The organism is Caulobacter sp. GW821-FHT05F04 (assembly GCF_059419665.1).
In genome coordinates, this window is the sequence record NZ_JBWKSF010000004.1 from 390,817 (window position 1) to 447,445 (window position 56,629).

The following is a 56,629-nucleotide window of genomic DNA, read 5'->3' on the forward strand; positions in this document are numbered from 1 at the left end:
TACTCGCCCATGTGCGCCTGGTCGAACGCGATCACCACCACCGGCCCGCGCGCCGCGCCGCCCGGCTCGCGTCCGGCCGCCCGCAGCGCCGCCGCCAGGCGGGTGACGCCGAACGAGAAGCCCGTCGCCGGGGTCACCGCGCCGGTGAACCGCGCCACCAGGTCGTCATAGCGCCCGCCGCCGCCGATCGAGCCGAACGAGACCTTGTTCCCCTTCTCGTCCGTGGTCTGCAGCAGCAGCTCGGCCTCGAACACCGCGCCGGTGTAGTATTCCAGCCCCCGGACGATCGACGGATCGATGAAGGCCTGGTCGTCGGCGATGCCGAGGCTGGTCAGGGCCGCGTCGATCCGCGACAGCTCAGCCAAGCCCTCGTCGCCCTCGGCCGAGCCGCCGATCACCTTGGCGATATTGTCCAGGGTCGCCGAACGGCCCCCGGTGGCTCCAGAGACCCCGGCCGACACGAAGTCCAGCACCGAGTCGATCGCCTTGCCCTTCAGCCCCGCGCCCTTGGTGAAGTCGCCGCTCTCGTCCAGGCGCCCCTCGCCCAGCAGCAGCCGGACCCCGTCCACGCCAAGACGATCCAGCTTGTCGACCGCGCGCAGCACGGCCAGCTTCTGGCCGGCGCTTTCCGCCCCCGCCGAGGTCAGCAGGCCGTTCAGGAGCTTGCGATTGTTGATCTTCAGCACCGCCGCCCCGCGCGGCAGGCCGGCCGCCTCCAGCCCCTCGACCGCCATGGCGATGATCTCGGCGTCGGCCTCCGGACGGGCCGAGCCCACCGTGTCGGCGTCGCACTGGATGAACTGGCGGAAGCGCCCCGGCCCCGGCTTCTCGTTGCGCCACACCGGCCCGAAGGCGTAGCGGCGGAACGGCTTGGGCAGGGTCTCCCAGTTCTGCGCCGCGAACCGGGCCAGCGGCGCGGTCAGGTCGTAGCGCAGCGCCATCCACTGGTCGTCGTCGTCCTGCAGCGCGAACACGCCCTCGTTGGGCCGGTCGCTGTCGGGCAGGAACTTGCCCAGGGCGTCGGCATATTCGAACGCCCCGGTGTCCAGGGCCTCGAAGCCGTAGCGCTCATAGACCGCCGACACCGCCTCCAGGATCGCCCGCTCGGCCCGCAGGTCGCGGGCGCGCTTGTCGGCGAAGCCGCGTGGCGCGCGGGCTTCGGGGCGGAAGTCTTGCGGGGTGTTCACAGAGTCGTCGGTCATCGTCGGTCCTTAGATCTTCAAGGCTTCGACGGATGGCGCTTTAGCCAAGCCCCATCCGCTAGGCGGGGCTCTGGCTGGGTCGCTCGGCTTAGAGCGCGCGGACCCGGCCGATCCCGCGAGGCGAGTTCGGATGGTGGTGGCAGCCGTGGTGGTGCGGCAGGCGGGTCATCGGGCGGGGGTGTAGCGGATGAGGGGCGGCGGGGGAAGGGGGGCACGGTGATTGATCTGACACCAAAAGCGCCAAAATACTCGCCCTCTCAACCATCAGCTGATAGCCTAGCCGCCTTCATGCGAAAGTGAGCATTGAAGGCGTAGAGATATTTCCACCGCTATCGGCAAGAAAAGAAAATGCTCCCCTTCACGAAGCTCAACGTCGGATTTGCAAACGCCGAGAACTACAGGAAGCGTGAGAATAAGGAACTTTTGTCAAAGTATTTTGTGAGAGACGAGTTTCTTGAAAAAATCCTAGATCACAACGTCTACTTCCTTATTGGAGAAAAGGGCACCGGCAAGACTGCATATTCAACATACCTCAGGAATAATTTTTACAAAAGGAAGCACGCTTTTACATATGACGTGCGACAAACCGAATACCAGAAATTTCTTGAACTAAAGAGACTTGGACACCTGCCACTAAGTCAGTATTCCGAGGTTTGGCGCACCCTACTCCTAATCCTGTCAGCCACAAGCATACTTCACAGCTCCGGCACGCCCGATTTCCTAAAACGATTTACAAAATTGAATGGCCTGAAAAAGGCGATCGATGAGTTTTACAATCACGCCTTCGCGCCAGAGATTGTGAAGATCATTAATTTTGTTGAATCTTCAGAAATCTCTACGTCATTGATCGCCAAGCACCTGGGAAACGAGGCAGGGGCCAAATCAAATGTAAAGTCAGAAAAAAAGGACTCGAGCACCACCTTTCAGACGAACTTATTGAGCATAAGACATTCATTTGAAAATGCGCTGGAAGCGGCAAAGATAGATGATGATCACATCATCTTTATAGATGGCATAGACGTTCGCCCGTCAGACATTGCCTACAACGACTATTTTGAGTGCGTTCAAGGCCTGATAGAGGCCGTTTGGACTCTCAACAACGATTTTCTTGCGAATATCAGAGACTCTAAAGGACGTATTCGCGTCGTCCTATTAGTTCGACCTGATATTTTCCTCCGTACGGGACTTCATAACCTTAATACAAAAATTCGCGACAATGCCGTTTTTCTAAACTGGGCCACCACCTATAAGGACTACCGTACATCATCGCTTTTCCGCGTTGCCGATAGGCTTTTAGCGGCACAACAAAGCGAGCCGCCCGCAGCAGGTGCCGCGTGGGACCATTACTTCCCTTTTTACGCCGAAAACGTGAAATCATCTGAAGTAAATGGAGAATCTCAGACAAATTCATTTTTGGCATTTTTAAGATTCAGTTACTATCGTCCGCGCGACATTAGCGCAATGATCAGCACTATGAAGGATATACTCTCGCGACGCGGCGAAGTTAAATACGTCACCGCCACCGATTTCAGCGACCCGTCCTTCAGAGATTCGCACGCCGACTATCTTCTTGGAGAAATCAGAGACCAGTTACTATTTTACTATTCTCAAGAAGAATTCGATCTATTCTTGCAGTTTTTTTCCCACCTGAACGGGAAGCGCAAATTCTCATACAAGCAATTTGTGGAAGCTTTGGGATCTTTCGTCTCAAGTTGCGAGGCAGATGGAAAGCAGCTTCCGCAATTCTTCGATTCCGCAGATGTCTTTTTGCAATTTCTATATGAGCAAAACGTCATCTGTTACATTGAATCTGATGAAGATGAAGAGCGGAGCGAGCCTTTTATTCGGTGGTGCTTCAGAGAGAGAACGCCATCGAACCTCTCACCCAAGGTTCGATCACATGTCGACTACGAGATATTCTATGGCCTCACCAAAGCCTTGAACGTAGGTCGACCAATTAGAATTAAGCGTGAAAGGTCTTCCCGGGAAATCGGCAGCATAATAAGGCTGAACACGAGCGGTGGCTTCGGATTTATCCGGGGCGGAGCACATCAGTCCGAGTATTACTTTAAGTACGATCAAATAAAGTTTGACCACAGCAGGCTTCGCATTGGTGATAAAGTTTCTTACGAAGTAAAGGTAAAATACGGCCGAGCTCGAGCAGAAACGATCCAGCGCGAACGTTAGGTAAAATCTTTACCCCTCCCCGCATCTCACGGCGAGACGATCGCGGGGCTGGAATTGGGGGTAGGGGGGGCGCGCTGCGGGGCACTGCCCCCCTCCACCGGCGTTCGCCGGTCCCCCTCCCCCAAGAGGGGGAGGAGCGCGGAGACTTCCGGCGGCTTTCCGCGTCCGTCGCCAGCCGACCTTGGTCGGGGCGAGCCTTTCATCTCTTGGAGGCTGCAGCGTGCAGGGCTGTAGGGGTTGGTCAAGGACCGCCTCCGGCGGCCGCGCGCGGCGACGCGGAGCGTCGTCCTTGAGCAACCCCTACAGCCCTGCGATCGTCTCGCCGTGAGATGTAAGGATGGCTCCGACCTCGGGGGTCGGATGGCGGCGAGGGGCGCCTGACGGAAACCCTCTCTCCCTCTTTACTCAACAATTCTTGTCATCCCGGCCGCAGCGAAGCGGAGGGCCGGGACCCAGGGGCAACCGCATCGCGCCGGCCCCTGGGTCCCGGACAGCCTCTACGAGGCTTCCGGGATGACAAGGGGTGGGGATTGAGCGCGCTGTATCCCCGGCGTTCGCGGAACCGAACCCTGCGAAATCAACGACTTCTCACTTTTACGCGCCGCTGAATGATCCGCGTTGAATCCGCCGCGATACTCAGAGCTGTCCCCGTCGCGGGGGAGGGCGTTTGGATCCGGCCCAATACGGCGGCGGGGGTAGGTTGAGCGGGGCCGCTGGCGGTTCCTGGAGGCTCGAAGGTCGCCCCGTCCGTACTCTTTAGGCGGATCGGCTGGCGAACGGGCGGTCTCCGGGGCCAAAGCCATCAGCGGAGCGACAGGGCGGTGATCGTATAAGCCGCCTATCGTGGATCGTCGGGGTCGAGACGGATGTAGCCGATCGACTTGGTCCGCGCCCGTCCGGGGGTAAACGGGGACCCGAGCAGACAACGCTCACGCCTCCCGACCTCACGGGCAAGAACAGCCTGGCGGAGCGGTCAGCGAGCCGAAACAAAAACAAACCCTACGGTCTCCGGGTTCGCCCGGCCGCTCCGTCGCCTCCCCACACGCCTTCAGCGGCCGCGCCGCGTGAAGCCGATCCCCCTTGCCCCCCACCTGACCGCCGCGCGGTCGTCCGCCCCCGCAAGGGGCGGAGCAGCAAGAGACAGGAGAACCGCATGCCCAAGTCCAAGCCCCCGCGTCGCAAGCGCCCCCGTCACGTCGTCTCGCGCACCCGGACGCTGCTCGACTTCTATGACGACCTGGAGCGGATCACGGCCCAGGCCGAGCGCGAGGCCGAAGCGCTGGCCGACAAGGTCCCGCCGGCGGAGCTGGCGATCATGCGGGCGACCTGCGCCGAGAACCGGCGGATCTTCGCCGAGGGCCGGGCCGAGCTGCTGGCCCCCAGCCGCACGCCGGTGCTGGATCGCCTGGCGACCGAGGCGCGCCAACGCGCCAAGTAATCGCTGTTCAGTCTCGATCCGCCCCGGTCCTGTAAATGATTTCTTAAGTCGAGCGCGGGCCGCGGCCAGATTTATCCACATGAGCCGCCGGTATAGAAAGATGAACGCCCTGTAATATAACCGCGAAGTAACGCACCTTTCGGTCTTGTAACTTGAGATGAAGACCCTACGCCGTCACAGCTTCCCGTACCGAGGGGAACGTTGATGACCAAGACCATGCTGATGGCCACCGCGGCCATGCTGTGCATCGCCAGCGCGGCTCACGCCGGCGACGCCGACAAGGCGCCGGCCGCTCCGATTCCCGCCGGCCAGGAGGCGGCCCTGGCCCCCGTGCCGACTGGCCCGACCGACAAGGCCCCGCTGGATGACGCGGCCCAGCGCGGGGTGCTGGTGTTCCAGCCGGAGTTCTTCGCCGCCCAGCGTCCGAACACCGCCCAGGACATGGTCAACCGGGTGCCGGGCTTCATCATCAACGACGGCGCCGGGACGCGCGGCTTCGAGGGCGCGGTCGGCAACGTCCTGATCAACGGCGACCGTCCGGCGTCGAAGAACGACACCAGCTCCAACGTGCTGGGCCGCATCCCGGCCAACCGGGTCGAGCGCATCGAGCTGATCCGCGGCGGCGCCCCGGGCGTCGACATGCAGGGCTATTCGGTGATCGTGAACGTGATCCTGAAGAAGGGCGTCAGCCGGCAGTCGATCCTGACCTGGAACGCCATGCTGTTCGACGGCGGCCAGGACCTCTACGGCGGCACCTACCAGTTCACCGCCACCAATGGCGACAAGACCTGGAGCGTGACGCTCAGCGACAGCATGAGCAGCAGCGACAGCAACGGTCCGGGGACGAACGTTCGCCACGATGGGACCGGCAAGCTGATCCGCGACGAGAAATACCTGAACGACGGCTATGGCGGCGGGCGCGGCGTTCGCGGCAACCTGTCGACCCCGTTCAAGGGCGGCAAGCTGGAAGCCACGGCGCGCTTCGGCGTCAACGACTGGCAGCAGTGGCAGCAGCTGAGCTCGCCCGTCGCCCTGCGCCGCAGCGACTATGCCGAGGAGAGCCACACCACCGAGCTGGGCCTGACCTACACCCGCCCCCTGGCGCCGAAGTGGGCCCTGGAGACGCGGGCGATGTACTCGTTCGAGAATTTCGACAACGCCTCGACCAGCGACGAGACCCTGAACGGCGCGGCCAGCCCGCAGCAGCGCTTCACCGCCGACGGCGACGACTCCGAGTCGATCCTGCGCGGCCTGCTGCGCCACGACTTCTCCAAGGCCATCACGATCGAGGCCGGGGCCGAAGTCGCCTACAACATGCTGGACGTGAAGCAGGCCTATTCGGTCGGCGGCGTGGGCGTTCCCTTGCCCTCGGCCTCGGTCAAGGTCGAGGAGCTGCGCGGCGAGGCCTTCACCAAGGCCACCTGGCGCGTGAACCCCAAGCTGACGCTGGAGGGCGGCCTGCGGCTGGAGAAGTCGACGATCAAGCAGTCGGGCGACGCCAGCAACGAGAAGAGCTTCTTCTACGCCAAGCCGCGCTTCCTGGCGACCTGGACGCCGGTGGCCAACAACCAGCTGCGCGTGCGGTTCGAGCGCGAGCTGGGCCAGCTGGACTTCGAGGACTTCGCCGCCTCGTCGGACCTGGAGGACGAGACCGTCTATGGCGGCAATGTCGACCTCAAGCCCGAGCAGCGCTGGATCAGCGAGATCGGCTACGAGCGCCGCTTCTGGGGCGAGGGCGTCATCTCGATCACCTATCGCCACGACGAGATCATCGGCGTGATCGACCGCCTGCCGCTGCCGGACAACCTGTCGGCCACCGGCAATATCGGCGACGGCACGCTGGACCGCCTGTCGCTGAACATCGTGGCGCCGACCGACAAGCTGGGTATCAAGGGCGGCCGCTTCACGTTCAAGAACGACTGGAACGAGACCCATGTGAAGGATCCGACGACCGGCAAGGATCGTCCGATCACCAAGGTGCGCCCGACCCAGGCCAATATCGGCTTCCAGCAGGACCTGCCCAGGCATCGCATCCAGTGGGGGATCAACTGGCTGCCGCTGCTGGGCCAGGGCACCTACGACGTCGACCAGACCAACGTGTGGCGCGGCTCGAACTACTACGAGGCCTTCACCGAATACAAGCCGACCCCGACCCTGGCGATCCGCGCCCAGCTGAACATCTGGGACGACTACACCATCCGCCGCACGGTGTTCGCCAACCGCGCGCCGGAACGGGCCGTGGCCTATGTCGAGGACCGCGCCATCAACCCGCGGACCTTCGTCAGCCTGCGGGTGCGCAAGACGTTCTAGCGGCGGCTACTTCTTCAGCCGCCGGATCAAGGCCGTGGTCGACGGGTCATGCTGGCCCGTCGTTCCGCTCTCCAGCTCGGGCAGGATGCGGTTCGCCATCACCTTGCCCAGCTCGACGCCCCACTGGTCGAAGCTGTTGATCCCCCAGATCACGCCTTCGACGAAGGTCTTGTGCTCATAGAGGGCGATCAGGGCGCCGAAGGTCTGGGGCGTCAGGCGCTCCAGCAGCAGCAGGGTCGAGGGCCGGTTGCCGGCGAAGGTGCGCTGCGGGGCCAGGGTGGCGATCTGCGCCTCCGGCACGCCCTTGGCCGTGAGCTCGGCGACGACATCCTCCGTGGTCCGACCGACCATGAAGGCCTCGGCCTGGGCCAGCAGGTTCGACAGCAGCTTCTCGTGCATCCCGGCCGGACCCTCGTCGGACCGGGCGACGCCGATCAGCTCCATCGGCGTGATGTCCGTGCCCTGGTGCATGCACTGGAAATAGGCGTGCTGGACGTTGGTCCCCTCGTCGCCGAACACCACCGTGGCCGTGCCGCGCTTGGCGGGCTGGCCATCGGGACCGACCGACTTGCCGTTCGATTCCATCTCCAGCTGCTGCAGGAACGACGCCAGGCGGCGCAGGCGGTGCGAATAGGGCACGACCGAACGGGCCCGGCGGTCCAGACCATTGCGATTGAAGATCTGAGCCAGGGCCACCAGCACCGGGGCGTTCTTGTCCAGCGGCGCGGAACGGAAGTGCGCGTCCATGGCCGCGCCGCCATCCAGGAAGCCCTGGAACGCGTCCCACCCCGCCGCGACGGCCACCGACAGGCTGACCGACGACCACAGCGAATAGCGGCCGCCGACCCAGTCCCAGAAGCCGAACACCCGCTCGTCCGGCACGCCGAAGGCGGCGGTCTTGTCCAAGGCGGTCGAGATGGCGGCCAGGTGCTGATTGGCGCCGTCCTCTCCCAGGGCGGCGGCCAGCCAGGCGCGCGCGGCCCCGGCGTTGGCCAGGGTCTCCTGCGTCGTGAAGGTCTTGGAGACGACGATGACCAGGGTCTCCTCGGGGTCCATGTCGGCCGTGGTCAGGGCGAATTCGGCGCCGTCGACATTGGCGATGAACCGCAGGTCGATCTGGGTCTTCACGGGTCGCAGGGCGTCCCACAGCAGGCGCGGGCCGAGGTCCGACCCGCCGATGCCGATATGCAGGATCGCCTTGAACGGCTTGCCGGTCGCGCCCTTGATCTCACCCGAACGGATGGCGTCGGCGAAGGCCTTCATCCGCTGGCGGACGGCCTCGACCTCGGCCATCACCGGCTGGCCCAGGGCCTTGAAGTCGGAGTCGGCCGGAGCCCGCAAGGCGGTGTGCAGCACGGCGCGCCCCTCGGACGAATTGATCGCCTCGCCGCCGAACATCCGGGTCCGTGCGCCTTCGACATCGGCGGCGTGGGCCAGGTCGAGGGCGGCCTCCAGCCCGGCCTCGTCCCAGGCCTGTTTCGAGAGATCCAGGTGCAGGCCCGCGACGTCCAGGGTCAGCAGATCCAGACGGTCAGGCTCGGCCGCGAAGAAGTCGACGATGCGCTGTTCGCCCGCGGCCTTGGCGGCGGTTTCCAGGCGGGTCCAGGCGGCGTCGAGATCGGCCATCGGTAGTCCTCTGAATCTTGGTAAATCGCTGTTTACGAAACCGGGCTTATCAAACACCTGCCGCCACGTCATGGCAGACCAATGACGTTTTTTGCGGGAGTCCCCCATGTCCTGTGACGCCGTCGCCTTTTCCGCCATGCTCTGGATGGCTTCGTTCAATCCCGGATCGGTCACAGGCCCCGCGCCGGCCGTCGTGCAACAGCCGCTCATTCCGCAATCGGTCGCCGGCGAGCCGCTGTTCCTCGACATCGTCAAGCGCGCCAGGCAGCTGAAGGCCGAGACGGAAGGCTACCGCAAGGCGCTGGCCAAGGCCGACCCAACCGGCGCGGCGACGAAGCTGAAGAGCTTCGATGCGTTCTCCACCCGGATCGGCGACCTCTCGGCGCTGGACATGAAGGGCCACGTGACCCTGAAGGAGCGCGGCGCGGTCGACGATCTCAAGTGCATCCTGCGCGGCATCAGCCAGGACCTGCCCGAGAAGCTCGCCGCCGTCGGCGCGGCCACGACGATCAAGGCCCAGGACCTGGCCCTGCGCGACATGGCCTATCTGCTGAACGACAATGTCGAAGTGATCACCGCGCCGCCCCAACCGGCGGCCTAAGGCCGAAACTTCGCCATGGTCGCTTGATACCTGACCGCCGGGCGCTCAGAAGATCGCCCTGACCCTTCCTGCTCTCCCCGGCTCGATGTCCCGCACCAAGACCCTCGCCGCCGTCGTCGGCTCCGGCCTGCTCCTCGCCGCCTGCGCCAGCGAGACGAACACCACCGTCTTCGTGCCGGTCGTCGCGCCGGTGCTTCCCAGTTCGCTGACGCCGCAGCCGATCATGCTGTTCAACCAGACCAAGGACGGCCGCAAGCTGTTCACCCTGGACGCCGAGTTCCCCTATTGCGACGTCGAGACCGGCAAGGTGATCGTGGTGCCGCGCTGGTACGTGACCGACTTCGCCAGCGTGCCCTGGTACGGCCAGGGCTTCGTTGATCCCCAAGGTCCGACGGCCCGCGCCGCCATCGTCCACGACTGGCTCTACACGATCGGCGAGCCGGGCAAGCGCGAGGAGGCCGACCAGATCTTCCTGCGGGCGATGCTGAAATACGGCGTCACGCCCTTCCAGGCCAATCTCGCCTATCAGGCCGTGCGGCTGGGCGGCGAAAAGGGCTACGGCCTGCCGACCGACTGGCGCTTCGTCGACCCCAAGCGCCAGGAGTTCACTCAAGCCCCGCCGTTCGCCAAGCCGCGCACCGGCATGGTCCGCTACCTGCCCAAGTGCCAGGGCTTCGGCGCCCTGATCCAGACCGGCTGGCGGGCCTATCCGGTCAAGGTCAACGCCCCGGTGATCCCGCCGCCGCTGGTCGTGACCAAGACCCCGCTGGACAAGGTCAAGGACAGGCTGCCCTTCGGCAACGACAAGAAGAAGTAACTAGGCCCCCGCCTTCTCGATCGCCTCGATGACCATCCCCTCGGTCAGCAGCTGAGGCAGAATGACCGGCGCGCCGCCGCCCTTCGGATAGACCACGTAGAGCGGCACGCCGACCCGGTCGAACTCGGCCAGGGCCTTGGCGATGACCGGGTCACGATTGGTCCAGTCGGCCTTCAGATAGACCGCGTTCCGGGCCTTGAAGGCCTCGGCGACCTTCGAACCCGAGAGAGCGACCTTTTCGTTGACCTGACAGGTCACGCACCAGGCGGCGGTGAAGTCGACCAGGATCGGCCGGCCCTCGGCCTGCAGCGCCTTCACCTTCTCCGGCGACCAGGCTTCCGCGGTCAGGCCAGGCCCCGAGGGCGCGGCCTCACCGGCCACGGCGGCGCTCGGCGGCTGGGCGGCCAGGGCGCCGGAAGCGGCCAGGGCGATGGCGCCGGCCACCACCAGCAGAGCGATCACGGTCGAGACGGCCCCGCCCTTGCCCGCCGCGCGGCGGTTCTGAGCGACGCCGTGGAGCCAGGCGCCGAAGGCGGCCAGGACGCCGGCGGCCAGCAGTTGGCCCAGGGCGATCGGACCCGATTGCTGGGCGAACACCCAGGCCAGCCACAGGGCCGCGCCGTACATCGGGAAGGCCAGGCCCTTCTTAAGCACGTCCATCCAGGCGCCGGGACGCGGCAGCAGCTTCAGGAGGCCAGGGATGAAGGCCACCGCCACGAACGGGGCGGCGAAGCCGAGGGCCAGGGCCAGGAACACCGCCAGCGCCACGACCGGCGGCTGGGTCAGGGCGTAGCCCAGGGCGCCGGCCATGAACGGCGCGGTGCAGGGCGCGGCCACGACGACAGCCAGGGCGCCGGTGAAAAACGCCCCGGTCGCGCCGCCCTGGGCCGAAGCGCCCGAGCCGACGTTCTGCACCGAGGTCCCGATCTCGAAGACGCCCGACATGTTCAGGGCGACCAGAAGCATCAGCAGGCTCAAGCCCGCGATGACCAGCGGCGACTGCAGCTGGAAGCCCCAGCCCACCGCCGCGCCGCCAGCGCGCACCACTAGCAACAGGCCGGCCAGAGCCATGAAGGTCGAGACGACGCCCAGCAGGAACACCAGCCCCTGCAGGCGGGCCTTGCCAACGTCGTGGGCGTGGCCGGCCAGGCTGGCCGCCTTCATCGACAGCACCGGGAAAACGCATGGCATCAGGTTCAGGATCAGCCCGCCGACGAAGGCGAACAGCAGGGCGCCCGCCAGACCGCCCGAGGTCTTGCCGTCCCCGGCGGCCTTCTCGGCGGGCGGCGGCCCCATCCCCGCGGCGGTCGCGGGCGGCTCGCCCGGCGTCGCGGTGATCTCCCAGGCCCCGGCCTTGGTCGCGATGACGCCGGCCACCTCGGCCGGCGCGGTCCCGCCGCCGACGAAGTCGTAGCCCGGCTTCAGCGACAGGGTCAGGCCCTCGGGGCCGCGATCGACGACCTGGTCGGCGGCGTGCTCGATGACCTTGGGCGAATAGGGGAAGAAATAGGCGCCAGCCATGTCGGCGCCCTTCAGGGCTTCCCCGGTGACGGCCAGCTTCAGGGCCTGGCCGTCCAGCTTGAACACCGCCTTCAGACCGGCCGGCTTGGGCGCCTTGGCCAGGACGTCACCGACGACCGTCCCCCACTTGGGATCGGCGGCTGGCGCGGCCACGACCGGCAGCAGCAGGGAGAGCTTGGCCTCCTCCGGCACGCAGACCTGTTCGCAGACCAGGTAGAAGACGTCGGCGGTCAGGCTGATCGTGGTCCCGACCTGGGCGTCCGCCGCCGCGGTGATCGGCACGGGGATGAAGACCTCGCCCTCGTAGGCGTAGTCGAGCAGCGGACCCAGCCTGGCGGTCTTCGGCGTCGGCCAGACCATGTCCCCGGCCTTCCAGCCGGCGGGCAGGGTCCAGGTGATCTTGGTGGCCTCGCCCGCGTCGCCTGGATTGCGCCAATAGGTGTGCCAGCCGGGAATGATCTTCTGGCGCAGGGCTACATAGACCGTGCCGCCCGGCGCGATGCCGGTCTCCTGGGCGACCAGCTCGGACTGGATATGCCCGGAATTGACCACCGGCCCGGCCAGCGCGGCGCCGGCCCCGACAGCAAAAGCAAGGAGACTCGCGGCCAGCAGGGCCTGCAGGGCGAGGACGGCTCTCTTGAGGAACATGCGCGGGTCCGGAGGACGAAAAGTCAGCGGACGAACACATGGCCCGGCCGCCCGCTCTCGACAATGGTGAAGACGCGACGGACAGTCGAGAGAGCCTGTCCATTTCGAGTGATTCACCCGAAATGGATAAACAGGCTCGTTCTTTTGGCTCAGAGAATGGCCTCCGCCATTCTCTGTGGAATCAACTGGAGCCGCCCATGCCCGCCGCGTTCGACGACATCGAGATCGGCCAGGTCGTGAACCTGGGCTCGCGGGCCGTGGACGGCAAGGCGCTGGACGCCTTCATCGCCGCCTTCACCCCCGGCTGGCCGGTCGAGAACGGCGCCCCGGACGGCATGGTCTTCGCCATCTGGACACGCCTCGATGGCGAGGCCAGCGCCGCCTGGCCCCAGACCAAGCGCCTGGGCGTCGACGCGCTGCGCTGGATGCGCAACCCGCCCGTCGGCGAGTTGCTGCGCGGCCGCATGACCGTGATGGGCAAGGACCCGGTCGGCGAGGGCAAGGGCATCGTCATCGCCCAGCACGACCTGCTCGACGAGGCCGGCCGCCTGGTCTTTTCCTGCCTGACCCGCAGCATCTTCGCGCGGTAGAGCAATTTCCGACGAAGTGGATACCGGTTCGTCGTCAGAAAATGCGTCAAAACAAGATGCTAGAGCATCACCGATCCAGTTGGATCGGTGATGCTCTAGCCGCGGCCAAGAAAAAGGGCGGCGAAGCCGAAGCCCCGCCGCCCTCTTGTCTTCAGCGCTCGCCGAACCTTAGTTCAGGTTCGCGGCGGCGGCGGTCTCGGCTTCGGCCTGACGCATCATGGTCTTGTTGACCAGACGGTCCCAGCCGAGCAGCGACACCAGGTGCGCGTAGATCTGGGCCAGGGCGCCGTTTTCCTGCAGTTCCTTGAGCTTGGCGGCCGGGAGGGCGTTCAGCTTCTCTTCCGAAACGCCGTAGTACTCGGCGACGGTAACCGGTTCGCCAGCGGCGGCGCCGGTTTCGTCCTGCGGCTGGAAGGTGGCCTTCTTCAGTTCGAACAGGTCCAGTTCCTTCAGCAGGGCGACGAACGAATCGGTGCGGCGACGCTCCAGCTCGAAGTCGTCGCAGAACTTGATGCACTGCTGGGTGTATTCGGTCGGCTCGCCCTTGGCGTCGAACAGCGGGGTCTGGCCTTGCTCGCTCAGCAGCTCCGAGCCGCGGTCGATGCAGACGATCAGGCGGTCCTGGCCGTCGTCATTGGCCAGCACGAACGGATAGCGACGGATATAGGCCGGGATGTAGACGTTCGGCTCGACCGAACCGTCGGCGCCGATGAACAGGTTCTCGGCGTTGTTCAGGCCCATCACGGCCAGCGGCACGCGATCTTCGCCGGCGAAGATCACCGGGAAGGTCAGGGCGGCCGGACCGAATTCCGAGACCGTCAGCGGCACGGCGGTGCCGGCGGCGGCGAAGGCGTACGGCTTTTCCTTGTGGACCAGGGCCAGCTTGGCGTGCTGTTCGCGGTTCAACGGCTCCGGCGAATTGTAGAACAGGACGTTGCCGGAGATCTGGCCGGCGGACTGGTTCGTTTCCATGAAGAGCTCTGCGACAAAATAAGAAACGGACGCTCGAACGCTTCAAGACGACCGCAAAGGGTCCGGCGTTCTAGCCGATCCAAAAAGAACCGGCAATCTGGACCGCCGTCATAGAGACACTCGACGGCCGTTATTCAACGGGCGCGCGAGCGGTTAAGCTTGATATCCGCCTCGCGGAGCGAGACGCAGTCCGGAGCCTGGCGGAAGGGGGCCAGGCTCCGGCGCGCGGCGGCACCTCTCTGGGGGCTGACGGAGAGGGCCGCTCCTCGACCCGGCGCTAAAAGCGCCAGGCGAAACCGGCGCGGACCGAGCGGCCCGGCGAGGGCGCGAAGTCCTTCAGGAACGAGACGTGCTCGCGGATGGTCTCGTTGGTCAGGTTGCGGCCGTCGATGAACACGCGAAGGCCGGAATCGGCGATCGGCTTGTAGGTCACCATGGCGTTGACCTGGGTGTAGCTGTCGGTCGGCAGCTCGAAGGCGGCGACGCGGTTCTGGCTGGCCACGCGGCGGACCTCGCCCTGGACCTCGAGGCGCGTGGTGCTCCAGATGGCGCGGCCGGTCACGGCCCACGGCGGCACGCGGGCCGGCACGCCCAGGTCGGTCGAACCGCGCACCCAGTCGTACGAGCCTTCCAGCTTCAGCGACCGCTCGCCCTCGCGCCAGGCGACGTAGGAGGCCTCGGCCTCGGCGCCGTGGAACTTGGCGTCGGTCTGGCTGTACTGGAACACCGGCAGGCCATCCTCGACGGCGCCCGTGCGGGCCTCCTCGATGAAGCCGTTGTACTGGGCGCCCCACAGGTGGGCTTCGGCGCGCAGGCGATCGCCGGTGTAGCGATAGGTCGCCTCGACCGAGACCACCTTCTCGGACTTCAGGTCGGCGTCGCCGACCTCGTAGCCGCCGGTGCCGGGGTGCGGGCCGTCGGCGAACAGCTCGGCCTCGGTCGGGGCGCGGCCGTTGCGCGACACGGTCAGGGCCACGAATTGGTGCTCGGCGGGCTTGTAGAACACGCCCAGCGAACCCGAGACATTGTCGAAGGTCTTGTCGGCGAAGCTGGTCTTCAGCTCGCGGCTGTCGAAGCGCAGGCCCGCGTCGATCCCCCAGTCGCCCTTGTCCAGGCGCTGCAGCGTGAAGACGCCGTATTCCTTGATGTCGGTCGAGGGCACGAAGGCCTCGTCGCCAATGGCCTCGAAGTGGCGCTTCAGGGCCTGGAAGCCCACCGCGCCCTGCCAGCCGTCGCGTTCCTTCTGCACCAGTTCGACGCGACCCTCTGTGCCGTTCGACAGGAAGCGGGTGCCGACCTCGCCGCTGTCGACGCCGATCTCGGCGTGCTCGTACTTGGCGTGGCCGACCGACAGACGGACCTTGTCGAACGGGCCGAGGTCGACATCCTGCTCGCCGCGCACGTCGTAGCGGGTCTGCTGCAGGTGGATCGACACCGGGCCTTCGGCGTTCGGATCGATCGGGGCCAGGATCTGCTCGTAGGGCACGCCGTAGGTCGTATCGATCTTCTTGACCGAGACCCCGAAGAAGCCGCTGTCGTGAACGTAGGAGACGCCCGCGCCGTAGGCGTCGACCTCGACGTCGGCGTTGCGAACCTTCTTCTCCGGATCGACGGTCAGGCCGTTGGCCTTGGCCAGCCGGGCCGAGACCGGGGCGGTCGGGACGTCGTAGTCGCTGCTCTCGCGGTGATCCGCGTCGATGGCGAAGACCAGCGGACCCTTGCCGAACTTGGCCGAACCGTTGATCGACTTGCCGTCGTCGACCGACGAGACCGAGCCGGCCAGGCGGCCTTCGAAGCCGTTGGCCGGGGCCGACGACGGCACGCGGTCGTCGATGATGTTGACCACGCCGCCGATGCCCGAGCCGCCATAGGCCAGGGTCGAGGGACCACGCAGCACTTCCACCCGCGACGCCTCGCCCGGATCGGAGGCCACGGCGTGGTCGGGCGACAGCGACGAGGCGTCGACCTGGCCGACGCCATTCTGCAGCACCATCACCCGCGGACCCGACAGGCCGCGGATCACCGGGCGGCTGGCGCCGGGACCGTAGAAGGTCGAGCGCAGACCCGGCTGGCCGTTCAACATGTCGCCCAGGCCGGCGGGCGGGGCGACGTCCAACTGGTCGCGGGTCACGATGTTGACGCTGCTGGTCACCGTATCCAGCGACACCGCATAGGGGGCGGCGGTGATGACGACCTTGTCGACCTGGTTGGCTTGCTGGTCAGCGGCCGGCTCCTCGGCGTGGGCGGAAACGGCGGCGGCGAGCGCGACGAGACTCGCGGCGGAAAAGGCGACGCGACGAAGCATGGGCGGTCCTGAAACGACTGAAACTTGGCCGGAGGCGCGGCCGCAAGAGCGCGTTATGAAATAACATATCTTCGCGTCAATCCGCTTTCTCTCGACGCGCGACTTTCCCGCCCCTGTGTGGGCGAATGACCATGCGGAAGCATCCGATGACCCGTTTCGCGCTCATCGCCGCCGCCGCTTCGGGCCTGGCCCTGGCCGGCTGCGCGGCCTGGGTTCGGCCATGGTCACGCGGCGGCATGACGATCCGGGCTTCATGGCCGATCTGGCCAAGGCGCGGGCCTAGGCGCGCGCCACGAACACCACGTGGGCGCGCAGCGGATCGCTTTCCGCCACGCCCGGATGGTCGAAGTCGCGCGCCGGGTCATGGCTCATGCCGATCCGCCGCATGACGCTCTGCGAGGCCAGATTCGTACGGGCGGTGAAGGCGATGATCTCGGACAGCCGCAGGGTCTCGAAGCCGTAGGCCAACGCCGCCTTCGCCGCCTCGGTGGCGTAGCCCTGACCCCAGGCCTCGGGATGGAAGCGCCAGCCGATCTCGACCGTCTTGGGCATGGCCATCTCGGGCGGAACCCACCAGAGGCCCGTCATGCCGACCACGCGCGCGTCGGCCTGGCGCTCGACGACCCAGAAGCCGAAGCCGTGCTCGGCCTGATGAGCCTGAACCCGGTCGACGAAGGCGTCGCTCTCGGCCCGACCGCGCACGCCGCCCAGCCAGGCGCCGACTCGCGCATCGCCGTTCATGGTGGCGATGGCGTCGCGATCGGCGTCGACCGCCGGACGCAGGACCAGGCGGTCGGTGGAAATCATGCCAAGCTCTCCACTAAGCAGGCCGACCGGTGGCCAGGGCGGCGTAGAACTCTGGCCGGCGATCACGGAAGAAGCCCCAGGCGGCGCGGTGCGTCGTCAGGAAGTCCAGATCGAAGGTGGCGTTGACCAGGCCCTCGTCCGCGCGACCCAACTCGCTGACCAGATCGCCGCGATGGTCGGCGATGAAGCTGGAGCCATAGAAGGTCTGGCCGCCGTTCGGATAGCCGTCCCACGGTTCGAAGCCGATACGGTTGGCGCCGACCACCGGGATCACGTTCGAGACGGCGTGGCCCTGCATGGCCCGACGCCACGGCAGGGCGGTGTCCAGACTGGAGTCATGCGGCTCGCTGCCGATGGCGGTCGGATAGAACAGGGCCTCGGCGCCCATCAGGGCCATGGCGCGGGCGGCCTCCGGATACCACTGGTCCCAGCAGATGCCGACGCCCAGACGGCCAAAGCGCGTGTCCCAGACCTTGAAGCCCGTGTCGCCGGGCCGGAAGTAGTACTTCTCCATATAGCCCGGACCGTCCGGAATATGGCTCTTGCGATAGACGCCCAGCAGCGACCCGTCGGCGTCGGCCATGACCAGGCTGTTGAAGTAGTGAGGCCCCTCGCGCTCGTAGATCGAGATCGGGATCACCACGCCCAGCTCGCCGGCCAGCGGCGCGATGGCCTTGACGACCGGGTGCTCGCGCCACGGATGGGCCTCGGCGAACCACCGCTCCTCCTGGGCGACGCAGAAGTACGGGCCCTGGAACAGCTCCGACGGCAGGACGACCTGCGCGCCGTTGGACGCCGCTTCACGAATGAAGGCTTCCGTCTTCTTGATGTTGGCCTGCAGGTCCATGCCATACGAGGTCTGGATCGCGGCGACGCTGAGCGTGCGGGCCATCAGGCGGTCTCCGGCTCTTGCTGGGAAATGCAGTGGAACGAACCGCCGCCGGTCAGGATGGCGGTGGACGGCAGGCCGATCACCTGACGCTCCGGGAACACGCCCTTGATCACCTCGACGGCGAAGGCCCCCGACTCCTCGGCGTAGATCGGCACGATGATCGCCTCGTTGGCGATCAGGAAGTTCATGTGCGAGGCCGGGATCGGCTCGCCGTCTTCGTCCAGGATCAGGCCCGGCGACGGGATGCGGACGACCTGCAGCGGCGAGCCGCGGCTATCGGTCATGCCGGCCAGCATGCGGGCGGTCTCGGCATAGACCTCGGCGTTCGGGTCGTTCGCGCCGAAGCCCATCGGGCAGGCCACGACGCCCGGCGCGACGAAGCGGGCCAGGTTGTCGACGTGGCCGTCGGTGTGGTCGTTCAGCAGGCCGTCACCCAGCCACAGCACCTTCTTGGCGCCCAGGGCGTCGGCGAGGGCGGCCGTGGCCGCGGCTTCGTCCCAGCCGGTGTTGCGGTTGGCGTTCAGCAGACACTGGCGCGTCGTCAGGATGGTGCCGTTGCCGTCGTGGTCCAGCGCGCCGCCCTCGAGGATGAAGGGGTTGCGGACCAGCGGCGCGCCCGAGGCGGCGGCGATCTGCTCGGCGACGATGTCGTCGCCCTCCAGGCTGTACTTGCCGCCCCAGCCGTTGAACTGGAAACCGGCCGCGCGCGCCGAGCCCTTATCGTCGACGAAGATCGGCCCGGTGTCGCGCAGCCAGATGTCGCCGAACTGGCCGCGGACGATCTCGACCGTGGTGTCGGAGAGCAGGGCGCGGGCGGCGGCCTCGGCCTCGTCGCCGACCACCATCAGGCGCACGCGCTCGCCGCCCGGGCCGGCCAGAGCGCGGGCCAGGTCGGCGACTTCCTGCTGCGCCTGTTCCAGATTCTCCTGCCAGAGGTCGGCATGGCTGGGGAAACCCACCCACATGGCGCGGTGCGGAGCCCACTCGGCGGGGACGGTGACGGTCATTCGAAAGCCCAATAGAGACGGGGAAAAACGAAAGGGGGCGCAGATGGCCCCCAAAGGAGTCCGGGTCAAGGGGTCCGGGTCAAGCGTCGCCTAACTATCAGGCCTAGATGACAAAGAAAAAGGGCGGCCCGGAAACCGGGCCGCCCTCGTCCTTGGTCTTGGATCGCGTCGCTTAGAAAGCGGCGTGGATCGTCGCGCTGATCGTGCGCGGCGAACCCGGCTGACCCAGGCCGGTGCCCGACGGGTTCACCGCCAGATCGCCCAGGTACTTCTCGTTGCCCAGGTTCTTCACGTTGACCTGGAAGTAGGTGCCCTTCAGGCCGAAACCGTCCAGAGCGTAGCGCACGTCCATGTCGAGCAGGGCGTAGTGCGGGGCCTTTTCGGTGTTGGTCAGGTTGGTCCAGCGCTCGCCGACGTACTTGGCCTGAACGCCGAGGCTCAGAGCGTCAGTGATGTCCCAGTCGACGCGGACAGCGCCTTGGTACTTCGGCGCTTCGTACAGTTCCTTGCCCTTGGTCAGCAGGAGCGAGCCCAGGGCGGTGCCCGGGATGTTCTCTTGCAGTTCCGAGTCCTGGTACGAGAACGAGGCGTAGAAGCTCAGATAGTCTTCCGGCTTGAAGCCCAGTTGGGCGTCGAAGCCCTTCTTCTTCACGTCACCGACGTTGACCGAGAAGGCAATGTTGTCCTGCTCGTTGAACGCGCGCTCGATGCGGTTGTTGAACTGAGCGAACCACACCGCGGCGCTGAACAGGACAGTCGGCGACTGGAAGCGATAACCCATGTCGAACGAGTCGGTGATTTCCGGCTGCGGGTTCGTGGCCTTCCGGTCGTACAGGTCGTCCGTACGCGGAGCCGATAGGGTCTGGGCGTAGCTGATGTAGACCGACTGGTGGTCAGCCAGTTGGTAGCTGGCGGCCACGCTCGGCAGGACCTTGTCGTACTTGCGGGTGAACTGGCGCGGACGACCGTATTGGGTCGCGCCTTGGCCCGGCAGGGTGACCAGGGTCTGGCCGAAGCCATCGTCCGTACCCGCCACGGCCGTCGGGGCCTGATTGGTGCAGTAGGCGTTGAAGGTGTCGGCCTGATAGCAGAAGTTGTTCAGCTCACGCTTGAAGAACGGGGCGCGCAGGCCGGCGTTGACCAGCAGGTTGTCGTCCATGAACTTGCCGCGGTACTCGACCGAGAACTGGTTCAGGGTGGCGACCGAGACGCGGTCACGCTTGCGCAGGATGCTGCCGTCCGAGAGCTTGATCGGCGTGCCGTAGCCGTCCTTGCCGCCGAAGACGCTGTTCGGCGTCGTGTCGCTGCTGAAGGTCGTGTACTCGCCGGTCTGGCGGTGGTGCGCTTCGTCGTAGGTGTAGGCGGCGCGGAAGCTCTGGCTGTCCGAGAACTTCCAGATCAGCGACGAGGTGACGCCGTAGCGGCGGGTGTTCGTCGTGTTCGGCGAGTACAGCAGGACGGTGTCGAGGATGTCGCCGTCGCCATTCAGGTCCTGGCCGCCGGTCAGCGCGCTGCCGCGGATCAGGCCGCTGCCCGTCGTGGCGCCGCTTTCGTTGAACAGGGCGCGGCCGCCGCCGTTGGCCAGCACGTACTGGAACGAGGGGTCGACGGTCAGGATGAAGCTGTCACCGATGTGGAACAGCGACTGACCGCGGATGTTGCCCGTGTTCGACGGGTTGATGTTGTACTTGTAGCAGGTGCCCGCGTTCGTATCGATCTGGGCGGTGCCGGCCACGGCGGTCGGACGGGTGCAGGTCGCGCGGCTGTAGCCGATGCCGGTGCCCGCATTGAAGGCGGCCAGCGACATGCGGTTGATGAAGTTGTTGCGGTTCTGGTTGTAGTTGGCGATCAGGCTGATGAAGTCGCCGTTGTCGCCGATCGGCTGATAGATGCGGGCGTTATACTGCTTCTTGTGGATCTTGCCCGGGCCGTTGAAGACGTCGTTGATGGCGTCAGCGGCGCTGAACCAGGCGCTGGTGCCCCACGGGCCGACCTTGCCGGTGTCGATCACGGCGAAGAAGCGGCGGAAGTTGCCGTCGCCGGCTTGGGCTTCCACGACGCCGCTGAACTGTTCGTTCGGCTTGCGGGTCACGTAGTTGACGGTGCCGCCAGCGGCCGCGGCCGTCGGGCTGTCGACGTCGGTCGTGCCGGTGTTGACGTCAACTTTGGCGATCAGTTCCGAGTCCATCTGCTGGTTCGGATAGATGGCGTAGTTGCCGCTGTCGTTCAGCGGGATACCGTCTTGCAGAAGGGCGATGCGCTGGCTGTCGAAGCCGCGGATGGAAATGTCGCCGCCGGCCGAGCCGTAGGCGTCGTTGTTGGTGAAGTTGACGCCCGGCAGAAGGTTCAGCGAGTCCAGAATGGTCTGGCCCGGCACCTGGCGGGAGATGAATTCCTGGGTGATGGTCGAACGCGACTTCGGAACCGTCTGCGACACGATCGCGCCATTTTGGTTCTTCAGGGTCGTGGCGGTGACGACGACTTGTTCAACAGCGTCCGAACCCGTCGATTGCGCCATTGCGGCGCCGCTGGCCATCAGGCAACCGACCAGCGCGGTCGTCGCCAGGGCGAAATTTCTCATATTCATCTTGAAGATCCCCTCATTATTCGACACGCCTGCCGTGGACGGCATGGATGAGCATCGTTGGGGGCCGTTTAGCGAAAGTTTTAGAAGGTTTGGTGACGGAAAGGCCACGCCCTCTCCCAAACTGTCATAAAGGCCGGATAACGCGGAAGAATTGGTCAAATTTTTCTTACTTGGCTAGTTAGGCGTCATGGTAACCGCACACGAATCTTCGAGATTCTCGATCGAGTCCCGCGCCTGGCGCCTGACGCTGATGATGGTCGCCGCGCTCACGCTGGCGCGGCTGATCGCCCTGTTTTTGACGCCTCTTGAGCTGTACCCGGACGAAGCCCAGTACTGGCTGTGGTCGCGCGAGCTGGCGTTCGGCTACTTCTCCAAGCCGCCGATGATCGCCTGGCTGATCTGGGCCACGACCCACGTCGGCGGCGACGCCGAGGCCTGGGTGCGACTTTCCGCCCCGCTCCTGCACGGCGCGACCGCCCTGGTGGTCCACCGCATCGCCGGCAAGCTCTACGGCGGCTGGACGGGTCTGGTCGCGGCGGCGATCTACAGCCTGATGCCGGGCGTGGTGCTGTCGTCGGGCCTGATGGCCACCGACGCGCCGCTGCTGTTCTTCCTGTCGCTGACGATCTGGGCCTATGTCGCCCTGGCCGAGGAGACCGCGCCGCGCCGCTACTTCGTCGCCGCCGGCATGGGCGTGGCCCTGGGCCTGGCCTTCCTGTCCAAGTACGCCGCCGTCTACGCCCTGGGCAGCATCGTGATCCACTTCGCCATCTCGAAGGAGGCCCGCAAGCGCTGGTGCCCGGCCGCGGCGGTGCTGTTCGTCACGGCCTTCGTCCTGACCCTGGCCCCCAACTTCGCCTGGAACGCCAGCCACCATTTCGCGACGGTCAAGCACACGGCCTCGAACGCCAACTGGGGTTCGCATCAGCTGTTCAATTTCCGTGAGCTGATCGAGTTCGTCGCCTCGCAGTTCGGCGTGTTCGGTCCCGTGCCGTTCGCCGTGCTGCTGGGCGGCGCGGTCTGGCTGGGCGTGAAGAAAAAGCTTCAGTCGCCGGATCTCCTGCTGCTCTGCTTCTGCGCGCCGCCGCTGATCATCGTGGCCGGCGAGGCCTTCGTCTCGCGCGCCAACGCCAACTGGGCCGGGGCCGCCTTCGTCGCGGGGTCCGTGCTGTCGGCCGGTTGGCTGCTGCGCTGGAACGCCCGCCGCTGGCTGATCGCGGGTCTGGCCTTCGAGGCCTTGTTCGCCGCCTTCTTCGTGGTCTGCATGGTCAACCCGAAGGCCGCCGACGCCGTGGGCCTCTCGAACGGTTTCAAGCGCGTGCGCGGCTGGGACCAGACCGTCCAGGCGATCATCGAGCGCTCGCGCGAGGAGCAGGCTCTGCGCGGCCCGCTCAGCGCCGTCGCGATGGACGACCGCTTCGTCTACAACGCCGCCGCCTATTACGGCCGCGACTATTTCGGCCAGCCGGGCGCGCCGCCCTTGCGGATGTGGGTGCACGAGGCCCAACCGCAGAACCAGGCCGAGACCGAGGCCCCACTCGACGCCGACTACGGCCGCCGCGCCCTGATCGTCAGCCTGGAGGGCGGCTACCGGCCCGAGATCGAGCAGGACTTCAAGGCGACCTCCGGCATGCAGATCAGCCGCGTGCGCCTCGACAAGAAGCGCTCGCGGCGCATCGACCTGTTCATCGCGGAGGGCTTCGCGCCCCTGCCCCGGGATCCGATCACCGGCCTGCCGCCGGAGCCCAAGCGGAAGCCCTAGGCAGGTTTCGAGGGATAACCGTCCTTTCTTAAGCGCCGCCGTCACCGAGACTTCCCACGTGTTCGAAGGGAGGTCCCGATGCTGCGCCTGTTCGTGTTCCTGTTGGCCCTGGTCGCGGGCGCGCCCGCCTGGGCCAAGCCGCTGGTGGTGATCCTGGCCGAGCCACGCGGGACCGAGACCACCGACCTGATCGCGCCCTACGCCGTGCTGGCCGAATCCGGATCGGTGGATGTCAGGGTGATCGCGCCCAGCCTGGCGCCGGTTCGGCTGATGCCGGGCCGGGCCTGGATCCGTCCGCAGACGACCTACGCCACGCTAGGCAGACGGCCGGACGTCATCGTGGCGCCGTTCATGATGCCGGCCTATGATCCTGCCCGCGACGCCTGGCTGCGCGAGCAGGCCAGGGCGGGCGTCCGCATCGTCGCGATCTGCGCCGGGGCCGAGACCCTGGCCCGCGCCGGCCTCCTGGACGGCCGCGAGGCCACCACCCACTGGTTCGAGATGGCGCGCCTGGCCAAGGCCTATCCCAAGGTGCGCTGGCGCAAGGACCGCCGCTGGATCGTCGATGGTCCCGTGACCACCACCGCCGGAGTGACGGCCTCGATCCCGGCGAGCCTCGCCCTGCTGCGCGACCTCGCCGGCGAGGAGGTGATGCAGGCCACCGCCGCGCGGCTGCGGGTCCCGCTTCCGGTCCAGGCCCATGACGGCGCGGCGTTTCGGGTGGGCGGCGACGCGGCCCTGGCCAGCCTCTCGGGCTGGGCCAACGCCTGGCGCGGCGAGAAGGTGGCGGTGTCGATCGAGGACGGCTTCGACGAGCTGGCCTTCGGCGCGGCTCTGGACGCCTGGTCACGGACCAACCGCTCGGAGGCCTTCGCCAGTCGGGATGCGGTGTCGAGACACGGCCTGGCGGTGATCGCGCCGGCGAAGCTTCCCCGGCCGAGCCGGACGGTGGCGGCGGACACGGGCGATCCGACCACCATCCTGAACGACATCGCCGCCGCCTATGGCAAGGCGACGGCGCGTTATGTGGCGCTGACGATGGAGCACCCTTACTGGCTGAAGCGCGACTAGACCGCGACCTCGAACGTCGCCTCGGTCTTGGCCTTGACCTCGTCGACCGTCACGCCCGGGGCCAGCTGGATCAGCTTCACCGGCGTCTTGCCGCGGTTGATCTCGAAGACGCCCAGCTCGGTGATCAGCAGATCCACGACACCCGCGCCGGTCAGCGGCAGCGAGCACTGCTTCAGGAGCTTGGGTGCGCCGGACTTCTCGCAGTGGTCCATGACCACCACCACGCGCTTGACGCCGGCGACGAGGTCCATGGCCCCGCCCATGCCCTTGACCATCTTGCCGGGCACCATCCAGTTGGCGAGATCGCCGGTCTCGGACACCTGCATGCCGCCCAGGATCGACAGGGCGATGTGACCGCCGCGGATCATGGCGAAGCTGTCCGACGAGCTGAAATACGAGCTCGAGTCCAACTCGGTGATCGTCTGCTTGCCGGCGTTGATCAGGTCGGCGTCCTCCTCGCCCTCGTAGGGGAAGGGGCCCATGCCCAGCATGCCGTTCTCGCTCTGCAGCGTCACGGACATGCCCTCGGGAATGTAGTTGGCCACCAGGGTCGGGATGCCGATCCCAAGGTTCACGTAGAAGCCGTCCTGCAGCTCCTTGGCGGCGCGGGCCGCCATTTCGTCACGGGTCCAGGCCATCAGACTTCAACTCCAGCGGCGGCGGTTTCCTTGGGACGGGTGGTCACCCGCTCGATGCGCTTCTCGAACCTGGCGCCCTTGACGATGAAATCGACATAGATGCCGGGGGTATGGATGGCGTCCTTGTCCAGAGCGCCGATCTCGACCAGCTGCTCGACCTCGACCACGGTCTTCCGGCCGGCCGTGGCCATCATCGGATTGAAGTTCCGGGCGGTCTTCCGGTAGATCAGGTTGCCCTCGGCGTCGCCTTTCCAGGCCTTGACGATCGCGAGGTCAGCGGTCAGGCCGCGCTCCATCACGTACATCTCGCCGTCGAACTCGCGCACTTCCTTGCCCTCGGCCACCAGGGTGCCGTAGCCGGTGCGCGTGAAGAAGGCCGGGATGCCCGCTCCGCCCGCACGGATGCGTTCGGCCAGCGTGCCCTGCGGATTGAACTCAAGTTCCAGTTCGCCGCTGAGGTAGAGCTGTTCGAACAGCTTGTTCTCGCCCACATAGGACGAGATCATCTTCTTGATCTGGCGGTTCTCCAGCAGGATCCCCAGGCCGAAGCCGTCGACGCCGCAATTATTGGAGATGACCGTGAGGTCCTTCGTCCCAGCCTCGCGGATCGCCGCGATCAGGTTCTCCGGAATGCCGCAGAGGCCAAAGCCCCCGGCCATGATGGTCATGCCGTCGAACAACAGCCCGGCGAGGGCCTCGACGGCGTCCTTCTTCACCTTGTCGACCATGGTGTCTCCCTATTCCCGAGCTCGCGGGCTATCCCGAACGGGGTCGGCCTGTTTATCCGTAACGGATGAAAAGGCTGCCTCGCCGCACCTGTTTGGCTCTTGGCGAACCGTGTCGCCCGAGCCGCGAAAAAATTCAACCCTTGATGAATTATTTTCCGAAAGGGTCGCCTGATGACCGACGCTAGCACCGGCTCCGTGACGCCCGCCACCCCAAGGACCGCCTCCGGCGTGCTCCTCGTGCTGGCCCACCCCGCGCTTGAACGGTCTCGCGCCAATCGCGCCCTGGCCAAGGCGGCCAAGGGCCTCTCGGGCGTCACCTTCAAGGATCTCTACGAGATCTATCCGGACTTCGCGGTCGACATCGAGGCCGAGCAGGCGGCCCTGCTGGCCCACGACGTCATCGCCCTGCAGTTTCCGCTCTACTGGTACTCGACCCCGGCCCTGATGAAGGAGTGGCTGGACCTGGTCTGGCTGCACGGCTTCGCCTATGGCGAGGACGGCGTCGCGCTGAAGGGCAAGAAGCTGTTCGTGGCCTGCTCCACCGGCGCCAGCGCCAAGGCGTACCATATGCACGGCTACAACCGGTTCAGCATGGACGAGTTCCTGCGACCGCTGGAGCAGACCGCCCACCTGTGCGGCATGGAGTGGGAGACGCCGTTCGTGGTTCACGGCGCCTCCGTGAAGGACGACGCCGCCCTGAAGGCCGAGGCCGAGCGCTACAAGGCGCGGGTGGCCTCGCTGCTGCCGGCGTCCCGGGTTACCGGCAAGGCGGAGACATAAGACGCATGGAGAACTTTCTCACCCAGACCCTGGTCTATCTGGGCGCGGCCGTCGTCTCGGTGCCGATCGCCAAGCGGCTGGGGCTGGGCTCGGTGCTGGGCTACCTGATCGCCGGCGTGGTCATCGGCCCGTTCGCGCTGTCCCTGGTCGGCGACCAGGCCGACGTCATGAAGTTCGCCGAGTTCGGCGTCGTCATCCTGCTGTTCCTGATCGGCCTCGAGGTGCAGCCCTCGATGCTGTGGGACATGCGCAAGGCCATCTTCGGGCTGGGCGGGGCCCAGGTGCTGGGCACGGCCCTGGCCATCGCCGCCGCCGCTCTGGCGCTGGGCCTGCCCTGGCAGACGGCCCTGGCCGTGGGCCTGGTGCTGGCCATGTCCTCGACCGCGATCGTGCTCCAGACCCTGGACGAGAAGGGGCTCCGGCAAGGCCCCGTCGGGCGCGCCGCCTTTGGGGTGCTGCTGCTGCAGGACCTGGCGGTCATTCCGATGTTCGCCCTGCTGCCACTGCTGGCCACCGGCGCGGCGGGCCACGCGGCGGGCGGCGGCGGCCATGGCGGCGGGAGTCTCGTGGCCCACCTGCCGATCTGGGCCCAGACCCTGTCGGTGTTCGCCGCCGTCGCCGGAGTGATCGGCGGCGGCCGCTATCTGGTCCAGCCGCTGTTCCGCTTCATCGCCAAGGCCCGCCTGCGCGAGATCTTCGTCGCCGCCGCCCTGCTGATCGTGGTCGCGGTCGCCAGCCTGATGCAGATCGTCGGCCTGTCGCCCGCCCTGGGGGCCTTCCTGGCCGGGGTGGTGCTGGCCGAGAGCGAGTTCCGCCGCGAGCTGGAAAGCGACATCGAGCCCTTCCGGGGCCTGCTGCTGGGCCTGTTCTTCATCACCGTCGGGGCGGGCGTCGACCTGCCGCTGGTGGCGCGCCAGCCGTTGCAGCTGCTCGGCGTCGTCATCGGCCTGATGGTGCTGAAATTCATCGTCATGTACGGCATCGCCCGCCTGTTCGGCGCGCCCAGGCGCGGGGCGATGGCGGTGGCCACGGCCCTGGCCCAGGGCGGCGAGTTCGCCTTCGTGCTGCTCAGCTTCACGGTCGGCGCGGGGGTGATCGGCGTGCAGTTGGCGGCCCTGCTGACCGCCGCGGTCGCCGTCTCGATGGCCCTGACGCCCGTCGCGATGATCCTCTACGAACGCGTCGCCGCCCTGATGGATGCGGCGATCCCGGACGTCGTCCCCGACACCGGCGCCTTCGACGAGGGCGAGCCGGACATCATCATCGCCGGCTTCGGCCGCTTCGGTCAGATCACCGGCCGCCTGCTGCAGGCCAGCGGCTTCAAGTCGACGGTTCTCGACAGCGACATCGAGCAGATCGAGCTGCTGCAGCGCTTCGGCCGCCGGGTGCACTATGGGGACGCCACGCGCCTCGATTTGCTACGCGCCGCCGGCGCCGAGCGGGCCCGGATGCTGATCGTCGCCCTGGATGACCGCGAAAAGACCGTCGAGCTGGTCGAGACCGCCCGCAAGGCCTTCCCAGACCTCGTGATCCTGGCCCGCGCCTGGGACCGTCGCCACGCCTACGACCTGCTGGCCAACGGCGCCGACGCGGTCGAGCGCGAGACCTTCGAGTCGGCCCTGGCCCTGGGGACCACCGCCTTGCAGAAGTTGGGCTACCGCGCTCACCGGGCGCACCGGGCGGCCGCCTTCTTCCGTCGCCACGACCGCCGGGTGTTCGAGGAACTGCGCCCGATGTGGGGCCAGGAGGAGGCCTATATCCTGGCCTCGCGCGACGCGGCCAAGACCATGGACCGCCTGCTGGACGCCGACCTCCACCGCATGCGCCCAGGCGACGCCGGCGGGGCCTGGGACACGGCCAGCCTGGACGAGGAACTGCGCGAGCGCGCCGAGCGGGAGGGAGCGGAGTAGGCTCTAGGCCGCGTCCAGCGCCCTCAGCCAGTCGGGCAGCGCGCCGGCCGAGGCCTGCAGCGCGTTGGCCCGCGCCGCCGCCGTCACGCCCTGTCCACGCGCCTCGCCCGGCGTCATGCCGAAGCGGCTCTTGAACGCCCGGCTGAAGCTTGACCAGACGGTGAAGCCGTAGCGTTCGGCCACCTGGGCCATGGCCAGAGGCTGGATCGGATCGGACAGCGCCTCGAACACCCGGCGCAGGCGTCGGTTGCGGATGTGTTCGCTGACCCCGCCCAACGGCGCGAACAGCCGATAGAGCGAAGCGCGCGAGACGCCGAATTGGCGGCACAGCATCTCGGCCCCTAGATCTGGGTCGTGCAGGTTGGCGTCGATGAACCGGCGCATCCGCGCGCGCTGGGTGTCGGCCGAGGCCCGCCGAGCCGCGTCGCCGCGCTGGCCCAGGATCAGGCCGGCCAGCAGGTCGGTCGTGGCGCGGCCGACACCATACGCCTCCTCCGGGCGCAGATTGGTCGCCACGCGCATCAGGCTCTCGGCGTGCGATTTCAAGAGCTGCGCGCCCGCGCTCTCTCGGCGCAGGACGAGGCCATGCAGCGGGTCCAGGTCGATGTCGCGAGCGTCGAAAGCGTCGCGCGGCAAGGCCAGATTCAGGTTCACGCAGTCGCCCGCCTGGGACTGGAAGGTGCGGGTCAGGTCAAGAACGCAGACATCACCAGGCCGCGCGAAGGTTTCGTCCCGCCCCGTCCGGCGGCTATCCCCGCCCTCGAGGATGATCTGCACCAAGATCAGCTCCAGCCCGGTCGCGGCGACCTTCCGCGCGTCGCGGCCATAGGCGAAGGCTCCGCCGGTCATGTGGGCCGCGCCCAGCAGCATCGGGCCGATGTTGAAGGTGTCGACCCAGAGGTCGGGGCCCGCGGCGTCGACGCCGTTCAGCCGGACGTCGAAGATCGGCGCGATGGCCTCCGCATAGGCGTGCACGCCCTGGCGGCCCGGCGTGACCTGGGTGCCCGCCTGATAGTGGGGAAGCATCGACGCTTGCGACATGGAACTCGAACCCGGAAACGCGAACCAACGATAAGCGGACAGCTGAGCCAAATCCCGAAAGCTGTCCGCCGTCAACGGCTGGGCCAGGCGCGCGCCGCGTCTCAGATTCATGACCCGCCGTCTCAAACCCCTGGCGCCCCGTTGCCAGGCGTCAGACCCAGGCTCTACGGAAGCGGCCGGCGCGAAAATCGTCTGATCCATTCCCTTGGTGACGAACTCGCGCCGAGCGGTTTGGTCCGGTCCGTCCAGGGTGGGGAACTTTTGGAGGGTCCGGACCGCCGCGTGAACAACCCAAACTACCGCGACGCGGACTCCCGCCGAGTCCGCGTCGCTTTTTTTTAGGTCGCCGGCTGCTTCTGGCCCACCCGGCGGAAGAGATCCGTCAGGGCCTCGAACAGACCCTTCTCCGAGGCCTGATGGTAGATCGAGTCCGTCGTGAGGGCGGCCGACAGGCGGGCGTGGGCCTTGCCCAGATTGTGATACGGCAGGCGCGGCAGCAGGTGGTGCAGGGCGTGGTAACGCAGGCCGACCGGGGCCCACAGCGCCGAGGCCAGGTTCGGCGGCGGCACGTTGACCGAGTCCAGGAACTGTTCGTCGAGGGTCATCTTGTCGCCCTGGTTGTCCCAGTGGTGGGCGACCAGGGTGCGGGCCTGGTTGAGGAAGGTGGCCAGCGAGAAGATCAGGAGACCGGTCAGCACGGCGCGCAGCGGCAGCCAGCCCGCGACGGTGGCGGCGATCACCGCCCACGACCACAGCCAGCAGGCGACGTCCTGGACCACCCAGGCGGCGCGCCAGCGGTTGAGGTCGTCGCGCACGAAGTCGGGATTGATGATCAGGGCCGACAGCTTGGTCTTCAGGTAACGGCGCAGCGGCGGAACCACGAACGACAGCGGGATCAGGATCGCCGAGCGCAGGATCACGCCCAGCGGGGCCAGCAGCGCCACGAACAGGAAGCCGGCCAGCTTCAGCGGCGTGAAGCGCGACAGCGGCATGTATTCCGGATCCAGCGCCGTGCCGAAGCGGTCCTTGATGTGGTGGATGTTGTGCACGCCCTCGTACATCAGCGAAGGGGTCATTAGCGGCACGCCGACCAGGATGTTCCAGCCGACGCGGAAGCCCGGGGCCTCGTCGTCGCGGATGTGGGTCAGCTCGTGGATGAAGCTCAGGGCGCGATAAAGGGCCAGCACGCTGACCAAACCGGCGCCCAGGCCGATAGCCAGGTTAGCCGTCGTCGCAGCGACATAGAGCCCGCCCCACATCAGGACGACCGAGACGATCATGTCGACCCAGTAGATCGCCGCGTTCGGCGTCATCAGGTCATCGGTCAGCGCATAGGCCTGCTTGGTCAGACTGACGCCCTGGCTCGCCAACTTGTTCACTTCGACCTCGCGCCGCCCACAAACCCGTAACAGGCATGACGAATTGGCTACGACGCGAGGGAAAAGCAACCGTTTGGATCAAAGACGCGACAATTCCGCGCCCTTAGGTGTTCACTGGACTAGCGGCCGCAGGATGATCTCCACCCGGCGGTTCTGGGCGCGGCCGGCGGCGGTGGCGTTGTCGGCGATCGGCTGGCGCGAGCCCATGCCGGCCACGAAGACGCGGTCCGACAACACCCGGCCCTGGCGGACCAGGTAGTCGGCCACCGCGCTGGCGCGGCGCTCGGAAAGACCCTGGTTGTAGTCCGCGCCGCCGCTGCTGTCGGCGTGGCCCACCACGTCGATCGTGGTCTGCGGATAGGCGTTCAGCGTGCGGGCCACGTCGTCCAGCACGCGGGTGAACTGCGGCTGCACGTCCGACTTGTCGACGGCGAAGGTCACGTCGCTGGGCATGACCAGAACGATCTGATCGCCGTTGCGGCGGATCATCACGCCCGAGGTCTCGAGGCTGCGGCGCAGGTCGGCCTGCTGGCGGTCCATGTAGTTGCCGACCGCGCCGCCGGCCAGCGCGCCGATGCCAGCGCCGATCAGCGCGTTCTTGCGACCCTGCTCGCCCTTGTTGGTGTTGGTCAGGTAGCCCAGCAGCGCGCCGCCTGCAGCCCCGGCCAGCACGCCGGTCCCGGTGTTGTTGCGCACCGGCATGCCCGTATAGGGATCGGTGGTGGTGCAGGCGACCAGGGCGGTAGCGCCCATCAGTACAGCGACCAAGGCAATCTTGCGCATTCTCGCAACCCTCACGGCTTTGTTGTAGATCAACGTCAGACGGGCAAACGCCCTTCTTATGGTCAAGTTCCAATATCGCACCTGACGCCAGGATGAACGGTCTTCGTTTCACCCCTGGCCCGGTGTAGTAAGAAGGAACTTACTCCTCTCCCATTCCGCTGTCTCAGGGCTCGAAGAAGTGTCTACCTCCGCCATCGAACCGATCTCGTTCTCCCTCTACAGCAAGGATTTTCCGCGCTTCGCCCAAGAGCTGGGCGCGTCGTTCGAGCGCTACGGCTTCGCCGTGCTGTCGGAGTACGACATCCCGCAGGACCGCATCGACGCGGCGATCGCCGACACCAAGGCCTTCTTCGCCCTGCCGGAAGAGATCAAGAAGCAATATGCCGGGGTCAAGGGCGGCGCGCGCGGCTACATCCCGTTCGGGGTCGAGACCGCCAAGGGCGCCACGCACCACGACCTGAAGGAATTCTGGCACATGGGCCGCGACCTGCCGCCCGGCCACCGCTTCCGCGCCACCATGGCCGACAATGTCTGGCCGGCCGAGATCCCGGCCTTCAAGCACGACGTATCCTGGTTCTACAACGCGCTCGACAGCATGGGCGGCAAGGTGCTGGAGGCGATCGCCACCTATCTGAAGCTGGACCGCGACTTCTTCTATCCGACCATCGAGAACGGCAATTCGGTGCTGCGCCTGCTGCACTATCCGCCGATCCCGCAGGACGCCACCGGCGTGCGCGCCGGGGCCCACGGCGACATCAACACCATCACCCTGCTGATGGGCGCCGAGGAAGGCGGTCTTGAGCTGCTGGACCGCAACGGCGACTGGCTGCCGATCAACCCGCCCCCGGGCTGCATCGTCATCAATATCGGCGACATGCTGGAGCGGCTGACCAACCACGTCCTGCCCTCGACCATCCACCGCGTGCAGAACCCGCCGCCCGAGCGCCGCCACATCCCGCGCTACTCGACGCCGTTCTTCCTGCACTTCGCGTCGGACTACGAGATCAAGACCCTGCCCAACTGCATTAGCCCTGAGAACCCGGACCGCTATCCGGAGTCGATCACGGCGGACGAGTTCCTCCAGCAGCGCCTGCGCGAGATCAAGCTGGCGTAGAACGCCGCGCCGGAACCCGGACAAGACAAAGCCCCGCCGGTCGCTCGGCGGGGCTTTTTCGTTCCGCGACAGCCGGTTTTCGCTACTTGGCGATCCGAAGGTTGGAGATACCCTGGGCGATCGACTTGAACGACGACTTGAGGTCCGAGCCCGTCGCGGGGAAATAGACCTTGTCGGAGTCGGTGGCGCAGTATTTCAGCATATCCTTGGCGGCGTTGCTGGTGACCGTGAACCCGACCGTGTAGATGGTCAGCCCATAGGTCGACTTCTTCATCTCGTCGCACATCTTCTTGGTCTGCGTGAAGGGGTCGCCGTTGGTGGCGTTGCAATTGATGTGATCGTTGCCGCTGCCGCTGCCGCTGCCCGCGTCGGCGGCGATGACGCCCTTGCAGTAGGGGGTGTTGAAATCGCCGTCGGTCATCAGCACCACGACCTTCATCAGGTCCTTGGCCTTGTAGGCCGCCGGGCGCTGCGAGGCATTGGGCCAGAGATAGCCGAAGTTCGGTGAGATCATGTACCAGCCCCACGCGAAGCCGATCTGGCCGGCCGTCGAACCCGCCGCCTCGAGGTCGTTAATCGCGCTCTTCAAGGCCGTGCGATCGCTGGAGAGCGGCGTGATCGTCGCGGTCGGACACTTGTTGCCGTTGCTGGCATAGTTGCGCCCGACATAGGCCGTGCTCGGCGCGACGTCTGTATAGGCGTTGGTTCCGGTGCGCTCGCTGACGCAATCACCGATGGTCAGGGTCTGGTTACCCCAATTGGCGTTGGGGAAGTTGAACTTCGCGCAGCCTGGATTGGTGCTGTACTCGCAGGTGGCGACGCCGCCCGAGGTGTATTTCGATGAACTGGACGTATTGGCGTTGATCTTGAACGTATTCGTCGTCGTGGCGGTCACCGAATAGGTGTTGCCGTTCAGCATCGTCATACCGGACACGCCCGCGAACGAGACCTGGTCGCCGACGATCAAGCCATGGCCATTGGAGGTGACGATGGCCCCGTTGGCCTTGCTGATGGCGCTGACGGGATAATTGTTGACCGGCCCACGGATGTCATCCGCGTACGATCCGACATTGACCCCCACCGAATAAGGGACGATCGCCACCTTGGAATAGAAGGGCGACTGGACGTCCTTGACGACGATGTCGACCAAGTCGGAGGCGCCGGTCTTCAGGTCGGACAGCCGCGTGCCGGCCATCGAGCCGGTGATGTCGAGCACGATCGCCACTTCCAGGTTCCTCGACGCGCGGACCACGTCGGACGTCGCCGTGATGGTGATGTTCTGCTGGGTCCACAGGTTGGCGATGATGGGCGTCAGCGTGCCCGTCGCCGTTCCCAGGATATGGTTGTCCGTCCCGGCCTTGAAGGTCGAGCTGGAGTTGGTCAGCCCCAGGTTCAGGCCGGAAATCTCGGCCGCGAAGGCCGCGTCCCCGATGCTGTCCAGGTCGACGTCGGTCACCGCCGGCGAGCGGGCGGCGATCAGGGTGGCGGCGTCCAGGGCGTCCTGCATCTGCCGGCGCTGCAGGCTGACACGGCTGATATCCACCAGGCCGAACACCAGCACCGCCAGCGGCAGGGCCAGCAGGGCGAACTGCACGGCGATCGCGCCGCGTTCGTCGCGCCGCAGACGGCGAGCGAAGGCGGCGCAGCCTTCGGTCAGGCGTCGGAGGAAGCGGCTCTCGGTCGGCATGGTCGGGTTCCGGGTGTGATTTTCCGCGTGACCTTCGCCGATGAGGGTGAACAAGCCGAAAACGCCGTTGACGAACGCCCCTTCGACTCCGAGCCCGCCTGCGGTTAAAGAGCGCCCATGCCGTTCACCGCCACCGTCCTGACCATGTTCCCCGAGGCCTTTCCCGGCCCGCTCGGCGTTTCGATGATCGGGACCGCCTGGAAGGAACAGGACCTGTGGCGTTTGGAAACACTGGACATTCGGGCCTTTTCCAAGGATAAGCGCGGCTTCCTCGACGACACCCCCGCGGGTGGCGGCGCGGGAGCCGTGCTCAAAGCGGACGTCATCGCCTCTGCGCTCGACAGCGTGGAGCTCGATGGTCGGCCGCTTTTGTACATGAGCGCCCGGGGCAGCCCCCTGACCCAGGCGCGCGTTCGAGAGTGGTCCAAGGCGCCCGGCATCGTGGTGCTGTGCGGCCGCTTCGAGGGGGTGGATCAGCGGGTGCTCGACGCCCGCGGGTTCGAGGAGGTCTCGGTCGGAGACGCGGTGCTCGCCGGTGGCGAAGCGGCGGCGATGGTCGTGATCGAGGCGTGCGTTCGACTGGCCCCGGGTGTGCTGGGGAACATCGAGAGCACGCTGGAAGAAAGCTTCGAGGACGGTCTCCTCGAGCATCCGCAGTACACGCGACCGCGGACGTTCGAAGGACTGGATATCCCCGAGGTGCTGCTGTCGGGCGATCACAAGCGGATCGACCAATGGCGCAAGCGTATGCGTGAAGAAACGACCCGCGAGCGGCGGCCCGATCTCTGGGAAGCGCATCTCGCCAATCAACAGGCAAAAGGCGGCCCGAAAACGGGTAAGCCCAAGGAGAAATGATCATGGCGATCAACATCATCGCTCAGCTCGAGCAAGAAGAATCGGCCCGTCTGCTGGCCGCCCGCGCGATCCCGGAATTCCGTCCCGGCGACACCCTGCGCGTCAACGTGAAGATCAAGGAAGGCGAACGCGAGCGCGTTCAGGCCTACGAAGGCGTCTGCATCGCTCGTCAGGGCGCGGGCGTCCACGAGAGCTTCACGGTCCGCAAGATCTCGTTCGGTGAAGGCGTGGAACGTCTGTTCCCGCTGCTCTCGCCGAGCATCGAAAGCATCGAAGTCAAGCGTCGCGGCGTCGTCCGTCGCGCCAAGCTGTACTACCTGCGCGACCGTCGCGGTAAGTCGGCCCGGATCGCCGAGCGCTCGAACAGCAACACCAAGGCCGCGGCCGCCGCGGCTTCGTCGGAAGACTAAGTCTTCTCGACTTTCGCGAATGAACGAGGCCCCGGCGGGAAACCGCCAGGGCCTTTTTCTTGGTCGATGGCCACGCAGGGCCTAGAGAGGTCTCCCTTGGCGAGACCACGGCGGGACCCATGAAGGCCATTCTCATCACCGGCGCCAGCCGAGGGATCGGGCGAGCGACAGCCCTTCGCGCCGCCGAGGAAGGCTGGTCGATCGCCATCAACTACAGGACCGACCGCGACGCGGCGGAGGCGACCTTGGCGGCCGTGCGCGAGCGCGGCGTCCCGGCCGTTCTCGTTCCCGGCGACGTGGCCTCGGAGCCCGACACCCTCGCCATGTTCCAGCAGGCCAAGGCGGCTCTTGGCCCCCTGGCTGGCGTCGTCATCAACGCCGGGATCGTCGCCCCGCCCCAACGCCTGGCGGACATGGACGTCGCCCGCCTGCGGCGGATGTTCGAGGTGAATGTCCTGGGCGCCTACCTCACGGCGCGCGAAGCCGCGCGAGCGCTCACGAGCGCCCAGGGCGGCGCGATCGTCGTGGTGTCCTCCGCCGCGGCGCGACTGGGCTCGCCTTTCGAATATGTCGACTATGCCGGATCGAAGGCCGCGCTCGACACCCTCGCCGTCGGCCTGGCGAAGGAACTGGCGGGCGACGGCGTGCGGGTCAATTCCGTCCGCCCTGGCCTGATCGAAACGGAGATCCACGCCAGCGGCGGCCAGCCGGACCGCGCCCACCGCCTCGGCGCCCAGACCCCGCTAGGCCGCGCCGGCCTTCCCGAGGAGGTCGCCGAAGCCATCGTCTGGTTGCTGAGCGACGCGGCCTCGTACGTGACGGGCGCGACCCTGGATGTCAGCGGCGGCCGCTGACATCCACCGGGCTATCGCGGGACGATCGGACGCGGATGCTTCCGAGGCTTGGCCGGCGCCCGCAGGGCGGCCCACAGCTCCTGCAGGGCCAACACCCAGCCGAACGTGGTTTCCTTATGGGTCTTGAAGGCTTCGTCCATCATGTTGGCCTCCCATGGCTATCCATGACGGCGAAAATCGTCGTTCCGCGCCCGAGTGACAAACGCGGACTCCTTGGATACACATAAGCCCTGCTTATGGCTGACATCCTTTCCCGTCTGCCGCTCAGCGCCATTCGCGTGTTCGAGGCGGCCGCTCGCCTGAAGAGCTTCACCCGCGCGGCCGACGCCCTGGGCGTGACCCAGGCCGCCGTCAGCTGGCAGGTGAAGGCGCTGGAGCGGCAGCTCGACCAGCCGCTCTTCAACCGCCTGCCGCGCGAAGTGACCCTGACCCCGGCCGGCGAGCGTCTGTCGCGCGCCGCGACCGAGGCGATCTCGCTGCTGCGCTCGGCGGTGTCCGATCTGGTCGAGGCCGAGGAAGGGGTTCTGTCGATCACCACGGTCCAGAGCCTGGGCGGCCAATGGCTGGCCCCGCGCCTGGGCGGCTTCCAGATCGCCCATCCGCGCATCGCCGTCCGGCTGGAGGCCTCGAGCCGGGTGGTCGACCTGTCGCGCGAGGGCGTCGACATGGCCCTGCGCGGCGGCCACGGGAAATGGCCGGGCACGACCTCGCATTTCCTGATTCCCGCCGTCCAGACGCCGCTGGTCTCGCCCGAGTTCCTGGCCAGGATCGGCGGCCTCGGCCGGCCCGAGGACCTGCTGGACGTCCAGCGCATCGGCGTCGCCCGCGAATGGGACGAGTGGTTCCAGGCCGCTGGCGTGGCGGCCAATCCCGAGCAGCCGCCGCCCACCCTGGCCTCCGACGCCCAGGCCCTGGAGGTGGCCAGCGCCCTGGCCGGCCACGGCGCGGCCCTGGGCTCGCCGATCTTCTTCGCGCGGGAACTGGCCGAGGGCCGGCTGATCATGCCGTTCGACGTCGTCGCCCTCTACACCGGCGGCTATTGGCTGGCCTATCCCAGCGACCGCGCCCGCGTGCGCAAGATCGCCGCCTTCCGCGACTGGGTGCTGGACCAGGCCGCCGCCGATCCGCTGATCGCCCGCTACGCCACGCTGGCGCCCTTGGAGTCACCGGCTGTCTCGCCGCTGGCGCGCTCGACCCCATAGCCAAGCTTGGGTGCGGACGCACCATCTTGACAAACCGCCGTTCCGTGAGATGGTTAATCCACCCCCGGCCTCGGCCGGGCTTCCTGACCGTCTTCTTTCTAGTGGACGGCCCTTTCCGGGCGGAGCCATCGGCCCCCGGAAGCAAAGAATGATGCTAGGGCGCGCCGAAACCATTGGCGCGCCCTATGTCGTCCTGTCGTCCGGGTCACACAGAACGCAAGAATTTGGCCCACCAGCCGCCCCCCACTGGATTTCGACGCACGATCCGCCCTATATCCCCGCCATGTCCGGCAAAACCCTTTACGACAAGATCTGGGACGCCCACGTCGTCAGCGAAACCGACGGCGAGGCTATCCTCTATATCGACCTGCACCTGATCCACGAGGTGACCACGCCGCAGGCCTTCGCCGGCCTTCGCGCGGCCGGCCGCAAGGTGCGCCGCCCCGACCGCACCCTGGCCGTGGCCGACCACAATATCCCGACCGAGGGTCAGGCGCTCGGCGTCGACGCGGTGGCGGACGAGGAAGCGCGCCTTCAGCTCAAGACGCTGGCCCGCAACGTCGCCGACAACGGCATCGAGTTCTTCCCGATGGGCGACATCCGCAACGGCATCGTCCACGTGGTCGGTCCCGAGCAGGGCCGCACCCAGCCGGGCATGACCATCGTCTGCGGCGACAGCCACACCTCGACCCACGGGGCCTTCGGGGCCCTCGCCCACGGCATCGGCACGTCCGAGGTCGAGCACGTCCTGGCCACCCAGACCCTGCGCCAGAAGAAGGCCAGGAACATGCTGGTCCGCGTCGACGGCCAGCTTGGCCCCGGCGTCACCGGCAAGGACATCGCCCTGGCCGTGATCGGCGAGATCGGCACGGCCGGCGGCACCGGCTATGTCATCGAGTTCGCCGGCCAGGCCGTGCGCGACCTGTCTATGGAGGGCCGCATGACCCTCTGCAACCTGACCATCGAAGGCGGCGCCAAGGCCGGCCTGATCGCGCCCGACGACAAGACCTTCGCCTACATCCAGGGCAAGCCCGCCGCCCCCAAGGGCGCGGCCTGGGACATGGCCGTCAGCCACTGGAAGACCTTCTTCACCGACGAGGACGCCGTCTTCGACCGCACCGTGGTCATCGACGGCTCGGCCCTGGTTCCGATGGTCACCTGGGGCACCTCCCCCGAGGACGTCATCCCGGTGACCGGCAATGTCCCGGATCCGGAAAGCTTCGCCACGCCCGACAAGCGCGCGGCCGCTCACCGGGCGCTCGACTATATGGGCCTGACCGCCGGTCAGCCGATCTCGGAAGCCCGCATCGACCGCGTGTTCATCGGCTCGTGCACCAACAGCCGGATCGAAGACATGCGCGCCGCCGCCGCCGTGGTGCAGGAAGCCTTCCTGCACGGCCGCATGGTGGCCCCGCACGTCAAGGCCATGGTCGTGCCCGGCTCGGGCCTGGTGAAGGAACAGGCCGAGGAAGAAGGCCTGGACGCCATCTTCAAGGCCGCCGGCTTCGACTGGCGCGAGCCCGGCTGCTCGATGTGCCTGGCCATGAACCCCGACAAGCTGCAGCCACACGAGCGCTGCGCCTCGACCAGCAACCGCAACTTCGAAGGCCGCCAGGGCCGCGCCGGCCGCACCCACCTCGTCTCCCCCGCCATGGCGGCGGCGGCGGCGATCGCCGGGCATCTGACCGACGTGCGCACCTTCCTTGAGGAGACCGCCTGATGCGCGCCTTCACCCGCCTCGACGGCCGCGCGGCTCCGCTGGAGCTGGCCAATATCGACACCGACCAGATCATCCCCAAGCAGTTCCTCAAGACCGTGGAGCGCGAGGGCCTGGCCAAGGGCCTGTTCTACGACTTCCGCGTCGACGGCGAGGGCAACGAGATCAGCGACTTCGTGCTCAACAAGCCGGAGTACAAGAACGCCTCGGTGCTGATCGCCGGCGACAATTTCGGCTGCGGCAGCTCGCGCGAGCACGCCCCCTGGGCCCTGATGGACTTCGGGATCATGTGCGTGATCTCGACCAGCTTCGCCGACATCTTCTACAACAACTGCTTCAACAACGGCCTGCTGCCGGTGGTGGTGAAGCCCGATGAGCTGGCGCTCCTGATGGACGAGGCCAAGGGCGGCAACCACATGGTCAGCGTCGACCTCGAGGCCCAGACCGTGGTCTCGCCGTCGGGCAAGACGATCGCCTTCGACATCGATCCGGTGCGCAAGGAAAAGATGCTCAAGGGCCTCGACGCCATCGGCGAGACCCTGATGCACGGCGGCGACATCGACATCTACGAGAGCAAGCGCGCGATCAGCCAGCCCTGGCTGGAGATCTAATTCAGCAATAGCTTGTCATCCCGGCCGTAGCGCAGCGGAGAGCCGGGACCCAGGGGCCGCCGCACCGCGCTTGGCCCCTGGGTCCCGGATCGGCCTTCGGCCGTCCGGGATGACAAGATGTTTTGGCTCGGGACGACCAGCATGACCATCATCCTCGCCGGCACGATCCGCGTCGCGCCCGACCGCCTGGCGGATCTCCGCCCCCACCTCCGCGCCCAGGTCGAGAACAGCCGGGCCGAGCCGGGGTGCCTGGACTACGCCCTGACCGAAGACCCGCTCGACCCTGGCCTGATCCGGGTCTACGAGCATTTCGTCGACGAAGAGGCCCTGGCCTTCCACCGCGCCAGCCCGCACATGGCCGCCTGGCGCGCCTGCTGGCAGGAACTCGGCGTCGGCGAGCGCCGCATGTCGTCGTTCGACGTCTCCGCCTACCGCGAAATCTGATCCTAGAGAGAGCCTCCCATGTCCACCCTGCTCCTCCTGCCCGGCGACGGCATCGGCCCGGAAGTCTGCGCGCAGGTGCGCCGCGTGGCGGCCGCCCTCACGCCGGATCTCGAGGTCTCCGAAGCCCCCTATGGCGGCTCCAGCTATGACGCCCATGGCACGCCGCTGCTGGACGAGGTCCGCGACCAGGCCATCGCCAGCGACGCGGTGCTGATGGGCGCCGTCGGCGGCCCTCAGTGGGCCAACGCCCCGCGCCACCTGCGTCCGGAAGCGGGCCTGCTGAACCTGCGCAAGGCCATGGACGTCTACGCCAACCTGCGCCCCGCCTACTGCTTCGAGGCCCTGGCCGACGCCTCCAGCCTGAAGCGCGAGCTGGTCTCGGGCCTGGACATCATGTTCGTGCGCGAACTGGTCGGCGGCGTCTACTTCGGCCAGCCGCGCGGCATCGAGGACCTGCCGGACGGCCAGAAGAAGGGCTTCGACACCCAGGTCTACACGACCAGCGAGATCGAGCGGGTCGGCCGCGTGGCCTTCGAACTGGCCCGGGGCCGGACCAACAAGGTCCACTCGGCCGAGAAGTCGAACGTCATGGAGTCGGGCCTTTTGTGGAAGCAGGTGATCACCGAGTTGCACGCCCGCGAATATCCGGACGTCCAGCTGGAGCACATCCTGGCCGACAACTGCGCCATGCAGCTGGTCCGCGCGCCCAAGCAGTTCGACGTCATCGTCACCGACAATCTGTTCGGCGATATCCTGTCGGACGCCGCGGCCATGCTGACCGGCTCGCTGGGCATGCTGCCCTCGGCCGCCCTGGGCGCGCCCGGCAAGCCCGGCCTCTACGAGCCGATCCACGGCTCGGCCCCCGACATCGCCGGCAAGGGCCTGGCCAATCCGCTGGCCGCGATTCTGTCGTTCGAAATGGCCCTGCGCTGGTCGCTGGGTCAGGTCGAGGCGGCCGACGCGCTGCTGGCGGCGGTCAAGAAGGCCCTCGACGACGGCGCGCGCACCCGGGATCTGGGCGGGTCGCTGACCACCGCCCAGATGGGCGACGCGGTGCTGGCGGCGCTCTAACCCCTTCCCGAACGACCGTTACAGGCCCTACCCTCCTCCCAACGATAGATGTTGGGAGGGACCGATGATCGCGGGCCTGATGCAGACGACGCCGCTGATGATCAGCGGCATTCTCACCTATGCGGCCCAGGCCCACGGGACGCGCGAGATCGTCTCCAAGCTGATCGACGAGCCGCTGTGGCGCTACGACTATGCGGGTCTCGGCCGCCGTAGCGCCCAGCTGGCCCACGCTCTCCAGCGCCTGGGCGTGAAGCCCGGCGACCGGGTCACCTCCCTGGCCTGGAACACCCACCGGCACCTGGAGCTGTTCTACGCCGTCCCCGGAATCGGCGCGGTGCTGCACACGGCCAATCCCCGCCTGTTCGACGAGCAAATCATCTACACGATCAATCACGCGGAAAGCGGCGTGCTGTTCTACGAGCGGAGCTTCGCGGCCCTGGTCGAACGGATCGCTCCCCAGCTGACCACGGTGAAGACCTTCGTCATGCTGTCGGATCCCGAACGGACCCTCCCCGGCCCGGTCGGCGCCATCTCCTACGAGGCCCTGATCGCTGGCGAGGCTGAAAGCTTCGACTGGCCGGTCTTCGACGAGAACGCCGGGGCCTTCCTCTGCTACACCTCGGGCACGACGGGCGATCCCAAGGGCGTGCTCTATTCGCACCGCGCCGTGGTGCTGCACGCCATGGCCGGCGGGCTGAACAGCGCGTTCGGCTTCACCGCCTTCGACGTGGTCATGCCCTGTTCCAGCCTCTACCACGCCACCGCCTGGGGCCTGCCGTTCAGCGCCCCGATCTGCGGCGCCAAGCTGGTGCTCCCCGCCGACAAGATGGACGGCGCCAGCCTGCACGCGCTGATCGAGGGCGAGGGCGTCACCTTCACCGGCGGCGTGCCGACCATCTGGACGATGTATCTGGACTGGCTGGAAAGGAACGACGCCTCGCCGACAACGCTGAAGCGCGTCGTGATCGGCGGCAGCGCCGTGCCGCGCGCCATGGCCGAGGCGTTCAAGCGGCTCTACGGCGTCCAGACCCTGCAGATCTGGGGCATGACCGAGACCTGCCCGATCGGCGTCGTCTCCACCCCCACCCCCGCTCTCGCGGCCCTGGGCGAGGAGGCCATGGACGAGGCCATCTGGACCCGCCAGGGCCGCCTTCAGTTCGGCATCGAGCTGCGCGTCGAGCTGGAGGACGGGAGCGAGGCCCCGCATGACGGCGAAACCTCCGGCGCCCTGCTGGTGCGCGGTCCCTGGGTGGTGCGGCGCTACTTCCGCCAGGACGCGGACGCCGCGCGCGCCGACGGCTGGTTCGACACCGGCGACATCGCCACGCTGGACGCCCACGGTTTCATGCGCATCACCGACCGCCAGAAGGACGTCATCAAGTCCGGCGGCGAGTGGATCAGCTCGATCGACCTGGAGAACGTCGCCGTCGGCTGCCCCGGCGTGCGGATCGCCGCCGTCATCGGCGTGCCGCATCCGAAGTGGGAGGAACGGCCGCTGCTGGTCATCGAGGCCCACGAAGGCTCGATCCTTGGCAAGGCCGATGTGCTCGACTACCTGGCGCCCCGGATCGTCAAATGGTGGACGCCCGACGACGTGGTCTTCGCCGTCGTGCCGCTGACCGCCACGGGCAAGATCGACAAGAAGGTCCTGCGCGAAGCCTGGAAGGCCCACCTCATCGGCTAGCGCTACGGCGCGCGGGGAACCGTCACGCCTCGAGCAGCGCCTTCAGTCTGGCCAGATCCCTGGCCACGGCCGCCGCGTCGCGATCGTAGGCGGCGTCGTCGTACAGGGTGGGCGGCCGGTAAAGGACCATGCCGACCTCGGCCCCCTCGCCGTTGGCCACCACCCGCAGCGGCATGTAGAGCTCGGTCCCGTCCGGCAGGGTCACCCAGTGATCGAGCACGCCATAGGGGTTATCCGGCGAGAACCGCACGCGGACATCGCCGCCCGGGCCGTGGGCGACCCACCGCTCGCCGTCCCGGGTCAGACCCGAGGCCAGACCCGCCGCCCATTTGGGGAAGCTCTCGGGATCCTTGGCGAAAGCGTAGACTTCTCCCGCGGGTCTATGGATTCGGATGCTGATGTATCGCGACTCGAACATGGGTCTCTACTCCACGGTCACCTGGGTCTGGTCACTTTCGTGAAAGCGGAGCGGCTGTCCAGAGTGTCAGCTTGGGGTGGAAAGCCGCCGTTTGGTCTGGCAAATTCCGACTGTTCGGAGATGTCGAGATGAACGGTCAGTACGACGGTTTCGGATTCTACCACGGGCCTAACGACCCACGGCTTTTCGTGCCAAAGCGCATTCCCATCATGGGGTGGACGATCAACGTCGCGCACCCCCGCGCGCCCATCGTCGGCCTCGTGGTCGGGGGCGCGATCGTCGCGGCGATCTTGGCGCAGGCTTTCGCCTAAATCCGTTCTGGGTCGGGAACCGACCGTGGTCGGTGCGATCCTTAAATCTCTTGGAGGCTGCAGCGTGCAGGGCTGTCCAGGTCAGTCAAGGCTCGCCTCCGGCGACCGCGCGCGGCGACGCGGAGCGTCGGCCTTGAGTGACCTGGACAGCCCTGCGATCGTCTCGCCGTGAGATGTAAGGGGCGCGCTCTTCCGGGGCGGACGGGCTTTCTCACCGATCCGCAAAACATCCCGTCATTCCCGCCCTTGTGGCGGGAACCCCTCTGTCCGCCGCAAGGGCGGCGGTGTGGCGGGCCGGCCCGCCAAGGCCTCTCACGTGTCAGCTGAACCAGGGGTTCCCGCCACAAGGGCGGGAATGACGGTTGTTTGTGGGGATTGAGGGCGCTGTAGCCCCGGCGTTCGCGGCGCCGAACCCCACGAAATCAACGACTTCCCACTTTTACGCGCCCCTGGATCATCGGCGTTGAATCCGCCGCGATACTCAGAGCTGTCCCCGTCGCGGGGGAGGGCGTTTGGATCCGGCCCAATACGGCGGCGGGGGTAGGTTGAGCGGGGCCGCTGGCGGTTCCCGGCGGTGTCGTCAGGTCGTGCGGCTTACTCTTTAGGAGCGCGTACGGGTGACGGGATCGTTGGGATCAAAGCCGACAGCGGAGCGACAGGGCGGTGATCGTACAAGCCGCCTATCGTGGATCGTCGGGGTCGAGACGGATGTAGCCGATCGACTTGGTCCGCGCCCGTCCGGGGGCTAGTGGGGTCCCGAGCTGAAAGACGCTCACGCCCCCCATCCTCACGGGCAAGAACAGCCTGGCGGAGCGGTCAAGCGAGCCGAAACAAAAACAAACCCTACGGTCCCCGGGTTCGCCCGGCCGCTCCGTCGCCTCCCCAATGAACTTCAGCGGCTGGCCGCGTGAAGCGGCTGACGTGCGTCTGACTCAGCATAGGCGCCCACCTGACCTGCTCACGTAGGTCTGTCCGCCCCCAAGCGGGGCGGAGAGCCTATGAGCGGCTTATGCGCCCGAAGCGCCCTAAACCGGCAGCGGCCTTGGCTTGCGGTCATCGCCGATGGCCACGAACGTGAAGACGCCCTCGGTCACCTTGTGGGCCTGCTCGCCGTCGCGACGGCGGCGCCAGGCCTCGACCTGGACCCTCAGCGAGGTGCGGCCCGTGTGGATCAGGCGCGCGAACAGGCTGACCTCGTCGCCGACGAACACCGGGCTGATGAAGGTCATGCCGTCGATGGCGATGGTGGCGCAGCGGCCGGCGGCGCGGTGGAAGGCCACGGAGGCGGCCGCCAGGTCCATCTGCGACAGCAGCCAGCCGCCGAAGATGTCGCCTTCGGGATTGGTGTCGGAGGGCATGGCGATGGCGCGCAGCACCGGCGCCTCGTGCGGCCACTCCAGCGCTTCCCAGGCCTTGGCCAGGGTCTCGGCGCGGTTCGATGGGGAGATGTCGTCGGCCATGGGACGGGCGGCGGGCCTAGTGCCCGCCGGCGCCTTCATAGACGCCCGGGGCCAGGATCTCGTCCTCGTCGCCCACGGCGGTCGAAGCCACGAAGCGGCGGTCGCAATAGGGGCAGTCGACGAAGCCGGCCGCGCCCATCTCCAGCCACACGCGCGGATGGCCCAGGGCCCCGCCGACGCCGTCGCAGGCGATGCGGTGCGAGCGGACCGAGATCGTCTCCGGCGCGGGACCGACCTGGGCCAGGGTGTCCATGGCGGTCGGAACCGTCGCCGGCTCGGTCGTCGCCGATCCGGGCAGGGCGTCGAGGGCGGAGGTGGACGGGGTCTTGGCCATATTGGGAAATCCCTGATTTCGAGCGCGACAGACGAAAGTGGCCGCCGGTTTCGGCGTCCGTCGCGCGCCAAACGATAGACAGGAGCCTTTCTCGCGAGAAAGGCTCCGGACGCGGCCTTGGCGCGGCGGCGAACGAGGCATACCTATGCGACGCTCAAAGGCGCCGTCAATCGACGCGCGCCTCAAACGACATTTCCCTGCCTCCCCGCCACTCGCTCCGCCCATCTTCTATCTGGACGCTCCATGGACCTGCCCGCCTACGCCATCGAAGCCGAGGGCCTGTACAAGACCTATGCCGCCACCAAGACCTCGCCGGAAAAGCGGGCGCTGAACGGCATCGACCTGAAGATTCCACGCGGCTCGATCTTCGGCCTGCTGGGCCCCAACGGCGCGGGCAAGTCGACCTTCATCAACATCCTGGCCGGCCTGGTGCGCAAGAGCTCGGGCACGGTCCGAATCTGGGGCCGCGACATCGACCAGCGTCCGCGCGACGCCCGCGCCGCGATCGGCGTGGTGCCCCAGGAACTGGCCGCCGACGTCTTCTTCACGCCGCGCGAGTCGATGGAGGTGCAGGCCGGCTTCTACGGCGTGCCCAAGAACGAGCGCCGCACCGACGAACTGCTCAACGCCCTGGGCCTGGGCGACAAGGCCAATGCCTATGTGCGCCAGCTATCGGGCGGCATGAAACGGCGACTGATGGTGGCGAAAGCCATGGTCCACCAGCCGCCGGTGCTGATCCTCGACGAGCCGACCGCCGGGGTCGACGTCGAGCTGCGCCGCCAGCTCTGGCGCTATGTGAAGGGTCTCAACGAGCTGGGCGTCACCATCGTGCTGACCACCCACTACCTGGAAGAGGCCCAGGAGCTGTGCGACGAGATCGCCATCATCAACCGCGGCGAGGTGGTGGCCTGCGAGCCGACGGCTACCCTGCTCCGCCGCATGGACAGCCGCAATGTCGTGGTGACGCCGGAGGAGCCGGTGCTGACCGCCCCAGCCCTGCCGGGCTTCGACACCAAGCTGCGGGCCAACGGCGCTTTCCAGGTCAGCTATCGCACCGGCCAGTCCAGCGTCGAGCAGGTGCTGGCGGCGGTCCGCGCCAGCGGCCTGAAGATCAAGGACATCGCCACCGAGGACCCGGATCTGGAAGACGTCTTCCTGGCCCTGACCTACAACGACCCGAACGCGGCCGATCCGACCAAGGACTGAGCGCATGACGAGCAAGCCTGACGCGCTACGGCGCCTGATCGACCTCCCCGGCGTCAAGGACCTGGAGTACCGGGCCCTGCTCAAGCGCGACTTCGCCGAACCCGAGGCCCGGGCCGAGTTCCCGGAGATCAATGCCTGCATGCTCGCCCTGTTCGGCTTGACCGCCGACGCGGCCGAGACGGTGGAGCGGCCGCCGGGCTGGGACGATGTCGAAAGCCAGCCGCCGGCCGCGCAGGTCGCCGCGTTCGAGGCGGAGGGCTGGGACGTCACCGACGACAAGCGCCGACCGTTGCGCGTCCTGGGTCACTTTTCCGCGCCGCTGTGGCTGGCGGTGCGCGGCGTGGCCGGAACCCTGCCCTTCCAGCCGGAAAGCACCGAGCCGGAAGCCTGGATGTCCAAGCTGGAGGCCGAGGCCAAGCGCTTTCGCAAGCGCTAGGAGCGTTGGGCGGCGTCGATAAGGCCAGCGCCAAGCTAAGGCTTGCGTTCCAGGGCGCGCCCGCCAAACTCGCCCCGACCTGTTTGAGCGCGCGTCGGGGGCGCATCGCATGACCTTTCTAGAGCGGCGGTTCGGGCTTTCGGCCCAGGGCACGAGCGTGCGCACCGAGGTGCTGGCCGGCTTCACCACCTTCCTGACCATGGCCTATATCGTGATCGTCAATCCGGCGATCCTGGGCCAGGCCGGGATGCCGATCGCCGCTGTCGCCGCCGCCACCTGCCTGGCCGCCGGCTTCGGTTCGATCCTGATGGGCCTGATCGCCAACTATCCGATCGCCCTGGCCCCCGGCATGGGCCTCAACGCCTATTTCACCTTCACCGTCGTCAAGGGCATGGGTCTGCCGTGGGAGACCGCCCTGGGCTGCGTCTTTCTGTCGGGCGTGGCCTTCCTGGTGCTGACCGTGGCGGGCATCCGCCAGCTGATCGTGGGCGCCATTCCGCGCCCCCTGTTCTCGGCCGTCGCGGCGGGCGTGGGCCTGTTCATCGCCTTCATCGGCCTGAAGGAAGCCGGCATCATCGTCGCCAATCCGGCCACCACGGTGGCCCTGGGCGACCTGACCCAGCCGACGGCGGTCCTGGCCATACTGGGCCTCGCCATCATGGGCGGGCTGATGGTCTGGCGGGTGAAGGGCGCGATCCTGATCGGCATCCTCGTCGCCGCCGCGGCCGGATGGGCCCTGGGTCTGGCCAAGGTCGTTCCCGGCGAGTACGGCCTGGCCGCCCTGACCGCCACCGCCTTCAAGCTGGACATCCCGGCCGCCCTTCACCTGAACGGCGGAGCCGGCATGGCCATCGCCGAAGTGATCTTCGTCTTCCTGTTCGTCGACCTGTTCGACAATGTCGGCACCCTGGTGGCGGTGACCAAGAAGGCCGGCCTTGTCCAACCCGACGGCACGATCCCGCGTCTGAACCGCATCCTCACCGCCGACAGCATCGCCACGATCGGCGGCTCGCTGGCCGGCACTTCGACCGTGGTCAGCTATATCGAGAGCGCCTCGGGCGTGGCCGCGGGCGGCCGTACGGGCCTGACGGCGATCGTGGTCGGCCTGCTGTTCCTGCTGACCCTGTTCTTCGCCCCCTGGGTGCAGGCCATCCCGGCCGCCGCCACGGCCCCGGCCCTGATCATCGTCGGCTCGATGATGGTCGGCGCCCTGGCCGACATCGACTGGGACGATCCGGGCGTGGCCATCCCCGCCTTCCTGACCGTGATCGCCATCCCCCTGACCTTCTCGATCGCCAACGGCCTGGCGTTCGGCATCACCGCCTTCGCCGTCCTGAAGCTGATGCGCGGCCAGGCCAAGCCCGGCGACTGGCTGCTGTTCGTCCTGGCGGCGCTGTTCGTGGCGCGATTCATCTACATGGGAGCCGCGTGATCGCGTTGCGCCCGCGCCGCCTTTCGGCTAAGACCCGCTTCCCGCAAGGATGCACCCGTAGCTCAGCTGGATAGAGCGTTGCCCTCCGAAGGCAAAGGTCACACGTTCGAATCGTGTCGGGTGCGCCAAAAACCTCCGCGAGAATGTTGTCGGGTTTCATGAAACCTGACTCGTATTCCACTCAATTGACTCTGCGAGCTAACGGATCGTTCGCGCCAATTGCCGCCGTTGGCGCACCTCCAGGAACACGACGTTCGCTTAGGTGCGGTTACACGACGGCGGTCGGCGCGCACGCCCACAATCTCGGATGGCTTTCCCCGTCTACTCCGTGATCGACGGAAGAGCCAGGATCACCCGCAACCCACCCAGCGGCGCGAGGTCCAAGGCCACGCTCCCTTCGTAGAGCTCCACGAGGTCTCGGACGATCGATAGCCCCAATCCATGGCCGGGCGTTCGCTCATCGAGCCGTTCACCGAGGCCAAAGACGTGCTCGTAGGCTTCTTGCGGCAGGCCGGGTCCGTCATCGTCGACGACGATCTCCGCGAAATCGCCCCGACGCCGAACCAGGACCTCTATTCTCGACCTCGCCCATTTTCCCGCGTTGTCGAGGACGTTGCCGACAATCTCGCTGAGATCCTGGGCGTCGAGCGCGACCATCGGCTGGTTTTGGTAAGTCACGCTGAACGTCACATCCCGGCGCCCATAAAGGCGCGAAAGCGCCGCGACGACCGGGTCCAGACTTGAGCGCACATCAGCGGCGACACCGGGCGAGCGTTTCAACGCCACCGCGCGCGCCCTGGCGAGTTGATAATCGATCTGGCGCCGCATCCGTTCGCATTGCAGCTCGATGACGTCGGCCGCCTCGCGCTGACCGGTGGCGCGCAGCCGCTCGGCTTCGTCGGTGAGGACGGCGAGCGGCGTCTTGAGCGCGTGGGCGAGGTTGCCGGCCTGGGTGCGGGCGCGCCGCAGCATCTCAAGATTGCCCTCCAGCAGAGCATTGAGGTCGATCGCCAGGGGCCGCACTTCACTGGGAAGGTCCTCCGGCAAACGGCTCGCCTTGCCCAGGCGGACGGCCGACAGCGCGTGACGCATACGGGTGAGCGGCCGCAAGCCAAACCAGACTTGAAGCATCGCCGCACCGATCAGGCCGGACGCGACGATCGCCAGCGACAGAAAGAGGGTCCAGTTGAACCGTCCCAAAACCTCGTCGAGAAGGCGCTGCTCGACGCCGATGCCCAAACGTAACGGCGGTCCGTGCGGATTGGCCACCGAACGCTCCACTAAACGAAGCTGTCCGGAAGGGCCCTCAACGAAGACATGGCGCTCGACGCCGAGGGCGGGAAGCGGATCCGGTAATGGCAGGTCCCGTCCAGCCAGGGACGGTGAGGTGATGGCTTGGCCGCTCGCCGCTTCCACACGCCAATAGAAGCCCGAGTCCTTGGGCAGAAACCGGGGATCGCTGAGCCGGCGGTGCAGCAAGAGCTTGCCGTCCGGCGCAATGTCGATCAGCGCCGCCAGTTCGGCGGCATGGCCGTGCAGTTCGTCGTCGAACTGTTGCGTCACGTGAGCCCTGAACAGCTCGGACAGCAGGACACCGCTGACGGTAAGTCCCGCGATAATCCATATCGCGGCGCCGACGATCAAGCGGGTGCGGAAACTGGTCCAGAGCTGGCGCATCAAGCGAACTTGTATCCCAGGCCCCGGATCGTGCGGATGGCGTCCTTGCCCAGTTTCTTGCGCAGGCGGGCGACATAGACCTCGATCGTGTTCGACTCCCGCGTCTCATCCAGACTGTAGACGTGGTCAATGAGCTCGCCCTGGGAGACCACCCGGCCGGCGCGGTGCATCAGATAAGCCAAGACCTTCAGCTCGCGGGCGGTCAGTTCGACAGCGTCGTCACCGCGCTGGACGGTTCCCGCCTCGGGATCCAGCACAATGTCGCCGCGGCGCATGACGGACGACGAGCGGCCCGCCGAGCGCCGTGTCAGCGCCCGCAGCCGCGCCACCACCTCGGCGTTCTGGAAGGGCTTGCCCAGATAGTCGTCGGCCCCTGCGTTCAGGCCATCCACACGGTCGGTCCAAGCGTCCCGCGCTGTGAGCACCAGCACCGGCATGTCGCGTCCTTCGCGACGCCATTGTTTCAGAACCTCCAGGCCCGAAAGGCGCGGCAGGCCAAGATCCAGCACCACGGCGTCGAAGTCGTTGGTCCGCCCCAGGAACAAGGCCGTCTCGCCATCGCCGGCCTGCTCGACGACAAAGCTGGCTTCCGCCAGCGCCGCGGCCAGGCGACGGGCGATCTCCGGATCATCTTCGACGAGCAAGATGCGAATGGCGGGTCTCCTCTGACTGACGTCTCAGCATAGCAGCACCGCCTGAAAAGAACCTGACACGGCGCTTTCAGGTTCGTTTCAGCTTCGCTTCAGACAGGCTTCAGGCTCGCGGCGCATCAGGGCGGAACAAAGCCTTGCGAGACGCCCATGCCCCCCGCCCATCCACTGATCGCCGCCGCGCTCGCGGCCTGCCTCTTGAGCACCTCCGCGTTGGCCGCGGGTCCGATGGCGTTGAGCGCGGCGCAGGAGAAGGCCATGGGCATCGTTCTGGCCACCGCCAAGCCCGCGTTGGGCGCCCCCTTGGCCGCGCTTCCCGGCGCGATCACCCCCCCGCTCAACGACCGGCGAGTGGTCGCCGCCCCGTTCGCGGGAACGGTGACGCGGATCCACGTGCTCGAGGGCCAATCGGTCAAGGCCGGCGCGCCGCTAGTGACCCTGTTCAGCCGCGAGGCGCTGGCGGTGTCCTCCGAGCTCGTCCAGAGCCAGGCTGAACTGCGTGTCGCCGAGGCCTCCGCGGGCCGCCTGCAGCAGTTGGCGCGTGAAGGCGTCATCGCCGGCGCTCGCGCCGAGGAGGCCCAGGCCCGCCTCGCTCAGGCTCGCGCCATGGTCAACGAGCGTCGTCGCCTGCTCTCCGGCGCCGGCGGGACGAGCGGCGAATATGTCCTGCGCGCCCCGATCGCCGGTCGCGTCGCGGCCGTGACCGCCCAGCCCGGCGGCGGCCTCGAGGCCATGGCGCCCGCCGTGACCCTGGACCGCGCCGACCGCCTGTGGGTCGAAGCGCGGGTGTCGCCCGAGATCGCGCGCAAGCTGAAGGTCGGCTATCGGGTCCGGGTCGGCGACATCGCCGGACGCATTGTGGCGCTCGGCGCAAGCATAGACCCCAAGAGCCGGTCGTTGCCCCTGCGCGCCGAACTCGACACCGCCACCGGGCTTGCGCCAGGCCAGACAGTCACGGTGACGGTTCTGAGCCCCGCCCCGACCGGCGCTCAAGCCATTCCCCGCAGCGCCCTGGCCCAGGACAGCGACGGCGCACGCGTGTTCGTCAAGGCCGCCGCCGGATATGAGGCGCGGTCGGTGACCGTGGTGGGCGCGGCGGGCGCGGAAGCGGTCGTCACCGGGCTTCCACCAGGCGCGCGCGTGGCGGCCTCGGGCGCCTCGCAACTGAAGTCGGCGCTGGGCCACTAGGATGCGCAAGCTCATCGCTTTCGCGCTCTCGCAGCGCCTGCTGGCCGCCGTGCTGGCCATCGCCCTGGTCGGTCTGGGCGCCAACGCGTTCCTGAAGCTGCCGGTCGACGCCTTCCCCGACATCTCGCCAACCCAGGTGAAGATCATTCTCAAGGCCCCAGGGATGACCCCCGAGGAGGTCGAGAGCCAGGTCATCACACCGCTGGAGATGGAGCTGCTGGGCATTCCCAAGCAGGCCATGCTGCGCTCGACGGCCAAATACGCCATTGCGGACCTGACCATCGATTTCGCGCCAGGCACGGACGTCTATTGGGCTCGCCAGCAGACCGCGGAGCGGCTCTCAAACGCCCTCGGCGCTCTGCCGGACGGCGTCAGCGGCGGCCTGTCACCGATCTCGACGCCCCTGTCCGACGTCTTCATGTTCACGATCGAGGGCGAAGGCCTGACGCTTGAGCAGAAGCGCACCCTGCTGGACTGGACCATTCGTCCGGCGCTGCGCGGACTTCCGGGCGTGGCCGATGTTAACGTGCTGGGCGGCCGCGCCAGGACCTTCGAGGTGTCGCCCGACCCGGCCGCGCTGGCCGCGGCGGGTCTGACCGCGCAGGCGATCGTCGACGCCATCCCGGCCTCGAACCGCAACGACGGCTCGGGTCGTCTCAGCGAGGGCGAGGAGGCTCTGGTCGTGCGCGTGGCCGGCGCGATCACCAGCTTGGACGATCTGCGCGACACCGCGATCGCCTTGCCCAGCGGGGGCGTGGCCCGTCTCGGCGACCTGGCGCAGGTCAGCGAGGGCGCCCTGACACGCTATGGGGCGGTAACGGAGAACGGCCAGGGCGAAGTCGCTCAGGCGATCGTCATCGCCCTACGCGGCGCCGACGCCAAGGCGGTCGTCCGATCGGTCGAAGCGCGGTTGAAGGAGCTTCAGCCGTCCCTGCCCAAGGGCGTGACGGTGAGCCCATTCTACAACCGCTCCGACCTGATCCAGCGCGCGACGGGAACGGTCAACAAGGCCCTGGTGGAAGCCACCATCCTGGTGGTCATTCTGCTGCTGTTGTTCCTGGGCGATCTGCGGGCCGCGACTGTTGTGGCGGTGACCCTGCCGCTGGCCGCGCTGACCACCTTCCTGCTGATGCGGACCTTTGGCCTGTCGGCGAACCTCATGAGTCTGGGTGGGCTGGCCATCGCCATCGGCATGCTGGTCGACGCCGCCGTCGTCGTGGTCGAGAACACCGTCGAGCGTCTGGACAATCCCAGCATCACCGGCTCGCGCCGCCTGCACGCGATCTATGAAGCCGTCGCCGAAGTCGCCGCGCCGGTCACGTCAGGCGTGCTGATCATCTGCCTGGTGTTCCTGCCCCTGCTCAGCCTTCAGGGTCTGGAAGGCAAGCTGTTCGCGCCGGTAGCCCTGACCATCGTCTTCGCCCTGGGCTCGTCGCTGCTGCTGTCGTTCACCGTGATCCCGGTCCTGGCCTCGCTGCTGCTGAAGGCTCATGCGCACCGAGAGTCCTGGATCATGCGCAGGATCGGACCGTTCTACGAGCGTCAACTGGCCCGCGCCCTGGCCCGTCCCAAGCCGGTCTTCGCCGCGGCGGGCGGCGGCATGGTGCTAGCGGCGATCGCCTATGTGCTGATCGGCAAGAGCTTCATGCCGACCATGGACGAGGGCGCGATCCTGATGCAGTTGGCCAAGCTGCCCTCGATCAATCTCGACGCCAGCGCCAGACAGGACATGGCCGTGCAGCGCGCGATCCTGGCGCAAGTGCCCGAGGTGAAGCGGATCGTCGCCCGTGTCGGCTCCGACGAGCTTGGCCTTGATCCCATGGGCCTGAACGAGACCGACAGCTTCCTCGTGCTGGCCGACCGCAAGGACTGGCGCAGGAAGGACAAGGCCTGGCTGACCGAAGAGATCCGCAAGGTCGCGGCCCAGTTTCCTGGGGTGGAGGCCACCTTCACCCAACCCATCGAGATGCGAGTCTCGGAGATGCTGACCGGCAGTCGGGGGGATCTGGCCGTCAAGGTGTTCGGCCCGGATCTCCAGACGCTGGGCGATCTGGCCGGCCGTATTGAGGAGACCCTCAAGAAGACGCGCGGCGCGTCCGACATCTACACAGTCGCCGGCGACAGCGTGACCTATTTGCAGCTGGACGTCGATCGGGCCGCCGCTGTGCGGGTCGGCCTGTCCGCTCAGGCTCTGCAGCAGGAACTGCGCGCCCAGTTGGAAGGCGCACCGGCTGGCGTCGTCTTCGAACAGGGCAAGCGCACGCCGATCCTGGTCCGGGGGCCTCAGACCCTTCGCGAGGATCCCGTCCTGTTCGAACAAGCTCAGATCGCCACGCCTGATGGCGGCGTCGTGCGCGCCGGCGACGTGGCGCGCGTGGAACGTCGGGAGGGTCCGGTCAAGATCGATCGGGAGAACGCTTCCCGCTTCGCCGTGATCCAGGCCTATGTCCAGGGTCGCGACCTTGTGGGCTTCGTCAAGGAAGCCCAGGCCAATGTCGCGCGCGATGTTCCGCTGCCGCCCGGCTATCGCATCGCCTGGGGCGGGCAGTTCGAGAACCAGAAGCGCGCGGCGGCGCGTCTGGGCGTGGTGGTGCCGATGGCGCTGGCCCTGATCTTCCTGGTCCTGTTCATCAGCCTGAAGTCCACCCGCCAGTCGCTGCTGATCCTGGCCAACATCCCGTTCGCGATGATCGGCGGTCTGGTGGCCCTTTGGATCTCGGGTGAATACCTGTCGGTTCCGGCGTCGGTCGGACTGATCGCCCTGCTCGGCATCGCGGTGCTCAACGGCCTCGTCCTAGTCTCGCACTTCAATGAGCTGGTCCAGCGCGGCCGCGACGTGGCGACCGCTGTGACCGAGGGGGCCCGCCGCCGCCTGCGGCCCGTGCTTATGACCGCCAGCATCACGGCGCTGGGCCTTGTGCCGTTGCTGACCGCCACCGGCCCCGGCTCCGAGATCCAGCGCCCGCTCGCCATTGTCGTGGTCGGGGGTCTGGTGACCTCGACCCTGCTCACCCTGATCCTGCTGCCCATCCTCTATCGCCGCTTTGGCGTCGAGCCTGGAGCCGCAGTGCTGGAGGCTTCATCGTGAAGGTCATTCTTCTCGCCGCCGCGGCCGGGCTGGTCCTGGCCTCAGCCGCCACCGCCGCCGACACCGGCTGGACGCGCCCGGATTTCCTGCCGAGCGACGCGCTCATTCTGTCGGCGTTGGAGGGTTCGCCCGAGCTGGCGGAGGCGCGGGCCCTTCAGCGCGGCGCCGAGGCCGAACAGCGCGGCCTGGCCGCCGGCCCCTACGAGACAACAATCGGCCTCTCGAGCGACCGGCGCCGGGTTCGAGGCGAAGGCGACTTCGCCGAATGGTCCTTGCAGGCCAGCCGCCCCCTGCGCTCGCCGGGGAAGCGTAACCTGGATCTTGCGGCGGGCGCGTCCGGCGCTCTAGCGGCGCGCGACAGCGTCGACGACGCGCGCCACCAAGCCTCCCTGCGCCTGGCCGGCCTCTGGATCGAATGGCTGGAAGCCGAGGCCCGCATCACGGTCGACCGTGACGAGATCGCCGTCGAGCAAAAAGAGGTCGCGGCGCTGCGGCGGCGGGTCGAACTCCGGGACGCCGCCTTGCTAGAGCTTGAACTGGCGCAGGCGGCCCTGGCCCGAGCCCATGCGACCCTGGCTGAAACCCAGGGACGCGCCGAGGCGGCGCGCTCGGCGCTCGACATGCTCTACCCAGGCCTGCCCCCAGCCCAGGCGCCGACATTATCCGAGCCCGTGGCGCCAACCCGCGCTCTGGACGACTGGATCCCCGTAGTCGTCGCGCGGAGCCACGAGATCACCATCGCCAAGGCCCTCGCTGACCGCGACGGCGCGCTCGCCCGGCGAGCAAAACTCGACCAGCGCCCCGACCCAACCTTGGCGCTTCGCGTCTTCAATGAGCGGGGCGGCGCCGAAACGGGCGCAGGTTTCACCGTCAGTATCCCCTTCGGCGGCGGCGGACGCTCGGCGACCGCTGAGCGTCAGGCCGCGTCGGCTTCCGCCGCGGAGGCGCGCTATCGCATGGTGGCGCGCAATGTCGAGGCCGAGGGACGCAACGACGTGGCCAAGGCCCGATCGGGGCTCACAGCCTGGGCGCGCAGCCGCGAAGCCGCAGCCGCGGCCGCTCAGGCCACGGATCGCGTGCAGCGCGCCTACGGGCTCGGCGAGCGGGACCTGACGGACCTGCTCGCGGCGCGTCGCCAGCTGTTTGACGCGCGCCGGACCGAGGTCTCGGCCCGCGCC

Annotated in this window: 48 protein-coding genes, 1 tRNA gene and 2 pseudogenes (2 of these 51 running past the window's edge); 30 read left to right on the top strand and 21 right to left on the bottom strand. The window is 67.2% G+C overall.

Features of this window, described 5'->3' with window-relative positions; genetic code table 11:
• Window positions 1–1,202: the 5' portion of a histidine--tRNA ligase gene (gene hisS / locus AC07R7_RS13385; protein ID WP_494635479.1), read on the bottom strand. It extends 295 nt beyond the left edge of the window; only the first 1,202 of its 1,497 coding nucleotides appear in the window; its start codon is at window positions 1,200–1,202; the stop codon falls past the left edge of the window.
• Between the two features lie 348 nt (window positions 1,203–1,550).
• Between hisS and AC07R7_RS13390 the strand changes: the two genes are divergently transcribed.
• The 4 genes and pseudogenes from AC07R7_RS13390 to AC07R7_RS13405 all read left to right on the top strand — a co-directional run bounded on the left by AC07R7_RS13390 (window position 1,551) and on the right by AC07R7_RS13405 (window position 7,137).
• Complete coding sequence (locus AC07R7_RS13390; RefSeq protein ID WP_494635480.1) at window positions 1,551–3,389, top strand: cold-shock protein; 1,839 nt, start codon at window positions 1,551–1,553, stop codon at window positions 3,387–3,389.
• A gap of 377 nt (window positions 3,390–3,766) precedes the next feature.
• Window positions 3,767–3,907 (top strand): annotated as a pseudogene (locus AC07R7_RS13395) (hypothetical protein); the annotation flags it as partial.
• A gap of 635 nt (window positions 3,908–4,542) precedes the next feature.
• On the top strand, window positions 4,543–4,827 hold the full coding sequence (locus tag AC07R7_RS13400; protein WP_492887606.1) for a hypothetical protein: 285 nt from the start codon (window positions 4,543–4,545) through the stop codon (window positions 4,825–4,827).
• A gap of 204 nt (window positions 4,828–5,031) precedes the next feature.
• Window positions 5,032–7,137, top strand: coding sequence for a TonB-dependent receptor plug domain-containing protein (locus AC07R7_RS13405; protein ID WP_494635481.1), 2,106 nt, complete (start codon window positions 5,032–5,034; stop codon window positions 7,135–7,137).
• A 6-nt stretch (window positions 7,138–7,143) separates the two neighbouring features.
• Here the strand turns inward: AC07R7_RS13405 and pgi are convergent, their stop codons facing one another.
• Entirely contained in the window at window positions 7,144–8,763 is a 1,620-nt protein-coding gene (pgi, locus tag AC07R7_RS13410; protein ID WP_494635482.1) for a glucose-6-phosphate isomerase, read from the bottom strand.
• 106 nt (window positions 8,764–8,869) lie between these two features.
• On the opposite strand from pgi, the gene AC07R7_RS13415 reads away from it, so the two are divergent.
• Window positions 8,870–9,364, top strand: coding sequence for a hypothetical protein (locus AC07R7_RS13415; RefSeq protein ID WP_494635483.1), 495 nt, complete (start codon window positions 8,870–8,872; stop codon window positions 9,362–9,364).
• A gap of 85 nt (window positions 9,365–9,449) precedes the next feature.
• The gene (locus AC07R7_RS13420) at window positions 9,450–10,181 is read left to right on the top strand and encodes a DUF1353 domain-containing protein (RefSeq protein WP_494635484.1); all 732 of its coding nucleotides are present in this window, start codon (window positions 9,450–9,452) and stop codon (window positions 10,179–10,181) included.
• On the opposite strand, the gene AC07R7_RS13425 is transcribed toward AC07R7_RS13420, so the two are convergent.
• Window positions 10,182–12,350, bottom strand: a complete 2,169-nt coding sequence (locus AC07R7_RS13425; protein ID WP_494635485.1) for a protein-disulfide reductase DsbD family protein — start codon at window positions 12,348–12,350, stop codon at window positions 10,182–10,184.
• A 197-nt stretch (window positions 12,351–12,547) separates the two neighbouring features.
• Between AC07R7_RS13425 and AC07R7_RS13430 the strand changes: the two genes are divergently transcribed.
• Complete coding sequence (locus AC07R7_RS13430; protein ID WP_099581833.1) at window positions 12,548–12,940, top strand: hotdog family protein; 393 nt, start codon at window positions 12,548–12,550, stop codon at window positions 12,938–12,940.
• A 168-nt stretch (window positions 12,941–13,108) separates the two neighbouring features.
• On the opposite strand, the gene AC07R7_RS13435 is transcribed toward AC07R7_RS13430, so the two are convergent.
• The 6 genes from AC07R7_RS13435 to AC07R7_RS13460 form a co-directional block, all read right to left on the bottom strand.
• Window positions 13,109–13,912, bottom strand: coding sequence for a SapC family protein (locus tag AC07R7_RS13435; RefSeq protein ID WP_494635486.1), 804 nt, complete (start codon window positions 13,910–13,912; stop codon window positions 13,109–13,111).
• 277 nt (window positions 13,913–14,189) lie between these two features.
• Window positions 14,190–16,217, bottom strand: a complete 2,028-nt coding sequence (locus AC07R7_RS13440; RefSeq protein WP_494635487.1) for a TonB-dependent receptor — start codon at window positions 16,215–16,217, stop codon at window positions 14,190–14,192.
• Window positions 16,218–16,496: 279 nt separating this feature from the next.
• The gene (locus AC07R7_RS13445) at window positions 16,497–17,024 is read right to left on the bottom strand and encodes a GNAT family N-acetyltransferase (protein WP_494635488.1); all 528 of its coding nucleotides are present in this window, start codon (window positions 17,022–17,024) and stop codon (window positions 16,497–16,499) included.
• Between the two features lie 13 nt (window positions 17,025–17,037).
• Complete coding sequence (gene aguB, locus AC07R7_RS13450) at window positions 17,038–17,916, bottom strand: N-carbamoylputrescine amidase (RefSeq protein WP_492887598.1); 879 nt, start codon at window positions 17,914–17,916, stop codon at window positions 17,038–17,040.
• The gene (locus AC07R7_RS13455; RefSeq protein ID WP_492887597.1) at window positions 17,916–18,923 is read right to left on the bottom strand and encodes an agmatine deiminase family protein; all 1,008 of its coding nucleotides are present in this window, start codon (window positions 18,921–18,923) and stop codon (window positions 17,916–17,918) included. The genes aguB and AC07R7_RS13455 overlap by 1 nt, the downstream gene beginning before the upstream one ends.
• A 172-nt stretch (window positions 18,924–19,095) precedes the next feature.
• A complete protein-coding gene (locus AC07R7_RS13460) occupies window positions 19,096–21,510 on the bottom strand; it encodes a TonB-dependent receptor (protein ID WP_494635489.1) in 2,415 nt (804 codons plus the stop codon).
• 187 nt (window positions 21,511–21,697) lie between these two features.
• Between AC07R7_RS13460 and AC07R7_RS13465 the strand changes: the two genes are divergently transcribed.
• Both AC07R7_RS13465 and AC07R7_RS13470 read left to right on the top strand, forming a co-directional pair.
• Window positions 21,698–23,272 (top strand): ArnT family glycosyltransferase, encoded by a 1,575-nt coding sequence (locus AC07R7_RS13465; RefSeq protein WP_494635490.1) that lies wholly within the window; start codon window positions 21,698–21,700, stop codon window positions 23,270–23,272.
• A gap of 78 nt (window positions 23,273–23,350) precedes the next feature.
• The gene (locus AC07R7_RS13470; protein ID WP_494635491.1) at window positions 23,351–24,343 is read left to right on the top strand and encodes a DJ-1/PfpI family protein; all 993 of its coding nucleotides are present in this window, start codon (window positions 23,351–23,353) and stop codon (window positions 24,341–24,343) included.
• On the opposite strand, the gene AC07R7_RS13475 is transcribed toward AC07R7_RS13470, so the two are convergent.
• On the bottom strand, window positions 24,340–24,981 hold the full coding sequence (locus AC07R7_RS13475; protein ID WP_494635492.1) for a 3-oxoacid CoA-transferase subunit B: 642 nt from the start codon (window positions 24,979–24,981) through the stop codon (window positions 24,340–24,342). The genes AC07R7_RS13470 and AC07R7_RS13475 overlap by 4 nt on opposite strands.
• Window positions 24,981–25,709 carry a CoA transferase subunit A gene (locus AC07R7_RS13480; protein WP_492887592.1) on the bottom strand — a complete coding sequence of 243 codons (729 nt, stop codon included), beginning with the start codon at window positions 25,707–25,709 and terminating at the stop codon, window positions 24,981–24,983. Before AC07R7_RS13480 ends, AC07R7_RS13475 begins: the two co-directional genes overlap by 1 nt.
• A gap of 171 nt (window positions 25,710–25,880) precedes the next feature.
• Here AC07R7_RS13480 and kefF point away from each other — a divergent pair, with 171 nt between their 5' ends.
• Both kefF and AC07R7_RS13490 read left to right on the top strand, forming a co-directional pair.
• Window positions 25,881–26,489 carry a glutathione-regulated potassium-efflux system oxidoreductase KefF gene (kefF, locus tag AC07R7_RS13485; RefSeq protein WP_492887591.1) on the top strand — a complete coding sequence of 203 codons (609 nt, stop codon included), beginning with the start codon at window positions 25,881–25,883 and terminating at the stop codon, window positions 26,487–26,489.
• Between the two features lie 5 nt (window positions 26,490–26,494).
• Window positions 26,495–28,399, top strand: coding sequence for a monovalent cation:proton antiporter-2 (CPA2) family protein (locus tag AC07R7_RS13490; protein WP_492887590.1), 1,905 nt, complete (start codon window positions 26,495–26,497; stop codon window positions 28,397–28,399).
• 3 nt (window positions 28,400–28,402) lie between these two features.
• Here AC07R7_RS13490 and AC07R7_RS13495 read toward each other — a convergent pair whose 3' ends face one another.
• The 3 genes from AC07R7_RS13495 to AC07R7_RS13505 form a co-directional block, all read right to left on the bottom strand.
• Window positions 28,403–29,440: a helix-turn-helix domain-containing protein gene (locus AC07R7_RS13495; RefSeq protein WP_494635493.1), complete on the bottom strand. Its 1,038-nt coding sequence runs from the start codon at window positions 29,438–29,440 to the stop codon at window positions 28,403–28,405.
• A 338-nt stretch (window positions 29,441–29,778) separates the two neighbouring features.
• On the bottom strand, window positions 29,779–30,810 hold the full coding sequence (gene cerH / locus AC07R7_RS13500) for a ceramide hydroxylase CerH (RefSeq protein ID WP_492887621.1): 1,032 nt from the start codon (window positions 30,808–30,810) through the stop codon (window positions 29,779–29,781).
• 120 nt (window positions 30,811–30,930) lie between these two features.
• Window positions 30,931–31,602, bottom strand: a complete 672-nt coding sequence (locus tag AC07R7_RS13505; protein WP_492836224.1) for a YiaD family glycine zipper/OmpA-like lipoprotein — start codon at window positions 31,600–31,602, stop codon at window positions 30,931–30,933.
• A gap of 178 nt (window positions 31,603–31,780) precedes the next feature.
• Here AC07R7_RS13505 and AC07R7_RS13510 point away from each other — a divergent pair, with 178 nt between their 5' ends.
• On the top strand, window positions 31,781–32,716 hold the full coding sequence (locus AC07R7_RS13510; protein WP_492836222.1) for an isopenicillin N synthase family dioxygenase: 936 nt from the start codon (window positions 31,781–31,783) through the stop codon (window positions 32,714–32,716).
• Window positions 32,717–32,798: 82 nt separating this feature from the next.
• Here the strand turns inward: AC07R7_RS13510 and AC07R7_RS13515 are convergent, their stop codons facing one another.
• On the bottom strand, window positions 32,799–34,457 hold the full coding sequence (locus AC07R7_RS13515; RefSeq protein WP_494635494.1) for a ubiquitin-activating E1 FCCH domain-containing protein: 1,659 nt from the start codon (window positions 34,455–34,457) through the stop codon (window positions 32,799–32,801).
• Between the two features lie 63 nt (window positions 34,458–34,520).
• On the opposite strand from AC07R7_RS13515, the gene trmD reads away from it, so the two are divergent.
• From trmD to AC07R7_RS13530, 3 genes are all read left to right on the top strand, one after another.
• The gene (gene trmD, locus AC07R7_RS13520; RefSeq protein WP_494635495.1) at window positions 34,521–35,258 is read left to right on the top strand and encodes a tRNA (guanosine(37)-N1)-methyltransferase TrmD; all 738 of its coding nucleotides are present in this window, start codon (window positions 34,521–34,523) and stop codon (window positions 35,256–35,258) included.
• A 2-nt stretch (window positions 35,259–35,260) separates the two neighbouring features.
• Window positions 35,261–35,668, top strand: coding sequence for a 50S ribosomal protein L19 (rplS, locus tag AC07R7_RS13525; RefSeq protein WP_494635496.1), 408 nt, complete (start codon window positions 35,261–35,263; stop codon window positions 35,666–35,668).
• 119 nt (window positions 35,669–35,787) lie between these two features.
• Window positions 35,788–36,522: an SDR family oxidoreductase gene (locus AC07R7_RS13530; RefSeq protein WP_494635497.1), complete on the top strand. Its 735-nt coding sequence runs from the start codon at window positions 35,788–35,790 to the stop codon at window positions 36,520–36,522.
• Between the two features lie 11 nt (window positions 36,523–36,533).
• On the opposite strand, the gene AC07R7_RS13535 is transcribed toward AC07R7_RS13530, so the two are convergent.
• Window positions 36,534–36,665 (bottom strand): hypothetical protein, encoded by a 132-nt coding sequence (locus AC07R7_RS13535; protein ID WP_492836214.1) that lies wholly within the window; start codon window positions 36,663–36,665, stop codon window positions 36,534–36,536.
• Between the two features lie 93 nt (window positions 36,666–36,758).
• Between AC07R7_RS13535 and AC07R7_RS13540 the strand changes: the two genes are divergently transcribed.
• From AC07R7_RS13540 to AC07R7_RS13570, 7 genes and pseudogenes are all read left to right on the top strand, one after another.
• Window positions 36,759–37,724 carry a LysR substrate-binding domain-containing protein gene (locus AC07R7_RS13540; RefSeq protein WP_494635498.1) on the top strand — a complete coding sequence of 322 codons (966 nt, stop codon included), beginning with the start codon at window positions 36,759–36,761 and terminating at the stop codon, window positions 37,722–37,724.
• 283 nt (window positions 37,725–38,007) lie between these two features.
• Complete coding sequence (leuC, locus tag AC07R7_RS13545) at window positions 38,008–39,444, top strand: 3-isopropylmalate dehydratase large subunit (protein WP_492887582.1); 1,437 nt, start codon at window positions 38,008–38,010, stop codon at window positions 39,442–39,444.
• Window positions 39,444–40,052, top strand: a complete 609-nt coding sequence (gene leuD, locus AC07R7_RS13550) for a 3-isopropylmalate dehydratase small subunit (protein WP_494635499.1) — start codon at window positions 39,444–39,446, stop codon at window positions 40,050–40,052. Before leuC ends, leuD begins: the two co-directional genes overlap by 1 nt.
• A gap of 7 nt (window positions 40,053–40,059) precedes the next feature.
• Window positions 40,060–40,178: pseudogene (locus AC07R7_RS13555) on the top strand (hypothetical protein); the annotation flags it as partial.
• A gap of 15 nt (window positions 40,179–40,193) precedes the next feature.
• Entirely contained in the window at window positions 40,194–40,496 is a 303-nt protein-coding gene (locus AC07R7_RS13560; protein WP_494635500.1) for a putative quinol monooxygenase, read from the top strand.
• Window positions 40,497–40,514: 18 nt separating this feature from the next.
• Window positions 40,515–41,567: a 3-isopropylmalate dehydrogenase gene (gene leuB, locus AC07R7_RS13565; RefSeq protein ID WP_494635501.1), complete on the top strand. Its 1,053-nt coding sequence runs from the start codon at window positions 40,515–40,517 to the stop codon at window positions 41,565–41,567.
• Between the two features lie 64 nt (window positions 41,568–41,631).
• Window positions 41,632–43,251: a long-chain fatty acid--CoA ligase gene (locus AC07R7_RS13570; RefSeq protein WP_494635502.1), complete on the top strand. Its 1,620-nt coding sequence runs from the start codon at window positions 41,632–41,634 to the stop codon at window positions 43,249–43,251.
• 22 nt (window positions 43,252–43,273) lie between these two features.
• Here AC07R7_RS13570 and AC07R7_RS13575 read toward each other — a convergent pair whose 3' ends face one another.
• A complete protein-coding gene (locus tag AC07R7_RS13575; protein ID WP_494635503.1) occupies window positions 43,274–43,669 on the bottom strand; it encodes an SRPBCC family protein in 396 nt (131 codons plus the stop codon).
• A gap of 128 nt (window positions 43,670–43,797) precedes the next feature.
• Here AC07R7_RS13575 and AC07R7_RS13580 point away from each other — a divergent pair, with 128 nt between their 5' ends.
• On the top strand, window positions 43,798–43,980 hold the full coding sequence (locus tag AC07R7_RS13580) for a DUF5808 domain-containing protein (RefSeq protein WP_494635504.1): 183 nt from the start codon (window positions 43,798–43,800) through the stop codon (window positions 43,978–43,980).
• Window positions 43,981–45,005: 1,025 nt separating this feature from the next.
• On the opposite strand, the gene AC07R7_RS13585 is transcribed toward AC07R7_RS13580, so the two are convergent.
• Together AC07R7_RS13585 and AC07R7_RS13590 are read right to left on the bottom strand one after the other, a co-directional pair.
• Window positions 45,006–45,440 carry an acyl-CoA thioesterase gene (locus AC07R7_RS13585; protein ID WP_492887572.1) on the bottom strand — a complete coding sequence of 145 codons (435 nt, stop codon included), beginning with the start codon at window positions 45,438–45,440 and terminating at the stop codon, window positions 45,006–45,008.
• A 16-nt stretch (window positions 45,441–45,456) separates the two neighbouring features.
• A complete protein-coding gene (locus AC07R7_RS13590; protein ID WP_492837596.1) occupies window positions 45,457–45,774 on the bottom strand; it encodes a zinc-finger domain-containing protein in 318 nt (105 codons plus the stop codon).
• A gap of 243 nt (window positions 45,775–46,017) precedes the next feature.
• On the opposite strand from AC07R7_RS13590, the gene AC07R7_RS13595 reads away from it, so the two are divergent.
• The 4 genes from AC07R7_RS13595 (at window position 46,018) to AC07R7_RS13610 (ending at window position 48,976) form a co-directional block, all read left to right on the top strand.
• Window positions 46,018–46,980: an ABC transporter ATP-binding protein gene (locus tag AC07R7_RS13595; protein WP_494635505.1), complete on the top strand. Its 963-nt coding sequence runs from the start codon at window positions 46,018–46,020 to the stop codon at window positions 46,978–46,980.
• A 4-nt stretch (window positions 46,981–46,984) separates the two neighbouring features.
• Window positions 46,985–47,416 carry a hypothetical protein gene (locus AC07R7_RS13600; protein WP_494635506.1) on the top strand — a complete coding sequence of 144 codons (432 nt, stop codon included), beginning with the start codon at window positions 46,985–46,987 and terminating at the stop codon, window positions 47,414–47,416.
• Window positions 47,417–47,525: 109 nt separating this feature from the next.
• A complete protein-coding gene (locus tag AC07R7_RS13605) occupies window positions 47,526–48,848 on the top strand; it encodes an NCS2 family permease (RefSeq protein WP_494635507.1) in 1,323 nt (440 codons plus the stop codon).
• A 51-nt stretch (window positions 48,849–48,899) separates the two neighbouring features.
• A tRNA-Arg gene (locus AC07R7_RS13610) sits at window positions 48,900–48,976 on the top strand.
• 193 nt (window positions 48,977–49,169) lie between these two features.
• Here AC07R7_RS13610 and AC07R7_RS13615 read toward each other — a convergent pair.
• Both AC07R7_RS13615 and AC07R7_RS13620 read right to left on the bottom strand, forming a co-directional pair.
• The gene (locus AC07R7_RS13615) at window positions 49,170–50,525 is read right to left on the bottom strand and encodes an ATP-binding protein (RefSeq protein ID WP_494635508.1); all 1,356 of its coding nucleotides are present in this window, start codon (window positions 50,523–50,525) and stop codon (window positions 49,170–49,172) included.
• Window positions 50,525–51,169 (bottom strand): response regulator transcription factor, encoded by a 645-nt coding sequence (locus tag AC07R7_RS13620; RefSeq protein ID WP_494635509.1) that lies wholly within the window; start codon window positions 51,167–51,169, stop codon window positions 50,525–50,527. Before AC07R7_RS13620 ends, AC07R7_RS13615 begins: the two co-directional genes overlap by 1 nt.
• A gap of 156 nt (window positions 51,170–51,325) precedes the next feature.
• Between AC07R7_RS13620 and AC07R7_RS13625 the strand changes: the two genes are divergently transcribed.
• The 3 genes in view from AC07R7_RS13625 to AC07R7_RS13635 are tightly spaced (at most 1 nt apart) and all read left to right on the top strand, a layout consistent with a single transcriptional unit that may run on beyond the window.
• A complete protein-coding gene (locus tag AC07R7_RS13625; protein WP_494635510.1) occupies window positions 51,326–52,363 on the top strand; it encodes an efflux RND transporter periplasmic adaptor subunit in 1,038 nt (345 codons plus the stop codon).
• Between the two features lies 1 nt (window position 52,364).
• Complete coding sequence (locus AC07R7_RS13630; RefSeq protein WP_494635511.1) at window positions 52,365–55,451, top strand: efflux RND transporter permease subunit; 3,087 nt, start codon at window positions 52,365–52,367, stop codon at window positions 55,449–55,451.
• Window positions 55,448–56,629, top strand: partial view of a TolC family protein gene (locus tag AC07R7_RS13635; protein WP_494635512.1) — the 5' portion only. 78 nt of this gene lie beyond the right edge of the window; the window shows 1,182 of its 1,260 coding nt (coding positions 1–1,182); its start codon is at window positions 55,448–55,450; the stop codon falls past the right edge of the window. Before AC07R7_RS13630 ends, AC07R7_RS13635 begins: the two co-directional genes overlap by 4 nt.

Coding starts and splice junctions, on each gene's coding strand:
- AC07R7_RS13390 (WP_494635480.1), top strand. CDS start 1,551: ATGCTCCCCTTCACGAAGCTCAACGTCGGATTTGCAAACGCCGAGAAC.
- AC07R7_RS13400 (WP_492887606.1), top strand. CDS start 4,543: ATGCCCAAGTCCAAGCCCCCGCGTCGCAAGCGCCCCCGTCACGTCGTC.
- AC07R7_RS13405 (WP_494635481.1), top strand. CDS start 5,032: ATGACCAAGACCATGCTGATGGCCACCGCGGCCATGCTGTGCATCGCC.
- pgi (WP_494635482.1), bottom strand. CDS start 8,763: ATGGCCGATCTCGACGCCGCCTGGACCCGCCTGGAAACCGCCGCCAAG.
- AC07R7_RS13415 (WP_494635483.1), top strand. CDS start 8,870: ATGTCCTGTGACGCCGTCGCCTTTTCCGCCATGCTCTGGATGGCTTCG.
- AC07R7_RS13420 (WP_494635484.1), top strand. CDS start 9,450: ATGTCCCGCACCAAGACCCTCGCCGCCGTCGTCGGCTCCGGCCTGCTC.
- AC07R7_RS13425 (WP_494635485.1), bottom strand. CDS start 12,350: ATGTTCCTCAAGAGAGCCGTCCTCGCCCTGCAGGCCCTGCTGGCCGCG.
- AC07R7_RS13430 (WP_099581833.1), top strand. CDS start 12,548: ATGCCCGCCGCGTTCGACGACATCGAGATCGGCCAGGTCGTGAACCTG.
- AC07R7_RS13435 (WP_494635486.1), bottom strand. CDS start 13,912: ATGGAAACGAACCAGTCCGCCGGCCAGATCTCCGGCAACGTCCTGTTC.
- AC07R7_RS13440 (WP_494635487.1), bottom strand. CDS start 16,217: ATGCTTCGTCGCGTCGCCTTTTCCGCCGCGAGTCTCGTCGCGCTCGCC.
- AC07R7_RS13445 (WP_494635488.1), bottom strand. CDS start 17,024: ATGATTTCCACCGACCGCCTGGTCCTGCGTCCGGCGGTCGACGCCGAT.
- aguB (WP_492887598.1), bottom strand. CDS start 17,916: ATGGCCCGCACGCTCAGCGTCGCCGCGATCCAGACCTCGTATGGCATG.
- AC07R7_RS13455 (WP_492887597.1), bottom strand. CDS start 18,923: ATGACCGTCACCGTCCCCGCCGAGTGGGCTCCGCACCGCGCCATGTGG.
- AC07R7_RS13460 (WP_494635489.1), bottom strand. CDS start 21,510: ATGAATATGAGAAATTTCGCCCTGGCGACGACCGCGCTGGTCGGTTGC.
- AC07R7_RS13465 (WP_494635490.1), top strand. CDS start 21,698: ATGGTAACCGCACACGAATCTTCGAGATTCTCGATCGAGTCCCGCGCC.
- AC07R7_RS13470 (WP_494635491.1), top strand. CDS start 23,351: ATGCTGCGCCTGTTCGTGTTCCTGTTGGCCCTGGTCGCGGGCGCGCCC.
- AC07R7_RS13475 (WP_494635492.1), bottom strand. CDS start 24,981: ATGGCCTGGACCCGTGACGAAATGGCGGCCCGCGCCGCCAAGGAGCTG.
- AC07R7_RS13480 (WP_492887592.1), bottom strand. CDS start 25,709: ATGGTCGACAAGGTGAAGAAGGACGCCGTCGAGGCCCTCGCCGGGCTG.
- kefF (WP_492887591.1), top strand. CDS start 25,881: ATGACCGACGCTAGCACCGGCTCCGTGACGCCCGCCACCCCAAGGACC.
- AC07R7_RS13490 (WP_492887590.1), top strand. CDS start 26,495: ATGGAGAACTTTCTCACCCAGACCCTGGTCTATCTGGGCGCGGCCGTC.
- AC07R7_RS13495 (WP_494635493.1), bottom strand. CDS start 29,440: ATGTCGCAAGCGTCGATGCTTCCCCACTATCAGGCGGGCACCCAGGTC.
- AC07R7_RS13505 (WP_492836224.1), bottom strand. CDS start 31,602: ATGCGCAAGATTGCCTTGGTCGCTGTACTGATGGGCGCTACCGCCCTG.
- trmD (WP_494635495.1), top strand. CDS start 34,521: ATGCCGTTCACCGCCACCGTCCTGACCATGTTCCCCGAGGCCTTTCCC.
- rplS (WP_494635496.1), top strand. CDS start 35,261: ATGGCGATCAACATCATCGCTCAGCTCGAGCAAGAAGAATCGGCCCGT.
- AC07R7_RS13530 (WP_494635497.1), top strand. CDS start 35,788: ATGAAGGCCATTCTCATCACCGGCGCCAGCCGAGGGATCGGGCGAGCG.
- AC07R7_RS13535 (WP_492836214.1), bottom strand. CDS start 36,665: ATGATGGACGAAGCCTTCAAGACCCATAAGGAAACCACGTTCGGCTGG.
- AC07R7_RS13540 (WP_494635498.1), top strand. CDS start 36,759: ATGGCTGACATCCTTTCCCGTCTGCCGCTCAGCGCCATTCGCGTGTTC.
- leuC (WP_492887582.1), top strand. CDS start 38,008: ATGTCCGGCAAAACCCTTTACGACAAGATCTGGGACGCCCACGTCGTC.
- leuD (WP_494635499.1), top strand. CDS start 39,444: ATGCGCGCCTTCACCCGCCTCGACGGCCGCGCGGCTCCGCTGGAGCTG.
- AC07R7_RS13560 (WP_494635500.1), top strand. CDS start 40,194: ATGACCATCATCCTCGCCGGCACGATCCGCGTCGCGCCCGACCGCCTG.
- leuB (WP_494635501.1), top strand. CDS start 40,515: ATGTCCACCCTGCTCCTCCTGCCCGGCGACGGCATCGGCCCGGAAGTC.
- AC07R7_RS13570 (WP_494635502.1), top strand. CDS start 41,632: ATGATCGCGGGCCTGATGCAGACGACGCCGCTGATGATCAGCGGCATT.
- AC07R7_RS13575 (WP_494635503.1), bottom strand. CDS start 43,669: ATGTTCGAGTCGCGATACATCAGCATCCGAATCCATAGACCCGCGGGA.
- AC07R7_RS13580 (WP_494635504.1), top strand. CDS start 43,798: ATGAACGGTCAGTACGACGGTTTCGGATTCTACCACGGGCCTAACGAC.
- AC07R7_RS13585 (WP_492887572.1), bottom strand. CDS start 45,440: ATGGCCGACGACATCTCCCCATCGAACCGCGCCGAGACCCTGGCCAAG.
- AC07R7_RS13590 (WP_492837596.1), bottom strand. CDS start 45,774: ATGGCCAAGACCCCGTCCACCTCCGCCCTCGACGCCCTGCCCGGATCG.
- AC07R7_RS13595 (WP_494635505.1), top strand. CDS start 46,018: ATGGACCTGCCCGCCTACGCCATCGAAGCCGAGGGCCTGTACAAGACC.
- AC07R7_RS13600 (WP_494635506.1), top strand. CDS start 46,985: ATGACGAGCAAGCCTGACGCGCTACGGCGCCTGATCGACCTCCCCGGC.
- AC07R7_RS13605 (WP_494635507.1), top strand. CDS start 47,526: ATGACCTTTCTAGAGCGGCGGTTCGGGCTTTCGGCCCAGGGCACGAGC.
- AC07R7_RS13615 (WP_494635508.1), bottom strand. CDS start 50,525: ATGCGCCAGCTCTGGACCAGTTTCCGCACCCGCTTGATCGTCGGCGCC.
- AC07R7_RS13625 (WP_494635510.1), top strand. CDS start 51,326: ATGCCCCCCGCCCATCCACTGATCGCCGCCGCGCTCGCGGCCTGCCTC.
- AC07R7_RS13630 (WP_494635511.1), top strand. CDS start 52,365: ATGCGCAAGCTCATCGCTTTCGCGCTCTCGCAGCGCCTGCTGGCCGCC.